Here is a 57,671-nt window from a genome sequence, read left to right as displayed (position 1 = left end):
TGAGAATATATCCCAACGTTTGGCCGTCGGTTTAAAAAAACGTGTTCCGGATCACCCAGCATCAATTGCTGTTTTTCGTTTCACAATCGCTGTTTTGATAAATACAGTTGCTATTATTCTTCTAACGATTTCAATTGGTCTATGGACGGGTCGCTTCAAAGAAGTATGCGTTATTATTGTTTCGTTTGCCTTGCTGCGCGTTGTATCAGGAGGTATTCATTTAAAGTCAGGCGATAAATGTGTTGTTGTAACAACGGCATTGTTCACTGCAATTTCGTTTATCGACATATCGGACTGGGCTGTTTTCTCACTTAACTCCCTGAGCATATTGCTTGCATACTTATTTGCACCTTCCAGGATAGAAAAACAATCTAAGATAGACCAGAAACACTATCCAAAATTAAAATTCCTGTCGATAATATTAATAGCAACAAACTTTTTGTTCATGTCGTCTATATTAGCAGTAACATTTTTCGTACAGTGTATAACACTTATTAATTTGAAGGAGGTGAAAAGATGAAAAAAGGGTACCTATACGGACTTGCTACTGGACTAGCTTCACTCGCTGCGCTTATCGTTACACCTGCGAGCGTGCTTTTTATATATCAAGGCGACACACCTAAAGAATTGTTGGAAAAATAGTGGATGTTATGAGGTGATTTTGTGTATGAGTTAGTTTCTTTATCGGTTTCTAAAGATCGAAACGGTAAGACTGGCGGAACTAATGTGCCAATCAGAGAGATCACTCATTTGGAGAATGACGACTACAGAGTTGTTGTCCATACAGAAAAGAATATTTACTTTTATGTGGCTACATTAACGTTTTTGGAAGACTTCTTGAATTCAAGTGGCTACAGATTCCGTATGGCGGATAGAGGTTGTTTAATAAATGTAGATAGTATCGCGTGTGTGGACATGGACCTGATGTTGGCTTATTTTGAAGATGAACCAACCAAGAAATCGAAGAAGTGTACTCTGGGGAAAGATAAGTTCGCGCGAATTCTAAAGGAGTTTACACAGCTTGAAAATAGATGTAGTTCTCGGATTACTAGTAAAAAGAGACTCTTTGGATTTGGGAGATAGTCGCCACGGCGGCTATTTTTTTTACGATTATAATATAAGCATAAAACGATGCTTATGTCTGTCGAAATTTGTTGTCGAAACGCCAAAATTCGCCCGGGGAAAAACCTTTTACAACTTATGGAATATGTTATTTAATTAAACTAGGAGGAGTTAGATAAGGAAAGAAAGGAAGGTGAGAGGACTTGATGTAAGGTTAGGTACTATTATAGTACTCAAATACCCCGGGGGAGCGCGGCAAAACCGCGACTTACTTCTTAATTTCCCACTCGTACAGTTGTTCCATTCGTATATCCAAGATCAAAGAAGCCACATACATCGCTTCTGCATTCATCGGACTCCGGCCCGTTGCGATAAACGAGACCATCCTTTTGGACCAACCTGTTCGGCGTGCGAATTCGGCTTGAGTCATTTTGCGGTGGTCAAGCCAATATTGAAGTAAGCATCTCCCACGGATTGCTTCCATGATAGAGAGCTCCTTCTTAAGCAAGAGAAAAATAAGATTCGGCACATTATATCATGCCGGAAAATTTAGGTAAACACCTGACCAATCAGCGAGGAGATGCAAGGCATGGATAAAACATCGGAAGATCACACAGCCATCGTAGATATATTGAAGGCTTCACTGCCTCGAAAAGAAGCAGATAAAATGTATAGAGAGATCACGTACTTAAGTGATAAGAAATTGACTGTAAAAATCAAAAAATAGACTCATTTCGTGAGTCCGTCAACAATCCGTCAACAACTAAGCGGAATTAAGGTTTTATATAATTTAATACAAAGGGAAAACCCTTGGTACATAAGGGATTATGAAAACAAATTCGGGGCCCTCTTTCGAGAGCCCCTTTCATGGGAGAGGAGAAACCGGACGAAGAGCTTATGGGGAAACGTAAGTCTTCTCCGCGGTTGTCTACGACACTTGTGATGTCGATAATTACAGGATGGCCGGAAAGTTTCCTTTTTATACATGTTGCATCGTTAAATTATTATTTTTTTGAACTGAGGTATTGGGTTAATTCTGGTGATGGTACAGCACGAATATGCCAGTAATCCTCTGTACGTTTATCATCAGGCCCGTAAGATATTTTAATATACATGTCTTCAAGATATGAAGGGTTGTTGACGGACCAATCATTTGCGGGTTTTAGAACATAAGCCCGGCTTAGACTCAATCCCACTGGATACTCATTGGGTTTCAGGTCGGTCACTATTTCATTATGAGCATTAGTATTTATTAAATCTGGAGTATCAACATAGTTCACCATACTGGGGCTTAACGTAAAAGATTGAATAACGTTCTTGAATTCGGATTGTACGTCATCCATTAATATTTCATATTTAATCCGAAAAGCATCCTTTTCCTTAGATAAGGTAACAGTAGCGCTGAGGGAATACAATTTTTCTTTGAATTCAAGAAAAGATTTTTGATCATTTTCTAATCTTTGATCTAAATCTTCTTTCTCAGTCTGGAGTGTAGCTGAGTCGGTTCTTTTTTGTAATTGATTCGTTGACTCTGATTGAGTACAAGCAGAGGCGGTAAAAAGTAGAACAACAAATAATATGCAGACTAAAACACGATGAGTCATTCAAGTTGTCCTCCAAAGTTTATTATAATTTGCTAAAAATCAATTCCACTCCTCAGATGTATATTTCTTACCTTGCAAATAGTTAGTATTAGCTTTATTTAGTATATACTGATTATTATCGTAATTTGTAGATTTTTGAATGCGTTCTGGGCTAAAACCCTTATCTGGAGTAAAGTCTTTTGTGTCTTGTCTTTGAACGTGATTTGTATTCCAGAATAAAGCATAGTAATATTTATACGTATTTCTATTTGTTGTTTCGAACAAAGTATTCCAAGTATTGTTATACCAGACTTGTCCTTGTTTGGTTGGATACGAATAACCCACTAATGTTTTAGCGGTAGCATACTGCTTAACATCAATATTATCTATCAATAAATCTACAACATTGTAAACAACAGTCCCTACAGTTGTTTTTACAAAGTTTCCAATGATCCACATTGCATTATTTTTAATAGTTTCGAATATGCCAGATTGTTTATCCTGTTCTTCAAGAACCGCGTATGATCCGTAAGTGACCAAGTTAACTCTTGTGGCACCTACCCCAGGGTTTTCAGCGTATGGAGAGACGACTGTACTATCTTTAATAATTCTTGATTTAGCTACATCTTGGGGATCATTTTTTATAATGTAGTTATTATCTTTGGAACGTTGCAAATCTTCATAAGAATTGCTGGGAGAAGTATTTGATAAATCACTTTGACTTGCAGACACAGTAGTCGATGAAATTGACATAATTAATACTAAAGAAATAAGGGCTTTTTTCAAATTAACTCTTCCTTCCATATTTGTTTTTCAGATTGCTGGGACCTAAGCTAAAGTATTTAATGATAGATCATAAATTTACTATGTATTTGATAAAGACAAGTACATTACAATTGTAAATTCTTCACTAATTTTTAGCCTATCTAAGAATCTGTTAAATTGATTATATTTCGTATATATTTTTTTGTAAATAAATTCCTTGGATTATTTTGGTGTTTTTATACTTTTTTTATTCTATTCTTACAAAAATCACTTAAAATTTAAATACTATATGCTGTATTATACTGAGTAGTTTTTTCAAACTGAACCCGATTGTGGTACGATAGCTTTATCAATAAACTTACATAGAGAGAAAAGGTGACTCATCAGTGAGAGTGGTATCTGGGAGTGCGAAAGGCAGACCGCTGAAGGCTGTTCCTGGCACAGGGACGCGGCCGACCACCGACAAGGTGAAGGAAGCGTTGTTTAGTATGATTGGCCCGTATTTTGAGGGCGGTACAGCATTGGATCTGTTTGCAGGCAGTGGTGGTCTCGGTATTGAGGCACTGAGCCGCGGCATGGACAAGGCTGTTTTTGTTGACTTGGAATCGAAAAGTATTGAAGTGATCCGTGCAAATCTGAAAGCAACCAAGCTGGAAGATCAGGCGGCTATATATCGGAATGATGCCAGTCGTGCATTGAAGGCGCTCGCCAAGCGAAGCACAAAATTTGATCTCGTATTTCTTGATCCGCCCTACCGTATGAAAAATGGGGACGAGTTAATGCTTACAATGCATGAACTGGATCTGCTTGAACCGGAAGCGACCATCGTGCTTGAATATGAATCCAAATATAGTTACCCTGAGCAATTCGGCCCGTTTGAACAAACGCGCAAGGCATTGTATGGGGAGACAGCTGTATCCATCTATTATTATGCACCTGCTGCAACAACAGAAGATGGAGAACCTAGCACAGCGGAAGAGGAGGCTCCTCATGAGTGAAATGATACATCGTCAGGAACGAATTGCCGTATATCCAGGCAGTTTTGATCCCGTAACTATGGGCCATTTGGACATTATTGCCCGGGCGTCGAAGCAGTTCGATCGCGTCATCGTGGCTGTATTGAATAATATGAGCAAAAATCCATTATTTACGGTGGAAGAACGCAAGAGTCTTATTACGGAAGTCACGAGTCATCTGTCTAATGTGGAGGTGGACAGCTTCCGTGATCTGACGGCAAATTATGTACGGCAAAAAGATGCTCAGGTCATTGTCCGTGGTATCCGCTCGGTGACAGATTTTGAATATGAGCTTCAGCTGGCCTCGACGAACAGCAAGTTAAATCCGGATGCGGAAACCATTTTTATGATGACCAATCCGAAATATTCTTATCTGAGCTCCAGCATCGTCAAGGAAATTGCCCACTACCATGGAGATGTCACCGATCTGGTCTCACCTGAAGTGGAAGCTGCGTTGCGTCAGAAAATTAGCGAGAAAACCGGCGGTTAAACCAAAAGGTCAGCCCGGATAGGCAGATCATGACGGTGAGCAGCAATGCCAGACCCATACAGGCAGCAGGGAAACCAATCCAGACGGCATCGATGATGTCGGAGGTATTCATGCCAACCAGGGACTGCTTGGTTAGGAAAGGTGTCAAACCATTGCCCGGATTGTTCTGAAACGTGGCCCAGACTTCTGAGTTGTAACGGCTGAAAGGCAGCCACAGCAGCAAGCTGATGAAAAATGCAACCAATGCTTGAAGCAGGCGGATTCCGGCAAAATACAACATGGATGTTGCGGCAAGACCAGCAGCTTTCAGCACGGCGGAGACTTGCAGATGAGAGCATAGACCTCCCCAGCCGAGAACAGCTGCAAGCAAAGACATTAGCAGAACGGGTGTCAGTGGGCTCTGACTCAGATGATAAGTTCCGAGATGCAGTTCCAGAAGTGAGGGCCAAAAAGCAACTGAAGTACCGGGGGTGATATAGAGGGTGAGCAGCCGAACAAACACGGCAAACACAATCATATATCCTCCGGTCATCATTAAGGTTTGCACAGCTTGGGAGACCGTGTCACCAAGCAATTTGCCGAACCCGCGTCCGTCACGTTCCTGGGCTTCACGCGCTGCAAGCATCATTTGTGACCATAGGCTCCGTCGTTTATACGAAGAAGGGGTTGCAGTTGAGGATTTTTTTCCTTTTAATTCCTTGGGTAGGAGTCGTACTCCGATCATGCTGGCAATCCAGCCACTAACCCAGTGAACAATCAGAAGGAAATATCCGGCAGCAGGCTGATGAAGAAAAGCTGCACCGATGACAAGTATAATCATCAATGGATTGGCGAAATGAGATGCTGCTGCGACAATACCCGCCTGTTTGGCGGTAATTTGTTGATCCTGCACTAAGCGGGAGGCGGAATCTGCTCCTGCCGGAAAGCCGCCACACATGCCGACAACAATGGCCAGTCCGGCTTTGCCTGGTAGACGGAACCAGCGCTGCATTAATGGCCCTAATAAGACGCCAAGTGCGTGGGTAAAGCCGAATGCAGTCAGCATTTGGGATAACATCAGGAATGGAAGCATGGCTGGAAAGATGATTTTCCACCAGATATCCAAACCTTGAATAGAGGCATCGAATGCATCTTTCGGAGATACAACTACTGCAATTACCAGCAATAAAGCGCCTGTACTCATAAGTACCGTTCGTAACGGTCCAGAGCCCGTAACTTCGCTCTGCATTGTCATTGTTTCACCTCATATGGATCGTGCCGCATACACTCGGCCAGGATTAGTTGTGGACGGCCGAATGACGTCCGTGGACGCTTCGGCCTTGACCGGATAAGCGACTGTAAACAGCGGCCTATCCGGCCTGTACCATTGTATGCAAAAGCATGAGAGTGTTAGACTTATAATTATTGAAAGATACGCAAAGAACGGGGGCTCATGCAATGAATCAGATTCGGAAATCTGGCGGATTCAGAGCTTCGATCTTTGTGATCGTGGTGGCTCTGGTCGTCTATGTTGCGGTGTATATGCCAACGCCATATATCATTTATATGCCTGGTAGTGCCGACGAAGTAAAACCCATGGTTACCGTGAAAGAGGGGGATAAGGAAGAACGCGGAGTTTTTATGATGACGACAGTGTCGGCAACATACGCCAATGTGTTTTTGCTAGGAACCTCCTTGTTTAATCGAAATGCTCAAGTGGATAAAAAAGAAGATCGGCTGCGCGGCAAAAGTGAAGCGGAATATTCTGCCGAACAGGTCTGGTTCATGAGTGATTCACAATCCTCGGCCATGGAGGCAGCTTATGAGCAGGCGGGAGTGAAATACTCCATTGTTCCTGAGCATATTTTTGTATTTGGGTTGTCTGAGGATCCCAAGCCTAAGGGAGATATTGAGCCCGGTGATATTATTTTGGGTGTAAACGGAACGGCAACTCCGGACAATACGGTGCTGTCTGAGCAGTTAAAGAACAAAAAGGTCGGAGATACGGTTGAGATGCAATTGGAGCGAGGCGGAGAAACGATCAGCCGCGACGTTCAACTTATTGAAGTGAAAGATAGCAAAACGGGTGAAGTTCGCCCGGCACTGGGTGTCATGATCGGAGCGGTTCAGAAAGTGAAAGCAGAAGATCCGGATAAACAGATATCCTTTACGGATACTCAGGTAGGTGGTCCATCTGCCGGACTGATGTTCACCCTGGAAATTTACAATCAGTTGACCCCAGGAGATTTGACGAAAGGTCACCGGATTGCTGGCACAGGCACCATTAACAAAGAAGGTGTGGTTGGCGCTATTGGTGGCGTTGTGCACAAAATTGTTGCGGCAGATCGGAAAGAAGCAGAGTTTTTCTTTGTGCCGAAGGACAATTATAAAGAAGCTGAAGCCAAGGCTGAACAGATTGGTACCAAAATGAAACTTATTCCTGTCAGCACGGTGGATGATGCGCTGGCTTATCTGAAAACCTTGTCTGTCAAATCCTAAAACGATCCTTATTTGTGATTAGCATGACTAAAAGAATACCAGGATGATGTAAAATCCCCCTATTGCAACGATGCCGAATCGGTGTGCAATAGGGGGATTTTGTGTGAGTGATCGATATAAAATAACGCATGATCAACGAGAGTCCGATCGATTTTATAATAATAGATCAGGATTGCATCAATCGATGGTTAAGCGTTGGCTCCAGCAAAAGCTTGTGAGTCGATATATTGAACTTGTGTTTCGAAATCGTTTATGTTGAACCAGCTTTGGATAGGACTGAACGTAGAGTTAGAGCCTCACAGGCGGGTCATAGTAGTCGCTGTACATCATACGTGTATCGGTGTGTTCGCAGGCGAGTGTATATGCTGCCTGAGCCTGTACATCCAGCTCCAACTGATTATGGACAAAGGTTGATGGTTTCAGCAGAACGGGCAAAGAAGCCGTCTTTTTCATCTGTTTCAACAGGCCCTGTCCTTGTGCATTAAACCCAAGCACTCGAAGATATGCGGGCCCTTCAGCCAGCTTCTCGGACGAACATTCGGCCTTGGTATGATTCAGCAGGATATGGGTCAGCATGCGCTGTAGTTTTGTGCGTGTGTACCGTTTCGTTTTGAGTGCGTTCAGCAACGCATCGACTGAAGGCTCCGGGAGTTGAGCAAGTGTACGGCTCAGCCTGTGTTCGAGTCCTTCCGTGACCTCGGCGATCTGCTCCAGTTCGGAGGCACGGCGTGTGGCCGCGATGTGCAGCAGCGGCTGTGCAAAGCGCTCCCAGTGCACGGGAGCGCGCCCTTCCTGCCATTCGTGCTGCAGAATGGCAAGGGTTGCCGCCGGCACGTATGGCGCGGCGGCTTCGGGCCCGTCCGTCATCAGCAGGCGGCGGACGGCAGTTGCACTGGCGATCGCCCCCGGTCCGGGCGTCGCATCATGATACGCGGCACCGGTACGCGCCGCCGTAAAGGGCCTGATCGCGCTGCCCAGCCGCTGCAGCGCGATCAGGTAATGCAGCCCAAGCGAATTGTTGGGCTGCCCCAGCAGTGCAGCGGCGTCGTTCGCATCGACGCCGCCAGGCGCCAGCGCTGCCGCCGCACCTGCGTATGCGGCGGGGTAGCTGGCGCCTTCCCGCAGGCGGCGCGCGATATCTTCGCGCAGCCCTGCGGGCTCCACAGCCAGCACGCGCGCAATGCGCTGCAGGCTGTCCAGGTCGCCGGACTCGCTGCCAAAGCATAGCGAGTCCACAACGCCTGTGCGGTGCAGCAGAGACACCGCACCATAGGCGAACCACTCGGCCGGTTGTACAGCATAGGCAACCGGCAGTTCAATTACAAGATCGGCGCCAGCATGCAGCGCCATCTCAGTCCGTGCCCTTTTGCCCACGATGGCGGGTTCGCCGCGCTGGAGGAAAGGGCCGCTCATCACAGCTACAACAACGTCTGCTCCACTGAGCCGTCTGGCTTCGCTTAGATGATAGACATGTCCGTTATGTAAAGGGTTATATTCAACAATGACGCCAACGGCTTTCATATGAGAACGCGCTCCTTTCGTTAAATATTCAATTGCGGTTCAATCCTTTACTCCTAGCCCGATTATATCCGAGCTCATCTTGTTCCATAATAGGACATGGGTATACCTTTGTTCAAATCACATCGCAGTGTACACCCGAAAAAGAAAAGAATCCTTTTCGTCGATATAGCCCGAACCTACCTTCAAAATGCATGACTTGTAGTTTAACTTTTAGTAAGCCTATAATGTATCAGAGATCGAAAGCGGATTAGGATCGTCATTTTTAAAAAAGGGTGTAAAGTTAAAAGTGTTGACAAACGTCTTGAAAAATCGGTATAATGATTTTTGTTTGTTAAGTCAATTTCATAATACTTTTAACGAGGAATCGTCAGAATACATACAGTCAGGAATATGATGTGTTGCAAGAGTCAGGCTTGACCTGTATAACTGTCGTAAGGCGTTTAACTTTAATTATGAGATTGGTTTCGTTTGGAGTGATGGGAAATGTTAATGCCATTTCGCAAAGTGGCTACCAGTGACCGACCCCTGCAGTTTAATGAACAGTGGGATATCAAGGAACTGGTTTCTAACCGACAGGATATCACAGCCGTTACCCCGCTGACTGCGGATTTATCTGCAGAATACAGAGAGGGCGACGTTGTGGATGTTCATGGCAAACTGACAGTAGGAGTGGACATGTTATGCTCCCGATGTCTTAAGCCGATTAATGAACATTTTCATATTGATTTTCATGAGCAATTCAAGCAGGGGAAACAGCCAGAGGAATTGCCTGAAGACGACGATACTTTCTACGTGGATGGAGAGAGCGTTGATCTGAAAGGTTATGCCGAGGAAGCTTTTCTGCTGGATCTTCCGTTTATACCGCTATGCAGCGATACATGCAAAGGGTTATGCCCCAAGTGTGGCCATGAGCTGAACGAAGGTGACTGCGGTTGTGATAACCAAGTTATCGATCCGCGGCTTGCAGGGCTCAAGGATTTTTTTAAATGAGCATGAGTGAAAATCGAACATTGTAACAACTACCTGCAAAGGTTGATTTTGATAAGGAGGTGGGAATAATGGCAGTACCTCAACGGAGAACGTCCAAGACGCGTCGCGACAAACGTCGCACTCACTTTAAATTGGCTGTACCGGGCATGGTGAAATGTGAACAATGTGGCGAACTTAAACTTAGTCACCACGTGTGCAAAGTGTGCGGAACGTACAAAGCAAGAGAGATCATCTCTCAATAATAGCTAGACATCAAGTAGCACTTCATTTCGATGAGGTGCTACTTTTTTTAGACTATAGCATCGCAAAAAAGACCCTTTCTACCTGTACTCTATCTTCTTGAATAAAGTTCAATATACGTATTTGATATTTTAGTAAGGCTCATTAGGGTTGTATTCAGGACTGTGAAGCCAGGCTCCGCAAGGCAGGATTGTTTTTGTTCAGCCAGCCTTTCTTTTTGACACGGGATGAGATATACTATAGTTTAGTACCAGGTTCTAAGATTTGACGTTACATAAACATGAACCATAATATGTGTGAGAACGACCCTGCTGAACAGGGATGCAACTATAGAAGCAACGTGAAAGAATATATTGAACTGACCGGATTAGGCGGTTCCTTAAACGATACAGCGGGGGGTGTCAGGCATCGAACGTGTACCGAAGAGACAGAGGCAGCAGCAGTTAACCAAAATGATCGAAGACAACCCGTTTGTGACGGATCAGGAACTTACACGCCAATTGAAGGTGAGTATTCAGACGATTCGTCTCGACAGACTGGAGCTTGGGATTCCCGAGCTTCGGGAGCGGATGAAACTGATGGCGGAGCGTTCCTATGATCAGGTGCGCTCCTTGCCCCTGCATGAGATTATCGGTGATATTGTGGACTTGCAGCTGGACAAGAGTGGGATCTCCTTGTTTGAGATTAAGGAAGAACACGTATTTTCGAGAACGGGCATTGCTCGGGGACACTATGTTTTTGCACAGGCCAACTCATTGGCTGTAGCCGTTATTAATGACGAGATTGCACTGACGGCTTCCGCAGACATTCGTTTTGTCCGTTCGGTCCATTTGTCTGAGAAATGTATTGCGAAGGCTTATGTGAGATCGATCTCGGGTCAAAAGGGCAAAGCCAAAGTGGAAGTATTCACATATGTGGGTGAAGAAATGGTGTTTCAAGGCAACTTTGTAATCTACCGTTCAGGTGGAGAAGACAGCGTAGAAGGAGGTCATTTGGGATGAAAATCGTCATTGATGCCATGGGAGGCGATAACGCACCTGCGGCAACAGTAGAAGGTGCGATCGCCGCGGCAACGGAATGGGCGGATACACAGATCGTCCTGGTCGGCGATGAAGCCAAGCTGGAACCTCTTCTGAGTCAGTCAGGTGCCAAACCTGCTAATCTGACTATTCGGCATGCTTCCGAAGTGATCGGTTCGGATGACGAACCGGTGAAGGCAGTCCGTCGCAAGAAGGATGCCTCCATGGTGGTTGCAGGTCGTATGCTTAAGGAAGGCGAAGCAGACGCCATGATCTCAGCGGGCAATACCGGAGCGCTGATGACAGCCGGCTTGCTGGTGGTAGGCCGTATGGAAGGTATTGAGCGCCCGGCGCTTGCGCCCATGATTCCAACGATCGATGATGTGGGTGTACTTGCACTTGATCTCGGCGCGAATATGGATGCCAAACCGGAGCACCTCGCACAATATGGTCTGATGGGAAGCTTGTATCGGCAAAAAGTGCAGGGAATCGCGTCACCAAGAGTGGGTCTGCTCAATGTGGGAACGGAGCCTGGTAAGGGGAATGAGTTAACCAAACATGCTTATCCATTGCTCGAGCAACTTCCAATTCGTTTTGTTGGTAACGTAGAGGCCCGTGACGTGCTTACAGGCGCATGTGATGTACTTGTATGTGATGGATTTGCCGGGAATATATTGCTCAAATCCCTCGAAGGCACAGCGGGTGCCATTTTCGCTCTGCTTAAGGAACAATTCTCATCGTCGCTCAAAAGCAAACTGGCTGCTGCTGTGCTCATGCCTGAGCTGCGCGGTTTGAAGCGGAAACTGGATTATACCGAGCATGGTGGTGCACCACTCCTCGGTTTGAGCAGACTTGTGGTGAAAAGTCATGGATCGGCTGATGGCAATGCCATCAAAAATGCTGTGCGTCAAGCACGGATTGCAGTACAGAACCAGCTGGTGGAGAGCATATCTAAGGAAATTAGCGGGAAGTGAGTGACGACATGAATAATTTGCGCCCGGTAGGGGTTATCGGTACAGGTAAATATGTACCTGAGAAAATTTTGACAAACAGCGATTTGGAGAAAATGGTCGATACGAATGATGAGTGGATTGTCAGTCGTACAGGAATCAAGGAACGTCACATCGCTGCACCGGATCAGGCGACTTCGGACCTGGCATACGAGGCAGCTATTAAAGCACTTGAATCTGCTGGCATGACTGGCAGTGATCTTGATCTGATTATTGTGGCAACTATTACACCGGATTCTTCATTCCCTTCTACTGCTTGTATTTTGCAAGATAAACTTGGTGCCAAGGGCGCTGCGGCATTTGACTTGTCTGCTGCCTGCTCCGGATTTGTATACGGTCTGGCAACAGCAACGAGCTTTATCCAAAGCGGCATGTACAACAATGCACTTGTTATTGGTGCAGATTGTTTGTCTCGTATTACTGACTATACCGACCGTAATACCTGTGTGCTGTTTGGCGACGGAGCGGGCGCGGTTATCGTTGGTGAAGTGCCGGAAGGCCGTGGATTTAAATCATTCGATCTCGGAGCTGAAGGTGCGGGTGGAAGCCTGCTTCAAATGGAGGGCGGCGGTTCCCGTCTGCCTGCATCCGTAGAAACAGTTGAGAACAAAAAACATTACATTTACATGAATGGCCGTGAAGTGTTTAAATTTGCAGTACGGGTGATGGGTACAGCGACAATCGAAGTACTGCGCAAGGCTGGCCTGGAGCGTACGGACGTGGATCTGTTTGTTCCTCACCAAGCCAATATTCGGATTATCCAATCTGCAATGCAGCGACTTGAGCTTCCAGAAGAGAAAGTTGTAGTCAATGTGGATAAATACGCCAACACATCTGCAGCCTCCATTCCGCTTGCTTTGGTAGAAGCTGCTGAAGAAGGCCGCATGAAAGCCGGAGATACCGTGCTTATGGTTGGTTTTGGTGGCGGTTTGACGTGGGGCGCATCGGTACTCGTTTGGTAAATTAGACAGCTGGGAGAGATGAAATGGATGGGTAAAATAGCATTTGTATTTCCCGGACAGGGATCGCAGACTGTGGGCATGGCCAAGGACGCATATGAGTCTGTGCCTGCGGCAACAGAAATTTTCCGTATAGCCGATGAGACGCTGGGTTTCTCGCTGAGCAATCTTGTTTTTGAGGGACCAGAGACCGAGTTGAAACAGACATCAAATACGCAACCGGCTCTGCTGACAGCAAGTATTGCATTGTTTGAGGCTTTTAAAGAAAAAGGAATTCAGCCTGATTATATGGCTGGACACAGTTTGGGTGAATACAGTGCACTGGTCGCGGCGGGCGTTCTTTCGTTCGCGGACGCGGTAAGCATTGTGCGGGCACGCGGTCAATATATGGAACAGGCTGTTCCTGGTGGACAGGGTGCGATGGCTGCGGTATTGGGTGCGGATCGGGAAGCGCTGGGGGTGCTTTGCCGGGACGTATCCGAAAGTGGTCATGCAGTTGAACTTGCTAATATCAACTGTCCGGGACAAATTGTGATTTCCGGTGTGAAGGAAGGGGTAGCTGCTGTCGCTGAACGGGTTAAGGAAGCAGGCGGCAAACGTGCCATCACACTTGAAGTAAGTGGTCCGTTCCATTCTTCCTTAATGAGGGGTGCAGCAGAGAAGCTAGCTGAGAAACTGAAAACTGTTTCGTTCTCACCCGGAGCGGTCCCTGTAGTCGCGAATGTGACTGCAAGACCTGTGGAGGACGGTAAGGTTCAGGATTTATTGACAGCTCAGGTCTATTCTCCGGTTTTATGGGAAGACAGTGTGACATGGCTTATTGAGCAAGGTGTAGATACTTTTATCGAGATTGGCTCTGGCAGTGTGTTAACAGGTTTGATTAAAAAAACAGATAAAACCGTTAAACTGTACAATGTAAACAGTCTTGAGACGCTCGAAGCAACGGCAGCTGCACTAATTTGATTAACAATGATTAGATTTGGGGAAAGGAGGAATGATTATGTCTAAACCATTACAAGGCAAAAATGCGCTCGTTACTGGTGCGTCCCGTGGTATCGGGCGTAGTATTGCACTCGCTTTGGCCGAGGCAGGTGCCAACGTGGCCGTGAATTATGCGGGCAGTCAAGCGGCAGCTGAGGAAGTAGCGGAAGCGATTCGCGCCAAAGGTGTCCAGGCAATTACGATTCAAGCGAATGTGGGCCAGATGGATGAAGCCGAACAAATGGTTAAAGCAACGATTGAAGCGTGGGGCAATGTTGATATTCTTGTCAACAATGCTGGAATTACCCGTGATAATCTGATCATGCGTATGAAAGAAGAGGAATTTGATCAGGTAATCGAAACCAATCTCAAAGGGGTGTTTAACTGTCTTAAGGCGGTTACGCGTCCAATGATGAAGCAACGGTCTGGTAGAATTATCAATATCTCCTCTGTTGTGGGTGTGCTCGGAAATGCTGGACAAGCAAACTATGTTGCTGCCAAGGCAGGGGTCATCGGTTTGACGAAGGCATCCGCACGTGAGCTTGCCTCCCGCGGCATCACAGTTAACTGCGTTGCACCAGGATTTATTGAGACCGATATGACGAAGGAATTGTCCCAGGAGATCGTGGACAACATGTTGAACGGTATTCCGTTGTCCCGTCTGGGCCAGCCAGATGAAATCGCCGGTGTTGTTACGTTCCTGGCTTCAGAAGCTTCATCCTATATGACAGGGCAGACACTGCATGTTGATGGTGGCATGTACATGTAATTCTTCCCGGACTTGAACAATAGTCGGGGAACAGGCGCTGGACGATCCGAAATGCCGGAAAAAGGCCGGGTTCCCCGGCCGGGAGCCGCATATGTCTTCTATGGCATTTTGCCTGCGATTCTCGTATAATACCAAGGAGGAGGTGAACCGGATGTCCGATGTATTGGAGCGTGTAAAACGCATCGTCGTCGACCGCTTGGGCGCAGACGAAGCTGAAGTTACACTTGAAGCATCTTTCAAAGAAGATTTGGGTGCTGATTCTTTGGATGTAGTGGAATTGGTCATGGAATTGGAAGATGAATTCGATTTGGAAATCTCTGATGAAGATGCAGAAAAAATCACGACCGTAGGTGAAGTTGTAAACTACATACAATCTCATACCTAAAGTCAATTCAGTCCCGCACCTGTTTTCGAACAGGCGGGACTTCTCATCATTCATTGGTTTTTCTCATTCCGCAAGCGGCGCAGGTCAAACGGATCTTCGGGTCCTGCTTGGCTAGACGTCTGCTTGCGGATATTCCCACAAAATACTTGCGTAATGCAGTCGATATAGAGGTGAGTCGGTTTGAAACAAAGAGTTGTAATTACCGGAATGGGCGTAATGACATCGCTCGGAAAAGATTTAGAAACGTTCTGGGGCAGTTTAATGGCAGGCAAGTCCGGAATCTCTCAGATTGAGGCGTTTGATGTAAGTGAATACACCACTCAAATCGCAGCCGAGATCAAGGATTTCAACCCGGAAGAGTACATGGATCGCAAAGATGCACGTAAAATGGACCGTTTTGTTCAGTTCGCTGTAGCAGCTGGTTTCAAGGCCGTTGAAGACAGTGGTCTGAAAATTGACGAGAACATTGATGCAGAGCGTTTCGGTGTGTCGATCGGATCGGGTATCGGTGGATTGGGTACTTGGGAGGACCAACATAATGCATTGCTGCAAAAAGGTCCTAAACGCGTAAGCCCATTTTTCATTCCGATGATGATATCCAACATGGCTTCTGGCCAGATGTCGATTTCTCTCGGGGCGAAAGGTCCTAACATCAACGTGGTAACGGCATGTGCTACAGGAACACACTCCATTGGAGATTCCTTCAAGCTGATTGCAAACGGTGATGCGGATGCGATGATTTGTGGCGGTGCGGAAGCTACCATTAGACCAACTGGTCTGGCTGGGTTCTGCGCAATGCGTGCCATGTCTACACGTAACGATGATCCGGCGAAGTCGAGCCGTCCTTTTGATACAGAACGTGACGGGTTTGTTATGGGCGAGGGCGCAGGTGTTCTGATTCTTGAATCCCTAGAACATGCTCAAAAACGTGGTGCTCGTATTTATGGCGAAGTGATTGGTTACGGTCTCACTGGCGATGCACATCACATGACGGAGCCTGATCCGGATGGAGCAGCTCGTTGCATGAAGATGGCTCTTCGTAATGCGGGTATCGAACCAGAAGAAGTGGACTATATCAATGCACATGGTACATCAACACCTGTAGGTGACAGATCCGAAACGCTTGCGATCAAAAAAGCGTTTGGTGATCATGCGTACAAGCTTGCGGTGAGTTCAACCAAATCGATGACAGGTCATATGCTTGGTGCTGCTGGTGGCGTGGAAGCCGTAATCTGCGGATTGTCGCTGACACATCAGACACTTGCTCCAACGATCAACCTGGAAAATCAGGACCCGGAATGTGATTTGGATTATGTTCCAAACGTTCCACGTCAAACTAAAGTCAATATTGCCATGTCCAATTCATTTGGGTTCGGCGGTCACAATGCCACCATTATTCTCAAAAAATTTGAAGCATAAGGGGCTAGTTCGTTTGAGTGAAGATCTGAAGCAGTTACAACACAAACTTCAAATCAAATTTGACAACAGGCAGCTTTTAAAACAAGCGTTTACCCATGCTTCTTATGTAAACGAACACCGGTTCAGTCAGCATCAGGATAACGAGCGTCTGGAGTTTCTGGGCGATGCCGTACTGGAACTGACTGTGTCGGAATACTTGTATCATTTGTTTCCTAACCGGCCGGAAGGTGAATTAACTAAGCTGCGGGCATCCATTGTCTGTGAGCCTTCCCTCGTCAAATTTGCTGAAGCGTTGGGTTTTGGGCAGTATGTACTTCTTGGTAAAGGTGAGGAACTGACGGGAGGACGAACTAGACCGGCTTTGCTAGCGGATGTGTTTGAATCTTTCATCGGTGCATTATATCTGGATCAGGGATTGGCGCCTGTCCGGACATTTCTGGATCAGCATGTATTTCCGTTGATCGTTCTGGGCAGCAAGTTGCAGATGAGCGATTACAAAACGGAATTGCAGGAACTCACTCAGCATCACAATATGGGAGCTCTGGAATACCGTATTGTTGAGGAACGGGGCCCTGCCCATGAACGGGAGTTTGTCTCCGAGGTCCATATGGGTCAAGAACGGCTTGGCAGAGGTACAGGACGTTCCAAAAAGGAAGCCGAACAACAGGCTGCATCTGCAGCGCTGGATCGACTGAAGCTTCCGGAAGCCTGAGCTTTACCGTAAGCGCATAGACAAACGAAGAGCAAAGAGCAGCCCGCGGGTCCGCCTGGCGGAATTTATCGGCCGGACTGCTTTTTGCTCTTTTTTTTGTAAGGAGGATCAGGATTTTCTTTTCCTGTTCGATAACTAGGCGCTGAATGCAACATTTGAAATTTGCAAGAGGAGGTGACGGGAAACCCTATGTTTTTGAAACGGATTGAACTGGGTGGATTCAAGTCATTCGCCGACAAAACGGAAATGGAGTTCGTTCGTGGCATAACCGCGGTTGTGGGCCCGAACGGAAGTGGCAAAAGTAACATTTCAGACGGCATACGCTGGGTTCTTGGGGAACAAAGTGCCAAATCACTGCGTGGTGGCAAGATGGAAGATATCATTTTTGCCGGCAGTGATGCACGGAAGGCTGTTAATTATGGTGAAGTTTCGTTGACGCTGGATAACGAAGATCATGCGCTTGCTTTGGATTTTGGCGAAGTAACGGTAACGCGTCGTGTACATCGCAGCGGAGACAGTGAATATTTTATCAACAAGCAGTCGTGTCGGTTGAAGGATATTACGGAATTGTTTATGGATACCGGAATCGGCAAGGAAGCTTACTCGATTATTGGACAGGGACGAATCGAAGAGATTCTGAGTACCCGTTCAGAGGATCGCAGGGGGATCTTTGAAGAGGCATCAGGTATTGTTAAATATAAATCTCGCAAACGGGATGCTACTCGCAAACTGGATGAGACGGAACAGAATTTATTGCGTATTCATGACCTGGTCACCGAATTGGAAGACCAGATTGGTCCGTTAAAGGAACAATCGGAGAAAGCAATCCACTACAAGGAATTGCGTGGACAGCTGAAGTCACAGGAAATCTCCATGTATGTGTATCAGATTGAACAAATTCATGCTTCCTGGAGCAAGGCGAACCAACGACTTGAATCATTGAAAGAGGAAGAAGTCGGATTGGCGGCAATCGTCTCCACTCATGATGCCAAGCTGGAAAGTGACCGCAATGCACTACGTACGCTGGAAACGGAGACGGAACAGCTGCAATCGGCCTTATTGCAATTCAGTGAAGCAACAGAGAAAAGCGAAGGACTTGGGGAACTGCTCAAGGAGCGTTCGCGTCATCTGCAGACAAATCAGGAACAGCTCAAAGTGACCCTTGCAGCGAGTGAAGAGAGACATCGGGAGCGTGAAGCCGAGTTACTTGCATTACGCGAAAAGTTTGCCAAGCTTGAACTGGAATTGAGTGACGTAAGAAATCGTCTGTCCGAAGAAGAAGCCAAACTTATCGGTGTCACTGGTGGTATTAGCCAACAGCAGGAGGAAAGCCTTAAGGGCAACTTGCTGGAACTGATGAATCAGATGGCTCAGACACGAAATGAAATTCGTTACGCGGACCAACAGAAAGAAACGCTGGAACGGCGAATGAACCGAGCGACTGAGGAATCCGGCAAGTGGGAAGGCCAGAAGGAAACGCTGGAAGCCCGCAAAACGGAGATTGAGAAAAAAGTTGTTCGTTTAGGCAAGGAAATCAGTGATCTGCGCGGTGGTTATATTACGGAAAGTGAACGTCTCCAATCGCTGCAGAAGCTGCTCGAAGAAAGCCGGGGCACTGTCCGTAAATGGGAACAGAAGCGTGAAGCCCAGGTCTCCCGTCGCGATACAATGAAAGAAATGCAGGATGATTTTGACGGTTTCATGTTGGGTGTCAAAGAAGTTCTTAAGGCATCACGCAAAGGTACACTGAACGGGGTTCATGGAGCTGTTGCAGAGCTCGTTAAAGTGCCTGAGAAGATTGAACTTGCGGTAGAGACGGCGATGGGCGCTTCCCTGCAGCATGTCGTCATGGAGAATGAATCGGTTTCCAGACAGGCGATCGCTTTTCTGAAACAACGTCAATTGGGTAGAGCTACGTTCCTCCCGCTGGATGTTATTCGTGCACGTACCATTGGTGCAGGGGAACGTTCGATGATCGAAGGCATGGATGGTTTTGTGGGAATTGGTGCGGATCTTGTACAATACGAATCCCGTTATGCTGCGATCATTGGAAGTCTGCTCGGAAATGTCATTATTGCAGAAAAGCTGGAGGATGCCAATAAGATCGCAGCTCGCTGCCAATATCGTTTCAGGGTCGTAACCCTGGAAGGCGATGTGGTTAATGCGGGTGGTTCGATGACCGGTGGTAGCCAGCATAAGAAAAATGGTAGTCTGCTCAGCCGCAAACGGCAGCTGGATCAGCTGGATCAAGATATTTTGGATACCGAAAATCAGATCGTAAAACTGCATCGCAGTGTGGAGGATGTAAAGACTCAGCTGGAGCAGTGCCAAGATAAGCTGGACGAGCTGCGTCAGTCTGGAGACGACACCCGGAATGCAGAACAGCAGGCTTCAATGGAAATGAAGCAGGTTGAGCATGAACTGCGTCACGTACTGGAACAGGTTGCCGTAGCCGGGCAGGAAAAGAGCGGCTTTACTGAAGAAATCAAAGAAATGGATACAGCCCGCGATGTTGCTGTGAAGAAGCTGGAGCAACTTGAGGAAGAAGAGAAGGCGACTCATCGTGCCATTCATGCCGCAGAATTTGCGCGTAAAGCGAATGAATCCGCGAAGGAGGAATTGCAGACCCAACTCACCGATCTGAAAGTCCGAGAGGGGAAACTGGATCAGGAGCGATTCTCCAACGAGGAGCAGTTACGGCGTCTGGAGCGCGAAGTGGATTCACTGGTGAAGGATCTTCGTCAAAATCGCACGTTGCTGGCCTCCATGGAAGCAGATCTGAAGAAAACAGAGACTGAGAGTGTTAAACAGATTGAAGATCTTAACCAGTACAAGCTGAAAAAAGCGGAATCTGCACAGGAGCTGGACTTCAAACGTGCTGCCCGAAGCGAGCTGTCGAAGAAGCTTGAGCTTGCCGAGAGTGAAACGAAGGAACAGCGCACACAGCTGAAAGCTGTGGAGGAACAGATGCGACAAACGGAAATTTCCGTGAACAGACTTGATGTTGAGTTGGAAAACATTCTGCGCAAACTGATGGATGAGTATGAGCTCGGCTATGAACTTGCCAAGGAGCGTTATCCAGTACCGGAAGATGTGGAGAGCACACAAGCTGAGGTTCAGAAACTGAAGCGCAGCATTGCGGCTCTCGGTGACGTCAATCTGGGAGCCATCGAGGAATTCCAGCGGGTTAACGAGCGGTATGAGTTCCTCAGCACGCAGAAGAATGACCTGGTCGAAGCCAAAACAACGTTGTATCAGGTTATTCGAGAAATGGAAGATGAGATGGCCAAACGATTCAAGGCAACATTTGATGCGATTCGCCGGGAGTTCGGCACGGTCTTCACCAAGCTGTTTGGCGGAGGGCGCGCGGATCTTGTATTGATGGACCCTGAGCGTTTGCTCGATACGGGCATAGATATCGTCGCCCAGCCACCAGGCAAAAAGCTGCAAAACCTGCAGCTATTATCCGGCGGGGAACGAGCGTTGACCGCAATGGCCCTTTTATTCGCTATACTGCATGTTAAGCCTGTACCGTTCTGCGTACTGGATGAAGTGGAAGCGGCACTGGATGAAGCCAACGTGGTGCGTTTTGCCCAGTATTTACGTGAGTTCTCGGAACAAACACAATTCATCGTTGTTACACATCGCAAAGGCACAATGGAAGAAGCGGATGTGCTGTATGGCGTCACGATGGAAGAGGGCGGAGTATCCAAGCTCGTTTCGGTTAAACTGGAAGATGAGGAAGCTGTCATTGCCTAATCTTTGAGTTGGTTGTCACACATGAACTCATCTAATATCATTTAAACTAAGAAATGTACACGATGGAGGGGCTTTATGAGTTTTTTTAAAAAGCTGAGAGACAGCATTGCAAGCAAAACGGAGTCGGTTACCAAACAGTTCAAGGACGGGTTGGAAAAGACACGTAAAGGCCTCGTAGAGAAAGTGTCGGATCTCGTTATCCGCCGCAAAAAAATCGACGAGGAATTCTATGAAGAATTGGAAGAGATTCTGATTGGAGCCGACGTAGGTGTCAATACGGTCATGAAACTGATTGAAGATCTGCGTGAAGAAGTCAAAAAACGCAAAATTGAGGATGCGGCTGAACTTCAGCCTGTATTGTCCGAAAAACTGACGGATTTGCTTCGTGGCGAGCAGAATAATGAACTGAAAATGAATCCGGATGGCATCACGGTCATTTTGTTTGTTGGTGTTAATGGTGTTGGTAAAACAACAACGATTGGCAAGCTGGCCCATCGCTTCAAACAGCAGGGTAAAAAGGTCATCATGGCAGCAGGAGATACGTTCCGTGCCGGAGCAATTGAACAACTTGAAGTATGGGGACAACGTGCCGGTGTGGAAGTGATCAAGCAACAATCAGGTTCTGACCCTGCCGCTGTAATGTATGATGCTGTACAGGCTGCGAAGCAACGGGGTGCTGATGTATTGCTCTGTGATACTGCGGGCCGTCTGCAAAATAAATCCAATCTGATGGACGAACTCAACAAAATCTATCGTGTCATTCAACGCGAAATTCCGGAAGCACCTCATGAAGTATTAATGGTGCTGGATGCAACTACAGGTCAGAATGCACTGAATCAGGCCAAACTCTTCGGAGAGAAGAGCGGGGTAACTGGACTTGTACTGACGAAACTGGATGGTACCGCCAAAGGTGGTATTGTTGTTGCGATTCGTCAGGAGTTGGATCTGCCTGTGAAGCTGGTCGGACTTGGTGAGAAAATTGATGATCTGCAGCCATTCGACTCGGAGCAATTCGTGCATGCGTTGTTTGCGGGACTGATTCAGGAACAGCCAGCTGAAAGTGCTGAAGAAGAGGAAGCTAATTCCTAGAACCATTAATAAATAGCATGAATGAATAGCGTTAACCGTATTGCCAGTGATATACGTGATAAGTGTCACGTGTAATGTCACTGGCAATACGTGTATAATGGGAATAAAGAAGGCAAGGCTAAAGGGCTAGAAAGGACGGTTGATATGGCCAATACCTATACCTATTCCCGTCGTGAGGAAGTCGCCAATGCGGTAACTCATGGAATCGGCGCTGCACTCAGTGTAGCTGCACTGGTGCTATTGATTGTATTTTCGAGTATGAAAGGCACGGCTTGGCATGTGGTCAGTTTCACGATCTACGGGATCACCATGCTGCTGCTCTATACGAGCTCCACACTCGTGCATGCATGGAAAGATGGGAAAGTGAAAGATTTATTTGAGATTTTTGACCATTCATCCATTTATTTGTTTATTGCCGGATCGTACACTCCGCTTTTGTTTATTGCTGTTCGTGGCACACTTGGTTGGACCCTGTTCGGTGTGATCTGGGGAATCGCATTATTCGGCGTGATCTTTAAGGCATTTTTCACGAAAAAGTTTCTATTCATGTCCACGATTTTCTATATTGCAATGGGCTGGCTCATCGTTATTGCTTGGCAACCGCTTATGGCTGCCATTCCTACAGGCGGAATCGTGTTGCTGGTTGCTGGAGGTCTGATGTATACACTGGGGACGCTTTTTTATGTGTGGCGTGGATTTCCATACCACCATGCGATTTGGCATCTCTTTGTGCTAGCAGGCAGTATTCTTCATTTCTTCATGGTACTGTTGTACCTGACACCACTTCGCTAGAACGGTAGATAGCGTTAAACGAATCGGCTCCATCTGTGGAGACCCATTCGTTTTTTTGTTTTATATAATGGTTGCAGCAGGTCGTATTCAGCTGTAGAGGAACGGCTAAGAGTAACCATGTAGGCAGGAAAAATGAGTGTAAAATGAACGTTTTTATTGTGACAAGTATTTTTGCTTGACAACCTGATTTGTTTTAGGTATTATTAGGAACGTTGCAAGAGTGTAAAGTGTTTTTCCTTGACGAAGGGAGTGCCCCGTTATGAGTCAAGAAAACCGGCTTGAGAAGACAAACCGGATTAACTTGCTGTTTGCTTTCTATGAACGGTTGCTTACCGAGAAACAGCAGACGTTTCTAAAGTATTACTTTCATGATGATTTCTCGCTGGGCGAGATTGCAGCCGAGTTCGAGATCAGCCGCCAGGCGGTATACGAGCATATCAAACGTGCCGAACAAGTGTTGGAAAATTACGAAAGCAAGCTAGGCTTGCTGGAGAAGCACGAACGGCGCAACCGTAATCTTGAAGATTTGCAAAATGCATTGGAGCGCGCAGGCGTTTCCATTGATAACAACCAACAAATAAACGATATTATTCAACAGCTCAGAGAGTAGTTTGTAAGAGTTGAACGAAACGTATCGGTCCTGAAAACAGTATTACAGCTTAAGGAGGTGGGATCATGGCATTTGAAGGATTAACGACCCGATTGCAGAATGTGTTCAGCAAGCTGCGCGGCAAAGGCAAGGTGTCTGATGAAGATGTTGCTGAAGCTATGCGCGAGGTACGTCTGGCATTGCTCGAAGCGGATGTAAACTTCAAAGTGGTCAAGGAATTCATCGCCAAGGTGAAAGAGAAGGCTGTCGGCAAAGAAGTGATGGAGAGCTTCACGCCCGGAATGGTCATTATCGACATCGTAAACAAGGAACTGACGGATTTAATGGGTGGAAGCCAGTCGAAACTGGCTAAAGCCAACAAACCGCCTACGGTACTGATGATGGTTGGTTTGCAGGGTGCAGGTAAAACGACTACATCCGGTAAACTGGCTAAGATGCTGCAAAAGCAAAATAGCAGACCGTTACTTGTTGCAGGAGATATTTATCGTCCAGCAGCGATCAAACAGTTGCAAGTTCTCGGCGAGCAGATCAAAGCGCCAGTATTTACACTGGGAGATCAGACAAGCCCTGTAGAGATCGCACGTCAGGGTCTGCAGCACGCCAAGGATAACGGTAATGACTATGTCATTATCGATACAGCTGGACGTCTGCATGTCGATGAAGAACTGATGGAAGAACTTCGTCAGATTCACAGCGTAGTGAACCCGGATGAAGTACTGCTTGTCGTAGATAGCATGACTGGTCAGGATGCAGTTAATGTGGCAGAACACTTTAACCAGCAACTTGATCTGACCGGGGTGGTTCTGACTAAGCTTGATGGAGATACTCGTGGTGGTGCTGCACTGTCTGTTAAAGCAGTCACTGGTTGTCCAATCAAATTTGCTTCCCTTGGAGAGAAACTGGACGCACTTGAGCCTTTCCATCCAGAACGTATGGCTTCACGTATTCTTGGTATGGGTGACATGCTTTCTCTGATTGAGAAGGCGCAGTCCAACATTGATACCGAAAAAGCTAAGGAAATGGAACGGAAGATGCGTAATGCAGAATTCACGTTCGAAGATTTCCTTGAGCAAATGGATCAAGTGAAAAAGCTGGGGCCAATCGATCAGATCATGGACATGATTCCTGGTATGGGCAAGATGAAACAAGCCAAGGACCTGAAGGTTGATGATAAACAGATGGGCCGGATCGAAGCGATTGTGTACTCCATGACGACCGAAGAGAAACGCAACCCGGATATGATCAACCATAGCCGCCGGAAGCGGATTGCTACAGGTAGTGGAACATCCTTGGCCGAAGTAAACCGTCTGATCAAGCAGTTTGATGAGATGCGTCGCATGATGAAACAGTTCTCAGATATGATGGGACCTAAAGGCGGCAAAAATAAAGCGATGAAGCAGCTTAAGGGTCTGGGTAAAGGAATGAAGTTTCCTTTCCGTTGATTCCAATGGCAGCTGAACGATATACAGATTTCATTGAAGGAGGTGAATTTTCAAATGGCAGTTCGTATTCGTCTGAAACGTATGGGTGCTCACAAAGCTCCTTTCTACCGCGTAGTGGTATCGGATTCCCGTTCCCCACGTGACGGTCGTTTTATCGAGGAGATCGGTTACTACAACCCGGTTGAACAACCGGCTGTTGTTAAGATCGATGAAGATAAAGCATTGCAATGGCTTCAAAACGGTGCACAAGCATCCGACACTGTCCGCAACTTGCTGAGCAAAGCGGGCGTGATGAAGAAGTTCCACGAGTCTAAATTGACTAAATAAGGTGCTGATTCGGAGGGTCATCTATGGAAGAATTAGTAAGCATAATTGCTAAGGCTTTGGTCGATCATCCGGAAGATGTGGCGGTTCGGACGGTTGAGAAAGACCGGCTTGTCGTTTATGAGTTAACCGTTCATCCTGACGATGTTGGGAAAGTGATTGGTAAACAGGGACGAATCGCAAAGTCTCTTCGTACGGTCGTCACATCAGCAGCAGTTAAGATGGATAAACGGGTAACCGTTGATATCATATCTTAAAGATATACGAAAGGGGGTTAGGATGCATGTCCTAGCCCCTTTTCGTGCATGCTGAAACTTAAATCATAGGATTGAAATAGCTCGTCAAGTATGATGTTCTGCGGAAGAAGTGAAGAGTACGGAATCGATTCTGAAGGAGCGTTAAGATAACAGCGATCCGAAGAACGATCCGTAACCGGAGGGGCGCAGGAAGATCATCACACATGAGTACCAATATGAATGGAGTGTAGGAGGAAAGTATGGCAGAGTTTATGAATGTAGGTAAAATTGTCAATACGCATGGAATTCGCGGCGAGGTGAGAATCATGCCTCTAACTGATTTCCCGGAAGTGCGTTTTGCGAAAAATGCAGAGTTGTTTTTCTTTACACCAGATAATCATCCAGTCATGGTTAACGTGGAATCTGCACGTTTGCATAAAAATATGTATATTCTTCGTCTGAAAGAGTATGGCAACATTAATGAAGTAGAGAAGTTTAAGGGCGGCATGGCCAAAGTGTTAAAAGAGAATCTGGCAGAGCTGGAGGAAGGTGAGTACTACTTCCATCAAATCGTTGGGTGTTCTGTCATCACCGAAGAGGGTGATACACTTGGAACCATCTCTGAGATTTTGACTCCTGGAGCGAATGATGTATGGGTTGTCAAAACGCCTGCAGGCAAAGAAATTCTGCTTCCGGTTATTGATGATGTTGTTCTTGACGTGGACGTTGCAGAGAAGCAAGTCAAGGTTCACCTGATGGAAGGGCTGCTGTAACATGAAAGTGGATGTATTAACCCTATTCCCGGAAATGTTTGACGGTGTGTTCGGAACCAGCATTCTGGGCAAAGCCCAAACCAAAGGACTTGTATCTTTGGGAGCAACAAACTTTCGAAATTTTGCGACCAACAAACATAATACAGTTGACGATGCACCTTACGGCGGAGGTGGGGGTATGGTATTGAAGCCAGATCCCATCTTTGCTGCTGTCGAGGATGTATTAGAACAACGGGGCGAAGCTGCGGCAACGATGAAACCCCCACGTATCATTCTAATGTGCCCGCAAGGTGAGACGTTCACACAGAAAAAAGCAGAGGAACTTGTACAAGAAGATCATCTGATTTTTATTTGCGGACATTATGAAGGCTACGATGAGCGTATCCGAGAGTTTCTCGTAACGGACGAATTGTCAATTGGTGATTACGTGCTGACGGGTGGCGAACTGCCTGCGATGGTGGCGATTGACAGTATTGTACGCCTTATTCCGGGTGTACTGGGTAATGAGACAAGTGCTGTAACGGATTCATTCAGTACCGGATTGCTTGAATACCCGCACTACACACGTCCTCCGGAATTCAGAGGTATGAAGGTTCCAGATATGCTGTTATCCGGACATCATCTGAATATTGAGGCATGGCGCAGGGAGCAATCCTTGCTTCGTACGCTGGAACGCAGACCGGATATGTTGGAGACGGCGGACTTGACGGACAAAGAACGGATTTGGCTAAATAAACTTCGTTCCGAACGTGAAAAGAATGTAGAGTAATTTGATGATATCTGCGTTTGAGCACGTAAATAATCTCTTTCGAAAGCCTGAAAGACCAGCCTTGTGTTATATAGGTTGGTCTTTTTCTATATTGAACATTTTTGGCCGCTTTGAACATTTTTGCATGTTCCGAAATAGGGTTGTATAAACTGAAAAATTTCTTTATGGTGATCTCAGCTAGAAGCGTATAAAGACGAAATGCTGAGGAGGAAGAATATGAATCATCAGCCGTATGAAGTTGGAAGAGTGAATATTAGCGAAGCTGGAGAGCGCTGCAAGATGCTTCTGGGAGATCTGAATGGAGATGGCAGGCTTGAGATGCTGTTGGTGCAGGCAGATGGTGGCATAGATGACCGTTACGTCCCGCATCAGGTATGCTGCTTGTCGGCATATGATCTGGATGGAGCTTTAATATGGCAGGTCGGGACACCGGACCCGAATGCTGGCGGTCCAGGATCAGACTATCCCGCTCAGATTGCAGATTGGGATGGGGACGGAAATAATGAAGTGCTGTGTGTAATGAACAAACAATTGCTTATCCTGGACGGAAGAACCGGAGAGATAAAGAAGCGTCATGAGTTGCCTGGAGAGCAAGCGCATGACTGTATTATTCTTGCAAATCTGACTGGTGACCAACACACAATGGATATCCTGCTGAAGGATCGGTATAAGACATTATGGGCATTAGATCATGATTTTAATTTGCTGTGGAAGCATGAAGGCAATATAGGTCATTTTCCGTGGGTCTACGATATCGATGGGGATGGTAAAGATGAAGTGATGGCCGGGTATGACATGCTGGATCATGATGGAGCATTATTATGGTCCTGTCAGAATCTTGATGATCACGCAGACTGTATATGGTTTGGCGATGTGGACGAGGACGGGGAGGTTGAAATTGTTATCGGTGGCAGTGTCACGGTGATGATGGATCGGCACGGTAATGAAAAATGGCGTTATGAGGATACGATTGAATCACAGCATATTGCATTGGGGAAATTTTATGGAGAAAGACAAGGATTACAGATTGCTGGCCTGGATCGGATTATTCGTGGAGATGAGAATGGTAAGGATGGAATGTTTATGCTGGATAGCGACGGAAAGGAACTTTGGAAAGAAGATCGTAAAACTCGTGGGTGGTTAACCATTATTGAGCCTGTACGCAACTGGGATGACAGCGGGCTTGACTATATCCTGGCTTATCGTCGAGGTGGAGGTGTCCTACCATCTTTGATTAATGGTAATATGCAAACGGTTGCAGCGTTTGGAGAAGAGGGCTACGCCGTACATGCAGACTTGTGTCAGAGCGGAAGGGAACAGGTCATCATCTATGATGCACATGAGGCGGTGATCTATTCCAACTCAGTGATGGAGGTAACCACTCCAACCTCTTTGGGCATAAAAAGAGCCCAGCTTCAGCCAAAAAGGCTGTATAGCTCGACTCTTTATCCAGGCGGGGAAGTTTCAATCTAGCTTAATGACTGATCTCTACGACAGGAAGGATTTCCTGTTGTTGGTCTGATTCAGGATGGAGCAATGCAGCCAAATCGGTTCCTGTCGTAACCGTTAATCGAGGGAGCTTCATAGGATTATCCCCAGGTCGAACAAATCCTGAACGTACGGAAAAGGCCATGCGATACCCATTTTGCTGCAGCTGATAGATCATCTGCGTGCTGGTATAACCGAAAGGGTAGGCAAGATACGGCGTATCAATACCAGTTTCTTTCATCAGCTTGACGTCATCATTGAGCAAGCTTGTATCGAGTCCGACGGGCACGTTGTCGCCGCAACGCATATATCCCTTGTGATGCAGATTATAGGTATGGCTGTTAAACTCAAAGACGTCTTTAGCGGCCTGCATCTCCTGTTTGGAGATAAACGTATTTTTGGCAGGATCAAAAGGTGAAGGCTGATCCTGAATTTTGCTGCCGATTACAAACAGGGAAGCATGGAAATTATATTTTTTGAGCACAGGGTAGGCTAAAGTATAATTGTTCTGATACCCATCATCAAAGGTGATGACAATCGATTTTTTTGGTAGAGAGATCTGTCCATTCACATATTGTTCAAGTTGCTCCAGTGTAATTGTGTTGTAGCCTTCTTCATGCAAATATTTCATATTTTCTTCGAAGTCTTCCAGATTAATGATCGATTTGTTGTTTGTTTCATGATTATTAATTTTGGGCTGTATGTAATGATACATCAGTACAGGTACTTCAGTAGCCGAATCTTGTGCGATGTGAAAGGTAGCCAGATCAAGTACAGGTTTGCTGGAATAATCGGAGTGAGACATTAGAAATGCCTTACGTTTGACCATATCCCAGGACGTGCATGCTTTGTGAGACATTGCATTGGTAGGATGAGTTACCGCATACGCATACATTGTAATGGTACAAGTGAGTAATGCGAGTGCAGCAAGAGCAATTTTTTTGAAGTATTTCATAATTCGTTTGGTTCTCCTTTTGCCATTTCATTTCTTCGTGGAATTACATTTTTAGATGCATCACCAAGTAATCCAACAAGCTATATCATAGACGATCTTTCTTGACAGAAAGTTACAGTATTTTTTCCGTCTAATACTTGACTTATTCAAGAATACTAATTATGACAATCCATAGGGCGAAGCTTTGATGTCCATAAAGGAATTGTGTAGAAAAGCGCATGGACAGGTGTGTTTTAATGGAATTGTAATGTGACTATAATAAAATTCAGGACGTATTTAAAATGAACGTTATAGCGGATAACGCCTATATTGGAGTAAAGGAAATTAATGAGAATTAAAGGGCATTGAAGAACCGAAGAGTTCTGTCAGCAATTTGTTTATTTTTCCTTGTGTTTTGTTATGGTGCGTGATACAATAAGTCTGTTATGTGGAATACGGCGGTCCTCTATGGATAATGAAGGAGACAAGGTGTTCTCTGGAAGAAGTATGAACGCCTGTACGGAAGGAGGGAGTCATAGATGAATATCGTTCAAGCGATTACACAAGAACAACTTCGTAAAGATATTCCGAGTTTTCGTCCTGGTGACACTTTGAAAGTGCACGTTAAGGTAATCGAGGGAACTCGTGAGCGTATCCAATTGTTCGAAGGTGTTGTGATTAAACGCCGTGGTGGTGGAATCAGTGAGACTTTTACAGTTCGTAAAATTTCTTACGGTGTAGGTGTGGAAAGAGCTTTCCCGCTTCATTCCCCTAAAATCGATAGAATCGAAGTGGCTCGCCGTGGTAAAGTGCGTCGTGCGAAGCTTTATTATCTTCGTGAACTACGCGGTAAAGCAGCGAGAATTAAAGAAATTCGTTAATATAACGGATACCGGGGAGGGCTTGGAGACAAGCCCTTTTCGTTTTTGTCCGGGAAAAGTTGAACCGGAGGTGCACTTCCGAGTAAAATGGTATGGCGGCACACGCGCGAATAGTCCGGGAGGCTTGTGAAATCAGTTATTGAAGGACATTTGAATTGTGGATTAAATGTACTGGTAATGCTTGCGTGTAAGATTACATAACTGATGATGTGTAAAAACTGCTATAACATGTACTGTGAAGAGAGGAAGATCATTAATGGAACAGGAAGTTCAACAGGACCAGGGCAATACTGCCGAAGAGAAAGGCAGTCGATCCAAAAAAGCCAAAAATGAAATTTTCGAATGGCTTAAAGCCATCGTGATCGCACTAGTACTTGTCATTTTAATTCGGTGGTTACTGTTCAAACCGTTTGTTGTGGACGGGCCTTCCATGCAGCCGAATTTTCATACAGGTGAACGTGTAATCGTCAATGAAATTTTATATGATATTAGGGAACCACAGCGCGGAGAAGTAATTGTATTCCACGTTCCTACCGAAGGCCGTGATTTCATTAAACGTGTCATTGCTGTCGCTGGTGATACCGTTGAGGTTCAGGACGATACAGTTCTCGTCAATGGTAAAAAAGTCGATGAGACTTACATTCAGGGAGCCATCGATGCTGCAGAAGCGAACGGTGGAACCTATAACGTGAAGGACTTCCCTAATGAACAATTCCCGGATGGGAAAGTACCTGAAGGTCATGTTTTTGTAATGGGGGATAACCGTCCGAACAGTACGGATAGCCGAATGATCGGTTATGTATCACTGAAGGATATTGTAGGTCGTGCAGATGTGATTTTCTGGCCGATCGGCGATATCAAATGGATTAACCATTAATATGAATGCAGGATATATAAGCAAAATATAAAATGTACACCAAAACGTAGAGGGTTGAACTAATCTGGGGATAATAGAGATCTAAGATGGTTTTACCAGCGAAGTGATGCGGTGTGCATGTTATAGAAAAAGTTTATATATCAACAAATAATGAGGTGAAGACAAGGTGACGATTCAATGGTTTCCAGGTCATATGACCCGAGCCAGACGCCAGATTCAGGATAAGTTAAAGCTGATTGACGTGGTCATCGAACTGCTGGATGCCCGTCTGCCTGTCTCCAGCCGCAACCCGATGATTGACGAGATTTTACAGGGCAAACCCCGGATGATTTTGTTGAATAAGTCCGACTTGGCGGATGCGAAAGTAACGCAAGAATGGATTGAATATTTCAAAAAAGAGGGAATCACTGCTTTCCCTGTAGATGCTTCAACAGGTACCAACGTGAAAGACATTCCAACACAAGCAAAGCTTCTCCTAAAAGAAAAAATTGACCGTCAAATAGCTAAAGGGATTAACCCTAGAGCGGTTCGTGGACTGATTGTTGGTATTCCAAACGTGGGTAAATCCACGCTGATTAACCGACTGGCTGGACGGAACATTGCGGCAACGGGAGATCGTCCTGGTGTGACAAAGGGACAACAGTGGATCAAAGTTGGTAAAGAGATGGAACTGTTGGATACCCCCGGTATTCTGTGGCCGAAATTTGAAGATCAAAACGTGGGTTATCGTCTTGCGGTAACAGGTGCAATTAAGGAAGAGATTCTGAATGCAGAAGACATCGCCTTTTTTGGCATCAGTTATCTAATGCGTTATTACTGGGAATCTCTTGAAGAACGATACGGACTTCAGGAGTTCTCCAAGGATGCGGATGATTCTGACAGCGTTGTTGCGATCATGGAACAGGTTGGTCGTATACGTGGTTGTGTGGTAAGTGGTGGGCGTATCGATTTGGAAAAGGCATCGCGAGCTTTTCTGCGTGAACTGCGTGCGGGCAAAATGGGACGTTTCTCTATGGAAGCTCCTTATTAAATAAGAGACAACTGCCGAAAGAAGCGGCCGTTACCGGATTACCGGGAGCGGTCGCTTTTTGTCGTACTGGAATTAAAGCAGAGGAACCTTGATTGATCTGGAAGGTGATTCTAGAAAATTGCACTTAATGGGATTGTATTGTACGTATATCTGGGTCTCTTAAATCATGCTATGATGAATGATGAAGATTTAGCCTGCTCAGTGCTGAATATCTTCAATTTAAGCCAACAGATACCGATAAAATAATAACTCATCATCGTATTATCATATATGCTTTACAGAAGTTTATTTCTTATTTAATAGGATCTGATAGAACAAAAATCGGGAATCTACGTCTATATAATAAAATGATATAAAGTGATGCGTTAAGCAAGAGTGGGCAGAGGAGATGACACCGTAATGAATGAAATGAATGAGTTAACTGAATTGACGCAACTGGATGCCCTGGTTGAACCGAAAAAGAAGAAAAAAGAATTGGTGGAGCCCAAAGATCTGCTGATCTATGAGCGTGAATATTGGGAAAGCGGATTTGAACATATTGCCGGAATTGATGAAGTGGGACGTGGTTGTTTATTTGGAGATGTAGTAGCGGCAGCCGTTATTTTACCTCGTGAGCTGATTCTGGAAGGCGTTAATGATTCCAAGAAATTAACGGAGAAAAAGCGCGACGCATTATATGACATCATAATGGAAAAGGCGTTGGCAGTGGGAATTGGTTATGCGGATGCGGAAACGATTGATCAACTGAATATTAAACAGGCTGCAAGGCTTGCCATGAAACGTGCGGTAGAGGCCCTTGAGGACGTGCCGGACTACCTGTTGGTGGATGCCGAAAAGGTAGATGTGAATATACCACAGTTATCCATTATTAAAGGTGATGCAAATAGTCAATCCATTGCGGCAGCATCCATTATTGCGAAGGTTACCCGGGATAGGCTTTGCAAGGAGGATTGGGATACGTTATATCCGGAATATGGTTTATCGATACATAAGGGATATGCAACGAAATTTCATCGTGAACAAATTATGGCTCTTGGTGCTACACCCATGCATCGTCGCAGTTTTCTCGGCAATCTGCTCGGAGAACAGCACACTTTATTTTAATTAGACCATACGCGGAGGGAGGGGAAGGTTATGAATATAAGTTCCGTGATTCGTGGGTTACTGGGGGATAGTAAACCGGGAAATGCCAAGCCATTGGAGTTAAAGGAAGGCCAGGTTGTACGTGGTTCTGTGGTTAGTGTATCCGATGATGGAGCAGATGCGGTTCTTCAGATTCAGGGTGTGCAGGTGCGTGCAAAACTAGAAACCCCGCTTCGCCCAGGTGAAACAACTCTGCTTCAGGTTCAGCCTCCAGGTGAAAATGGCGTAACGGTAATGAAACCACTGACGGGTACATTAGCAGAGCTGCCACAGGCATCTCTGAACAATTTGCTTCAGGAGGTAGGCTTGCCGGATACCAAGGGGAATCGGGAACTGTTGTTAGCTATGCAGCGAAGTGGATTACCTTTAACCAAGGATAATGTAGCCATGGTTCAAAATATGATAACAGCAAAACCTGCACAAGTGCCTGTCGAAGAATGGGTTCAGGCGACAGGTATTGCTTTTCAGCGTGGTCTTCCGGTTACAGCGGAAACGGTAAAGGGCTTGCATCAAGCTGTATTTGGCCCGCCACTACATCAGTTGTTGAAGGGTTTGGCTGAACAGCTGGAGTCCATGCTGACCCAAACCGCAGGTAAACCGCTGCCGACTGCTGAACAGGCAGCTACAGTTGCTACAGTGAAGAATAACATTACGGCTGGAGTGCCTATACCTTCAAACGGAGAGCAGACGGGAGGAAACTTAGCTGCGTCAGGCGGTAACCGTCAGGTAGGAGGAACAACCGGATTGTCCGGGCAACCCGTGCCTGGTGCGACTGCTGGTGGTACTCCAATGGCTGATGGATCTGTGGAAACAGCTGGTGGTGCGGTTAAAGGCAATGGGCAGACTGGAGCAGGGACTGCCGAGAGTGCTGGGATAAAAGCAGGGACTAGCCATGTTGAAACTGCTGGCAAGGTGGGTACAGGTATTCCGGCAGGAACCGGAATACCTGGTGAGAGCCCGCGTGCAGTTGACGCGGGTGTTGCTGGGAGCCGCCCAGGTACGCCGGGTGCTGCTGTGGATGTTACGGCTGGCCGAGTGATAGCGGGCCAGCCTGAGGGGGGCGCGGCCGGGCGAACTGACGGCCACGTTGAAACGCCTGCTGCTGCGGGGTCTACCGCTTCCGCAGCAGGGCAGGCGGCGCCAGCAGCTCCATCGGCAGCGCAGCTGGCGCCCAAGCTGCTGGCGCTTCTGGACGCGCTGCGCAGCGCGTCCACAGCCGCACCGGCACAGCCAGGTGCGGCGACACAGGCCGCCCCTGCATCGCAGGGCGGCTCGGTGGCTGCGGCTGCCGGAGGCGTGCCGCAGCCTTTACCAGCCGGCGCAGACGCGCTGCCGGCTGGCGGTAGTGCCGCAGCGCCTGCGGGAGCTGCGGCTGCGCCCGTCACCCACGAGGGGGACCCGTGGGTGGGGCGTGTGTTGAAGCTGCTCGGTGCGGAGCACGAGCAGCAGGCAGTTCACGGCGCGGCTGCGCAGGCGCGCGTGGGGGATGTGGCGAGTCCGGGAACCGCGGATTCGCTCAAGGGCTTGCTGCTGCAGCTTGCCAGCAGCGATGGTGCACCGGCGGCACTCAAGGATGTCGCCGGACAGGCTGTGCAATTTCTGACAGGTCAGCAGTTATTGCTAACAACAGATCGCAGTGCTACCTTTGCCCAGATGCACTGGTTTATCCCCATTACCGGACCTGACGGAGAAGAGACGGCTTCCGTTCAGATTCAATCACGCCGTGGGCAACGCGGTGAATTGGATGCATCCAACTGCCGCCTTTGGTTTGATCTGGACATGAAAAGTCTTGGTCCGACATTGGTGGATGTGCATGTTGTTAATAATATCGTCAGTCTGCGTGTACTAAATGACGGCGAAGGAATGGGAACGCTCCTAGAAAGTGGGCGCGAAGAGATCCATAAGGCGCTGGACAAGCTGGGTTATCAGTTGCTGACTTTCAAGGCGGAACCCTGGCCTGTGGGCCAGGAACCGGGTGCCGAACGGAAAATGACTGCCTCGGACTACAGTCCTGAACGATACAAAGGGGTGGACATGCGGGTATGAAAGAGGATTCGCAACCGGACCTGATGTCCAAAAAGGCCGTTGCTTTAAAATATGTACCTGGTGAGAGTGAAGCACCAGTGGTCGTAGCCAAAGGCCGTGGCAAAGTGGCAGAAGCCATTCTGGATAAAGCCAAGGAAAATGGTGTGCCTGTTCAGGAGGATGCCGCACTTGTGGAAGTGCTTTCTAAACTGGATTTGGACGAACAAATCCCGGCGGAACTGTATCAGCTGGTGGCGGAAGTGTTGACCTACATTTATCGTGCTGACCGTCTAGCTTCTGGACGAGAGGAAGAGGAATCATGGTAGAGCACGGATCAGAACAGGGTCCAGCTTCAAAACTGACACGTCAGCAAAAAGGACGATTGGGTGAAGAAGCTGCTTGCGACTGGCTTCGGGAGCATGATTATCGCATTTTGAAGCGCAATTGGCGCTGCCGACGCGGAGAGATTGATATCGTTGCTTCTCGTGAAGACATGATCATTTTTATTGAAGTCCGCAGCAGAAGCGGAACTGCACAGTATGGTACACCCCAGGAGTCGGTAGATATTCGTAAAATGCAGCAGGTACGTGCAACGGCATCTGTATATTTGCAAATGACGGGAGAGACAAATCATCAAATCCGTTTTGATGTGTTCGCAGTCATGCTGGATAAAGCAGGCGAAATTGTTTCAATTGATCATATTATGAATGCATTCTGAGTTTCTGCTACATAAACGATTCTTCTAAATGTGTTAACCCACAAGAAAGACACTTTAAATAGTGACTCTCTTGTGGGTTATTTTTTTGGACAAGTTATTGGTAAGAAAGAAATTAAGAAAACATAACTAATATACATGCGACAAACAACAATACATATTGTATCGTATTATGGATTATTAAAATTATCCTCGTTGTGATTATTTACTTTCTCGATTGTTAATGGACTACATTCTAATTATTAATTCTCTAATAGAAGCTCAAACGATGTGTGTAAACCCAGTCTAAATTATAGAGTTACCTGTGATAAAATGCCCTTTTTCTCCTTATCATGCATATGTCCTTACTTAAATTCGTTGTAATTCCATAAACAATGAAGCCTCGCTGTATCTTCTAACTTGTTGCTAGACGGCGAAAGAGAATGGAGCGCTTAAAATAAATAGATACAAATTGTATCATTTATAATAAAATGAGAAAAGCAAATATGAAAAAGAGGTGTGAACTATGAAAGAAATTCAATCTATTGCGGCAAACAAAATCAAACAGGAGTGGGTGACACCACAATTGGAAGTGTTGGATATTAGCAAAACCATGAACGGTGGTGATGGGATTTGGCAATATGTTTGGGGCGGGGAATTTTGGAGGCTCGAAATGTTGGTTAGTTAGATAGATAAAACGAGTTCATATGGTCACCGGACTTACTACTATATTTGGATGAGGTGAACGATTGTCATGAGTATTCAATGGAAATGGATGATTCGTTTAAGTGTGTTTTTATTATTTTTTGGGGTGTGTGGTCTGCTGCATTCTGGAACGACATATGCTGCATCCAAAAATGCTTCTGCGGAGGGGCAAGTTAATCAACTTGCTCAAATTTCAAGAGTTTTTGGGAAAATTACTGATATGGATGGTTTTCCTGTGAAAGATGCAAATGTAAATATCAAGATGTACACCTTCGAAAACAGCGAAATAGCAACCAAAACAATTAAAACCAATTCCAAGGGAGAGTACAATTTTGAAACAACGTTAAGTGAAGGCATACGCATCAATATTAGTACGGTTGCCAAGGGGTACTTGGATACCAACAAGAATTATATTAGCTATTATTTGATTCCGGGAGAAACAAGGGAATTTAATTTTTCCCTCTATGAACCAGCAACAGTTGTAGGCAAAGTTACTGATCAATCAGGAAAACCAGTTGTGGGTGCTGTAATTAAAGTAACAACTGTCAGCCAATCTGTAAAGACGGACAAGGATGGCAATTACGCAATTACAGGTATTAATCCTTATTCCGCCCCTGATATTGTGGTTTCGGTTGATGCAGATGGATATGTTCCTTACACAAAATATCTTTTTCTATACACCGGTGTTACAGAGAAGTTGAACATAACACTTCAAGAGGCCGCCAAGGTGAGTGGCTTGGTGCAAGATGAACAGGGGAGGCCATTGGCTGGGGCCACGGTATCTATTAATAATCTTAAGATGATAACAGATAAACAAGGCAAGTATTCCATGGATCGACTGTCTCCGGGAATAAGCATAATCTCTGTCGAAGCGGATGGTTATATCAACCAAACGATTAGGGTAACTTTGGTCAAAGGACCTAACAATACTTTTGATTTTATTCTCAAGAGTAATGCAGACAAAACCCCGCCTGTAACCAAATATGCTTTAGTTCCATTGACAGAAATATCCAACGGCAAACAATATATTAATGGATTTAATTTTAAGTTAAAGGCAACGGACGAAGTTAAGGGATCAGGTTTGAAAATGACCCAGTACAGAATCAATGGGGGGGAATGGATCACGTTTACCGGACCAATAAAAATCTATGCTCCTGATGTCAAAACAGTGGAGTATTTCAGCACGGATATCGCCGGCAACCAAGAAAAAATAAACAAAATGGATTTTGTGAATGGGAAATATGAAGGAGCAGGATCATACCCTTATTGATTAAATAGCTATTTATAATGAAGAAAGGCGACGTTGACTCTAAGAATCCCTCCGCGGGGGAAGAGTCGAAGTCGCCTTTTTGCATCCGAAATAATCAGAACGAAATAATGTTAATCGCATTCCTTTGAATCCAATGAACAGATCAGTGTATAATCAAGAGGGTAATCCAGTTTTGCTGCACCGTTTGATTTTTCATAAATGAGTCGATTCACATCGCAGGCTCGAACTGCGGTCACGGATAATTTTTTATAATCTGGGAGGCATGGTCATGAGTAAATCTACCCAAACGGGTAACGCCGTAAGAGAAGCCATTCAAAATCGTCGTACAGTCAAAAAGTTTAAAAAAGAAGCTGTTCCCACACAGCAGATTATTGATTTGTTGGACACAGCCGTATGGGCACCCAATCATAAATTGCGTGAGCCGTGGCGGTTTTTATTGTTTAGCGGAAATGGACTGAACAAGCTGGCAGACGCTATTGATGCAGAGATGGGAGAGGATAACAAGTTCTCTGCCAATATCAAGCAGATCCCTGCCGTCATGCTTGTCGTTATGGAAGAAGATCCACGCCAGAATATCTGGGATGAAGATTTTGCAGCAGTAAGTGCATTGGTGCAAAACTTCCTACTCGCGGCATGGAGTGAAGACGTTGGAACGTTCTGGGTAACCAAGCCTTTCCTCTATGGACCCAAATTCCGTAAGACACTTGGGATTCAGGCTGGGGAAAAAATTATAGGCATGGTTTACATGGGGTATCCAGAGGTTATTCCTTCTGCCAAAGAACGTACACCAGCCAAAGACAAGCTGACTATATTTGAATAATTGATATCTTGTTCGCTATTCATTCGAACGTAATGCTCTATGCAAAGCCCCTGCACGTATGTCTCTTCTCTTATAAAGAGGATATATATGCAGGGGTGTTTGATTTGTAAAACTATTTAGCCATAAATTTGAAATCTATAAATATCTCGATTGAACCTTTCATGAAGGTAAATGGCGAAGGCACGTATTTCACCTTATAGCCCTTATAGCCTTATTTCCTTGATGACCCTCGCTCAAAATAAATTCAAATCCAACTGCCGATACTGTATCGCTTCAGCCACATGAGCTGTCAAAATGACGCCTTCATGATCCAAGTCTGCGATCGTCTGGGCCATCTTAATAATTCGATCATGTGCACGCATGCTCAGGTTCAGTACTTGCAGTGTCTGCTGGAGCAGTTGGTCTGCTTCTTCAGGCAGGCGGATTGTTCGACGCAGAAGGGTTCCTGAGAGCTGGCTATTCCAGCGAACTGAACTATTAGCATATCGTGCGGCCTGAATATGATGAGCATGAATGACTTTGGCCTGCATTTCCACAGATGAAGGAGAAGCGCCAGCCTTGCGCCACTCGCTAGGGGGAGGAACTTCGACCTGAAGGTCGATGCGATCTAGCAGCGGACCCGAGATTTTGGCACGGTAGGCGGCAACACGGGCAGGACTGCATATACAGCGTTGATCCTCCGATTGAGCAGAGAGATATCCGCAAGGACAGGGATTCATAGAACAGGCGAGCATAAATTGTGCTGGAAATGTGAACGCGGCTCTCGCACGGCTAATGGTGACTTTGCGATCCTCCAATGGTTGTCTCAACACTTCTAGGACTTGCCGCTGAAACTCTGGTAGCTCATCCAGAAACAATATCCCACGGTGAGCAAGACTTACTTCGCCAGGTTTGGGGATGCCGCCGCCTCCAATGAGACCTGATGTGGAGATTGTATGGTGTGGAGAGCGAAAGGGTCTGTCTGCGATGAGACCATTTGAAGTATCTTTAAGCTTGCCTGCGGCACTTAGCACTTTGGTTACTTCCAGCGCTTCGTCTTCGGACAATGGTGGGAGAATCGTAGGTAGCCGTTTAATTAACATGGTTTTCCCTGTGCCCGGAGGTCCGACCAGCAAAATATTGTGCATACCAGCTGCGGCAATCATGAGTGCACGCTTTACGTGATGCTGTCCCAGAACATCACTATAATCATCGTCCAACGAAGGAGATCGCATTGGGCCCTCATGGCGCTCCATATCACCGACATTGGAATTCAGAGCAGAGAGATGGGCGTAATTTTTTAAAACAACAGGCCCCGTATTCTGCATCATTCCTTCCCTGAGCTTTGAATTCGTTTCCTGTTCAGGAACGATATCTTGCAAATGACGAATACCATATACCTGAATACCCCGAATCAACGAAGCCTCTTCCAGATTGTCGGCGGGCAGAAGAATGGAGGTAAAGCCTTGCCGCTTTGCCAAATCTACCATAGACAAGATACCAGGCACAGATCTCACTGAACCGTCCAATGCCAGCTCACCTACCACCAATGTCCGTTCATCTACTGGAAGAATCAGCTGACCACTTGTTGTAAGTAAACCAATAGCGATGGCGAGATCGAAAGAAGATCCTTCCTTGCGCAGATCAGCAGGGGCCAGATTTATCGTAATCCGTTGCAACGGATACTGATAGCCACAGTTTTTTATAGCGGCACGGACGCGTTCAACCGCTTCACGAATAGCTGAATCCGGTAATCCAATAATTGAAGTCTGGGGTAAACCATTCGATAGATCTGTTTCCACTTCAATTAAAACGCCGTCAATTCCATATAAACAAGCACTATGCAGTTTTCCGTACATAATAAAAGAAACACCTCACTTCGTCCTTGGCGCGCATAATACAGGCCAGTCTACGAATTAAGGTGCTTCCTCAGCTTCTAACAAGCATTTTATATAAAAGAAATCAGGGCGTCAACCCGTCATCGTCATAGCTGCTGTATATGTATCCCTGACTCCTGAATTGTTTACAGTTTCCTCATGTAGTTTCTCGCAGAAGTATAGAATGTTCAGTTCTGAATCAATGTCGCGCTGTTGTGAAAAAGGATGTAGATGCTGGTTGCTGTTTTAACATATAAAGAGTTCTTTTTATTACGTTGTCATATGATTTCGATCGTATATGCTCCAAATTATATTTTATACAATTAAATTTATCACTATTAAATAGAAAAGTAAAATCATTTGTGCTCAATTATTCTGTTTTTTTTATAATTTATGATAAGATAGATGAGGGGCTCCTAATAATTCGCAAATTCTAGCGATTATAACAGTTGTAAGCCTCTATTATTAAGGAATATAGAATGCACAATAGGTAGGTGGGACAGATCTATGCAGAATGAAAGTTTGAAGCTGGATAACCAATTATGCTTTGCCATATACGCTTGTTCACGTGAAATTACGAAGATGTACCAACCCTATCTTGAGGTGCTTGGGGTAACCTACTCTCAATATCTGGTCTTGATGGTATTGTGGGAACGTGAAGAATGTACGGTTAAGGAAATCGGAGAGGCACTTTACCTCGATTCAGGCACTTTGACGCCTCTTCTGAAACGTTTGCAGTCAGCAGGACTTATTCATCGCGAACGTTCAGCTCAGGACGAACGGAAAGTATTGATTACACTTACAGACGCTGGGCGGGAACTTCGCCATAAAGCCTTGTCTATACCTGAAGCGATCCAGGAAGATGCATGTCTGAACAGTACTGAGTTCGAATCTTTACTGGGACAGTTCAAGGGACTGCTGGAGAAAGTACATCAAACCAACACCAAAGAAGCCAAAAAATAAAATGTAACATCGTATTACTATTAAGAAACCTTGGCTTATTAGCTGAGGTTTTTTCCATTAATATCCAAGCATTCACAATATGGGATCATACCCATATCAAAATACTGTCTATTAACCATTACTTTTTTAAGGAAAGCGTTTTAAAAACATGTTACAATGAATTGGGTTTAAGTGAAAATAGTCAACATTTGTCTTTTGTTAGTCTACCAACCCGCCTTGTTGCAGTCATGTTGATAGGAGGATTCGAGAATGAATATCCATGAATATCAAGGAAAAGAAGTACTGAAACAGTATGGAGTCACCGTTCCAAACGGAAAGGTTGCTTATACAGTCGATGAAGCGGTTGCGGCCGCAGAGGCACTGGGCAGTCCGGTGACTGTAGTCAAAGCGCAAATTCATGCAGGTGGCCGGGGGAAAGCCGGCGGCGTGAAAGTAGCGAAAAGTATCGACGAAGTTCGTGCTTACGCATCCGAAATTTTGGGAAAAGTATTGGTAACACACCAGACTGGACCTGAAGGTAAAGAAGTGAAGCGTCTTCTGATTGAAGAGGGATGCGATATCCGCAAAGAGTATTATGTGGGTGTTGTTGTGGACCGTGCCACTGGCCGCGTCGTAATGATGGCTTCCGAAGAAGGCGGTACAGAGATCGAAGAAGTAGCTGAAGCTACACCTGAGAAAATTTTCAAAGAAATTATTGACCCTGCAATTGGATTGCAAGTGTTCCAGGCGCGTAAACTGGCGTACAGCATTCGTATTCCGAATGAGTTGGTGAACAAAGCGGTTAAGTTTATGCTTGCGTTGTACAAAGCATTTGTCGAAAAAGATTGCTCCATTGCTGAGATCAATCCACTCGTTGTTACCGGAGATGGAAACGTTATCGCGCTGGATGCAAAATTGAATTTTGATTCCAACGCCTTGTTCCGTCACAAAGACATTTTGGAACTTCGTGATCTGGATGAAGAAGACGAAAAAGAAATCGAAGCTTCCAAATACGACCTGAGCTACATAGCACTTGATGGCAACATCGGCTGTATGGTCAATGGCGCGGGACTTGCGATGGCGACGATGGATATCATCAAATACTATGGCGGCGACCCGGCCAACTTCCTCGATGTTGGGGGCGGTGCGACAACAGAGAAAGTGACCGAAGCTTTCAAAATCATTTTGTCTGACGCCAAAGTGGCGGGTATCTTCGTTAACATTTTTGGCGGCATTATGCGTTGTGATGTCATTGCCAATGGTGTTGTTGAAGCCGCGAAGCAGCTTGGCCTGACTAAACCGCTGGTTGTTCGTCTTGAAGGAACTAACGTGGAGCTTGGTAAACGTATTTTGGGTGAATCCGGCCTGAATATCGTTCCTGCTGATTCCATGGCCGATGGTGCACAGAAAATTGTTGCCCTCGTAAAATAAGTTCATTCCTGGGCAAATTGCTGCCTTAGTTCCGGAGCTGTCCGGCACTTGAAAAATAACCGTAAGGATGTGAAGCAACGTGAGTATTTTGATTGATAAAAATACAAAAGTCATTACGCAAGGCATTACGGGTTCAACGGGAATGTTCCACACGAAGGGCGCATTGGACTACGGAACCCAGATGGTAGGCGGCGTTACACCGGGTAAAGGCGGAACCAATGTTGATATTACGCTGGAAGATGGCAAAGTAGTTAGTCTGCCGGTGTTTAATACAGTACAGGAAGCGAAGGAAGCTACTGGCGCAACAGCGAGCGTCATCTACGTTCCTCCGGCATTTGCAGCGGATTCCATCATGGAAGCCGTTGACGCAGAGCTGGATCTCGTGATCTGTATTACAGAAGGTATCCCGGTACTTGATATGGTCAAGGTTGACCGTTTCATGGAAGGCAAAGATACCGTTCTGATCGGACCAAACTGTCCGGGCGTTATTACACCAGGGGAATGCAAAATTGGCATCATGCCGGGTTATATTCATATGCCTGGCCACGTTGGCGTGGTCTCCCGTAGTGGAACACTCACGTATGAAGCAGTTCATCAATTGTCTGCGCGTGGAATTGGACAATCTTCTGCTGTGGGAATCGGGGGAGACCCGGTTAAAGGTTCTGAGTTCATTGATATCCTGAAACGGTTCAATGAAGACCCACAGACACATGCTGTAATCATGATTGGTGAAATCGGTGGTACGGCTGAAGAAGATGCTGCAGAGTGGGTACGCGAAAACATGACCAAACCGGTGGTTGGATTTATCGGTGGTGTTACGGCGCCTCCAGGCAAACGCATGGGTCATGCCGGTGCTATTATCTCTGGTGGTAAAGGTACAGCCAAAGAAAAAATTGCGAAACTGGAATCTTGCGGAATCAAAGTTGCTCCGACGCCAGCTGAAATGGGCTCGACTCTTGTGAGCGTACTTGAAGAACGTGGAATTCTGAATTTGTGCACGACACATTAATTCTTTTCCGTTATAATAGAAGAAACGGTGCAGCAGGAAATTTATTTTTCTGGTGAGCCGACTATTGAAATGCGGAAAAGGTAAGCAACCTTTTGTCCTGAACAGGGCGAAGGGTTGCTTTTTTGCGTTTTTTTACAGGATGTAAAAGGGAGCTGTTGTCTGCCTGTATTGGTAAACGCTTGCGATCCGTTGCCACTTATCACACAATATGAGGGAAGATTTTCTTCCCGTTATGGGAGGTTTCTAATTATGGAAGAAAGATGGATTTTGATTGGACTGCATGAAACGGATGGTATTGGTAAGAAAACTATCTCCAAACTGCTATCAGGACAACATCAACTGACGGATTTTCTGGATTATAAAGAAGGGGATTGGATTGCCGCGGGTTTACGCAAGGATCAGGCTGTGCGTCTAACCAAGCAATTCAATATCGACTGGATTGAGCAGAGACAAGAGAGTGTTTATAAACAGGGCATTGAAGTCGTTACCTATTTGGATCATAATTACCCTATATTAATGAAGGAAACCGTTCAGCCACCCTGGGTGATGTATGGTCGCGGAGATCTGAATCTGTTGCACGCTCAATCCATTGCGATGGTAGGAACACGTATGCCTACGGTATATGGACGTAAAATTGGTGAGAAGCTGGCAGAGCAACTATGCCAGGCAGGGCTGACTATTGTAAGCGGGCTTGCCAGAGGAATAGATAGTGTGTGCCACGATGCGACTCTTCGTGCAAACGGCAAAACTATTGCGGTATTTGGGACAGGAATTGATAACATCTATCCACCGGAAAATACAAGTCTTGCCGAACGAATTGCCGAAACAGGGCTGCTTTTGTCAGAATATCCTCCGGGTACACGTGCACGTCAGGGATTATTCCCGGAACGTAATCGGATCATTGCAGGGTTAACCCTCGGTACGCTAGTTGTAGAGGCTGATATCCGAAGCGGATCACTCATTACAGCTGATGCTGCGCTCGAAGCGGGAAGAGACGTGTTTGCAGTCCCAGGTCCCATTACTTCTCCCAAAAGCCGAGGCTCGCACAATCTGATTCGTCAGGGGGCAAAATTGGTGACCTGCGCCACAGATTTATTGGAAGAGTTTCGATTGGACTTGCCAAATGCCGAACAACTTCCTTACAATAGAGGACGTTCGGCTGAAAGCAGTGAAACTTCTAATGAAGGAATTTTCCCAGGCGTGAAACTATCTTCAGATGAACAACGTGTTATTTATCTGCTAGAGCAGGAAGAGCAATCACTGGATCAACTTGTGGAACAGCTCAACTGGGATTTTGGACATTTGCATTCAGTTCTGTTATCTTTAATCATAAAAAAGCAGATTAGCCAATTACCTGGAACCAAATACGCAAGGGTATGACGATGCTGCGATCAAGGCAGCATGTGAAAATAGATTATTAGCGGAAGTTAGTCCTGCTGCTAATGAAGTATGAATTATAAAAACAAGCAGCAGTTTCATGACTGAGAGGAGGATGAACCTATGGCGGATGCACTCGTAATCGTGGAGTCGCCCTCAAAGGCGAAGACGATCGGCAAATATTTAGGCAGCAAGTTCATCGTAAAAGCTTCGATGGGACATGTACGCGATTTGCCAAAGAGTCAGATCGGCGTTGAGGTGGAGAATGATTTTAATCCGAAATATATTACGATCCGCGGCAAAGGTTCAATTTTGAAAGAACTGAAGGATGCACGAAAGAAAGTGAAAAAAGTGTATCTCGCAGCTGACCCGGATCGCGAAGGTGAGGCTATTGCTTGGCATTTGGCCCATGCACTTGAACTGGATGAAACTGCGGATTGCCGAGTGGTATTTAATGAAATTACGAAACAGGCTGTCAAAGATGCGTTCAAAACGCCGCGTAAGATCAATATGGATCTGGTTAACGCGCAGCAGGCCAGACGTATTCTGGATAGGCTTGTAGGATATAAAATTAGTCCGTTATTATGGAAGAAAGTCAAAAAAGGATTGTCCGCTGGCCGCGTTCAGTCCGTGGCCGTCAAAATCATTTTGGATCGTGAAAATGAAATTAATGATTTTGAACCGGAAGAGTACTGGAGCATTACTGCCAAACTGACAGCGGACGGAAATCCGTTTGAAGCCAAGTTCCATCAGTTGAACGGTACCAAAACCGAACTTGGCAGTGAGGCAGAAGTACAGGCCATTTTAAAACAGATCGAAGGCGCTTCTTTTACAGTCAAAGAAGTTAAAGAGAAGGAACGTAGCCGTAACCCTTCTGCTCCTTTTACAACAAGTTCCTTGCAGCAGGAAGCCGCTCGTAAATTGAATTTCAGAGCTTCCAAGACGATGTCTGTCGCACAACAGCTGTATGAAGGTGTAGACCTCGGAAAAGAAGGCACAGTCGGTCTCATTACGTATATGCGTACAGACTCTACTCGAATTGCAGCATCGGCTCAGGAAGAAGCCAAGGAATATATTATTGGCAAGTACGGTGAGCCATTTGCACCGGAGACGCCTAGAAACTATTCCAAAAAAGCAGCCAATGCTCAAGACGCGCATGAAGCGATCCGTCCAACGTCGATTTTGCGTGATCCGGATTCCATTAAATCGTTTATGAGTCGTGATCAATTCCGGTTGTACAAACTGGTTTGGGAACGTTTTATAGCGAGCCAGATGTCATCTGCCGTTCTGGATACACTCTCCGTTGACATTGCTGCAGGAGATACAATTTTCCGTGCAGCGGGTTCAAAGGTTCGTTTCCAGGGATTCATGAAGGTATATGTAGAAGGTAATGATGACGGTACAACGGAAGAAGATCGTCTTCTGCCTCCGCTGAAAAATGGAGATGTGCTGGAGAATCGGGAGATTGAGCCGAAACAGCACTTTACACAGCCGCCACCACGTTATACGGAAGCAAGGTTAGTTAAAACGCTTGAGGAACTGGGTATAGGGCGTCCGAGTACATATGCGCCAACGCTGGAGACCATTCAGAAGCGCGGATATGTTGCCATTGAAGAGAAGAAATTCATGCCAACGGAACTGGGCGAACTGGTCATCGAACAGATGGAGGAGTTTTTCCCGGAGATCCTGAATGTGGAGTTCACCGCAAACATGGAAGGTGATCTTGACCATGTGGAGGAAGGGTCGGAGGATTGGGTCAAAGTACTCGCAGAATTCTACGAATCTTTTGAGAAGCGGCTTGAGTTTGCAGAAGAAGAAATGAAAGAAATCGAGATTGAAGATGAAGTATCGGATGAAATATGTGAGAAGTGCGGCAAACCGCTCGTTTATAAGCTAGGTCGTTTCGGCAAGTTTCTCGCATGTTCCGGGTTTCCGGATTGCCGGAATACCAAACCGATCATCAAGGATATAGGTGTGACTTGTCCGAAATGTAAAGAAGGGCATGTTGTTGAGCGCCGCAGTAAAAAGGGACGTATTTTCTATGGTTGCGACAAGTATCCTGAATGTGATTTTGTATCATGGGATAGACCGTCAGCGAAACCATGTCCAAGTTGCGGATCACTAATGATTGAGAAACGGAACAAACAGGGAACACGATTACAGTGTACTTCGTGTGATCATCAAGAACCGGTAGAGGAACCGGAAGAAGAATGAGCGGATTAGCTTAATGGGGGTAAATGATTTTGACGAATGAACAACAAGTAACCGTTATTGGCGCCGGGCTCGCAGGAACAGAAGCAGCTTGGCAGATCGCAAGTCGCGGTGTGCGCGTAAAACTATACGAGATGAGACCGGTTGTGAAAACGCCGGCTCACCATACAGATAAATTTGCAGAACTGGTGTGCAGCAACTCGCTTCGTGCCAATGGGTTGACTAACGCAGTTGGTGTTTTGAAGGAAGAAATGAGAATGCTTAATTCTCTGGTCTTGGGTGCAGCGGACCGTCATGCCGTTCCAGCGGGTGGAGCACTTGCAGTAGACCGGGACGGATTCTCAGGCGAGATCACATCTACGCTTCATCAGCATCCACTCATTGAAGTTGTTAACGAAGAGCTGACTTCTTTGCCGGAAGATGGAATCGTTGTAGTTGCAACGGGACCTTTGACTTCACCAGCATTGTCCGAGCAAATCAAAGCCCTTATGGGTGAAGAATACTTCTACTTCTATGATGCGGCTGCGCCAATTATCGAAAAAGATTCTATTGATATGAATAAAGTATATCTGGCTTCACGTTATGATAAAGGCGAAGCGGCGTACTTGAACTGTCCTATGACAGAAGAGGAATTCGATGTGTTCTATGAAGCGTTGATCACAGCGGAAGTTGCTCAACTGAAAGAGTTTGAGAAAGAAATTTACTTCGAAGGCTGTATGCCGATTGAAGTCATGATGAAACGTGGCAAACAAACGGCTTTGTTTGGTCCGATGAAACCTGTAGGACTCGTCAATCCGCATACTGGAGAACTGCCGCATGCTGTTGTTCAGCTTAGACAGGACAATGCAGCAGGAACGCTGTACAATCTGGTCGGATTCCAGACGCATCTGAAATGGGGAGAACAAAAGCGGGTCTTTTCTTTGATCCCAGGACTTGAAAATGCGGAATTCGTTCGTTATGGCGTAATGCACCGTAACACATTTATCAATTCTCCCAAACTGCTTCGTCCAACGTATCAGTTCAAAGACCGTCCAAACCTGTTCTTTGCAGGTCAAATGACGGGAGTAGAAGGTTATGTGGAATCTGCGGCATCCGGTTTAATCGCGGGAATGAATGCGGCCAAAGCAGCGCTTGGACAGGAACTGGTGGTATTGCCGGTTGAGACCACGCTGGGCAGTATGGCACAGTATATTACAACAGCTGATTTCAAACATTTCCAGCCAATGAATGCAAATTTTGGGTTGCTGCCGAAGCTGGAAACTAAAATACGCAACAAAAAGGAAAAGAATGAAGCACTTGCGCAACGTGCACTGGATGGCATTGCCCGTTTTGCAGCAACTGAAGGTCTAACCGTTCCAGAACGCGTGTAAATTAATCGTGGGAGGAGGCTGATATCATGGATATGTCATTTCATGCTACAACGATCTGTGCAGTTCGTCATAATGGCAAAGCAGCCATTGCCGGTGATGGTCAGGTGACCATGGGGCAAAGTGTTGTGATGAAAAATACAGCAAAAAAGGTAAGACGTTTATATCGAGGACAGGTAGTGGCCGGTTTTGCCGGTTCCGTTGCGGATGCCATTACCTTATTTGAGAAATTCGAAGGCAAGCTGGAGGAACATCATGGTAATCTGCAGCGCGCAGCGGTAGAACTTGCCAAGGATTGGCGCCAGGATCGGATTTTGCGCAAACTGGAGGCGCTCCTTATTGTTATGGATAAAACGGGTATGCTGCTGATTTCTGGTGGGGGAGAAATTATCGAGCCGGATGATGATGTTATCGCTATTGGCTCGGGAGGAAACTTCGCGTTGTCTGCTGCACGCGCGTTAAAACGTCATGCGGTGGATCTGGAAGCAAAAGACATTGCTCGTGAATCACTCCAGATTGCATCAGAGTTATGTGTATATACCAACAATAATATTATTGTTGAAGAGTTGTAAGGAAAACAATCTCCCGTGATGGGGCATGATGATTAAATCGGCTCCAGTTACTTCGTGGAGATTCTTTGTCCTTGTAGCTAATCTATAATGTTCTATCTCATAAACAAGGTTTGCATACTGTTAGGAGGGAAGCTATATGGATACTCAAGCGTTAACGCCAAGACAAATCGTTGCAGAGCTTGATAAGTACATTGTAGGTCAAAAACAGGCTAAAAAATCGGTAGCGGTCGCCCTTCGTAATCGTTATCGCCGTAGCCTTTTGCCCGAACATACCCAAGATGATATTGTACCAAAAAATATTCTGATGATTGGACCTACTGGTGTTGGTAAAACCGAGATTGCACGCCGACTGGCTAAGTTGGTAGGAGCCCCATTCGTAAAGGTGGAGGCTACGAAGTTCACGGAAGTGGGTTATGTTGGCCGTGACGTGGAATCTATGATTCGTGATTTGATTGAAACATCACTGCGGATGGTCAAGTTGGAACGTACAGAAAAGGTCAAAGACAAAGCGGAAGAGGCTGCCAATGAGCGGATCGTACATATTTTGGCCCCTTCACAATCCAAATCCAAAAATCAGCGGAATCCTTTCGAAATGATTTTTGGTAATAATGGCAACAACACGCCAGAAACCGATGAGCAAGAACCGGATACCGGAGTAGCCGAGCGGCGACGTAAAATCAAATTTGATTTGTTATCTGGAAAGCTGGAAGATGACGTTATCGAAATTGATGTGGAAGATACCACGCCTAACATGATGGACATGTTCGCTGGTCAAGGAAATGATCAGATGGGGATGAACATGCAGGAGATGTTTGGCAGTTTATTACCTCGTCGTACCAAAAAACGTAAACTGGCGATTAAGGAAGCTCGCAAAGTATTAATTCAGGAAGAAGCGGGCAAGTTGATCGATATGGATGATGTTACTCAGGAGTCCATTCGCCGGGCGGAACAAACAGGTATCATATTCATTGACGAAATTGATAAAGTGGCCAGTCAAGGACGCGGTAGCGGCCCAGACGTATCCCGTGAAGGGGTACAGCGTGATATTCTGCCAATCGTGGAAGGATCTACGGTAATGACCAAGTATGGCCCTGTCAAAACGGATTACATCCTGTTTATGGCAGCTGGCGCATTTCACGTAGCAAAGCCCTCAGATCTCATTCCAGAGCTCCAGGGGCGTTTCCCAATCCGTGTAGAACTGAACAGCCTGACGCTTGATGAATTTGTGTCGATTCTCACTGAACCTAAAAATGCGTTAACCAAGCAGTATGTGGATTTGCTGCGTACGGAGAATATTGAGATTGAGTTCTCGGATGATGCCATTCGTGAGATTGCCAAGCTGGCTGAGTCCGTGAATCAGAATACTGAAAATATCGGTGCACGGCGCCTGCATACTATTCTGGAGAAACTTCTTGAGGATTTGTCTTTTGAAGCGCCAGAGCTTACGCTGGAGCGTATGGTAATCACTCCGGAATATGTACGTGAGAAATTGAATGACATTGCACTTGATCGTGATTTAAGTCAATATATCCTGTAACATAGGTGTAATGCGCTGTTAGAGCGATTGAAGTATAAATGACGGTATACAATGGATGAATAAAGATCAGACGACTACACGGAAATGGGATATTCGATCCTGGTTCGGACTGTAGTAGACTTTATTCAATCCATCTGTATGCCGTTTATTTTTTGTTTTAGTCTAATATAATGCTGTTTTGTAACCGATAAAAGAGATGGAGTTGTATAAGACGAAAGTTAATCTAGGACTTGTGCCGCAGGAATAATGTATTTAAGCCCTAAAGTTATGTTTACAACTCATATTTGATACTTCTATAAATTCCAGTAATAGGATTTTATTTTTCCAAGTCTGGTTATCGGTTTAATCAAAAGCTTGAGAATGATTTGCATAAATGCGCAAAAAGCGAATGAGATGGTATTGCGGAAGTGACAAAATATTCTTGTGGAATATAACTGAGCTTGCTCTGTTTAAATGTTAAAAAAGTATTTTAAATATCAAGCTGAAACAAGTAATCCGTAATGGATATTTTGTCAATTAACAATTTCATGGAATAGAGAAGATTTTATAATAAATTATAAGAAAGCTTATTATATCGGTAAATATTTCTAACAGGGAATCGTTTGAAGCTTTTCGATGGGATCCTTGTTTGTATTATTATGATGTACTGAAACGTATAGAAGCATAGTATAAATTTTAAGAATGTTTAAGAGCTCAATTCGAGCACTTAAGCTTATTTTTGTTTTGGGCCCCAACATTTACGAAAAAATTCATAATTTGCAGAAAATACACAAAAAGCTCTGTCTTTCAGAAAAGATAGGGCTTTTTTCTTATTGTAATATATCCCAATCTCGAAGAAACTTATGTTATACGACAACATCAGAGTTAATTCTACTTAAGTCCTAGAAAACCGTGTAAAAGTGAATGTTTTTTGTCGAAAAAACATAAGCATCCTGACGGAAAAAGATTGAATCAATTTCCATAATTTCTAAAGAGAGGAGGGCGATTATGAATCTTTTGAATGATATTAGTTTTCAAAGGTTACAAGGTGCACTCGATGCCTCCAACATTAGACAACGAACAATCGCTGACAACATTGCGAATGCGGACACCCCGTATTTCAAGCGTTCGGACGTTGCTTTTGAAGAAATGCTGCAGGAACAAATGAATGGAGATATGCCTGTTCTTAAAGGGAAAGTAACGGATTCAAGGCATTTTGTCATAGGTCCTTCCTCTTCCATACCTACACCAGTAGTTAATATGGACCAGTCAACTTCCATGAATAACAACCAGAACAACGTCGATGTAGACAAAGAAATGAGTCTTCTGGCGGAGAACCAGCTACGTTACAACGCTTATATTCAGCAAGTGAATGAACAAATCAAAATGATGCGTGTTGGAGTCGAAGGGAGATAACTTAGGTGAACATTAGTAACAGTTTCAGTATCAGTGCATCGGCTCTAACAGCTCAGCGTTTGCGGATGGACGTTATATCTTCCAACATTGCAAACGCGGAGACGACGCGCGCGAGTGTGACCAACGGCGAGGCGGTTCCTTACAAGCGCAAGATGGTTGTACTTGAACCCAACAAAACTTCATTTAATAGCTTGCTTCAAAATCAGATGAAAAGCAGTGGGTCTGGAGAGGGAGTTAGAGTATCGGAGATTCGTGAAGATCAGTCCCCTCTGAAGCCAGTCTACGACCCTACACATCCGGATGCCAACGCTGAGGGGTATGTGTATATGCCTAATGTGGATATCGCGAAAGAAATGGTGGACATGATTTCGGCTTCACGCTCATATGAAGCAAACGTCACAGCTTTGAACTCAACCAAAGCAATGATATCCAAGGCATTGGAGATTGGAAGAGCCTAATTAACGGCTTAAAGGTGGAAATATCCATAAAACCAAAGAACAGAAATGAAAGGGAGGGACATTAATGATTCAGAACAACATGTTTAGCACACAGGGGATTCAACCGCTTCAGATGCAAAGTACGGCACAAAGTAAACCATCTACACCAGCCGAAACCATCCAGAGCTTCGGTACATACCTACAGGATGCGCTAGGGTCTGTAGCTGCACAGGAGACCCAGGCACATGAAATGTCAAACCAATTCCTGGTTGGAAAAGTGAACGTTGATCAGGTGATGATCGCTTCTGAACAGGCCCTGTTGAGTCTGCAACTTACGACTCAAGTCCGAAACAAAGTAGTCGAAGCATATCAGGAGATTATGCGTACGCAATTATAAAATGTCTTAAATGCGCTTCGACAACAGCGCTGATTATTACAACAAGCAGCTGCGATGCTGCTCCTGACCGTTAAACTTTAGAACCTATAAAGATTGCGGAAGGACAGACCAAGCAAAGTTTCGGATGGGGTGACAGAGTGAATGAGAGAATTGCCCAATACAGGGATAAGGCATCCCAGTATTGGAATAGTTTTAGCAAAAAGCAAAAAGTATTATTTATTTCCACCTTCCTGTTTTTAATTTTGGCTGCAGTTGTACTAACCATGCAATTGTCAAAGACGGAATATGAAGTTGCTTTCACGGATTTGAATGCAAGTGACTCTGCAGGCGTCATTAATTATCTGGATTCATCAAGTATTCCATACAAATTAAGTGCAGACGGTAAGACCATATCTGTACCGAGCACGGATGTAGCTATTGCAAAAGTAAATATCGGATCACAAGGAATTATTCAAAATGGTTCATTAGGGTATAAGTCATTTGAGGAGTCATCATCTCCGATCGGGATGACGGATAAAGAGTTCGATGTGAAGTATAACAACGCATTGAACGGAGAAGTGGAGCAGTTGCTTCAACGAATGCAAGGCATACAGGATGCTAAAGTGTTGGTCAATATGCCAAAAGATAATATCTTTGCTGGCCTAGAAGAGCAGGATAAAGCATCAGCATCAGTGGCCCTGCAGTTTAAACCGGGTTATCACCCCAATCAGGCTGCGGTAGATGGATATTTTAATTTGGTCAAGACAGCCATTCCCAATCTACCTATTGAAAATATAACGATTACGAACACGGATGAAGCGGAACTGATTCCGACCGCCAGAGGTGGTAGTGGGGGATTATCTTCTGAAGTCCAAGAAAACATGGCGTTACAGAAGAAATTCGAAAATGATGTTCGCAATAATGTGAAGCAATTTCTTTCCCAGATTGTGGGTGACGAGAACGTCAATGTACTGGTTGCTTCCAAGCTTAATTTTGACAAGGAAACTCGGAAAGAAAACCTAGTCACACCGGTCGATGTAGATAATATGAAAGGCATCGAGATCAGTGTGCAAGAGATTCAAAAGAGTTACACTGGGGCAAGCAATCCGACAGGTGGTGTTGCTGGCACAGGTCAAGAGGAAGTTCCCGGTTATCCATCATCGGATGCATCAGGCAACTCAACCTCGGAGGAAACATCCAGCACCAAAAACTACGATGTCAACCGAATTGTTAAAGATATCGTTTCCAGTCCATATACTGTAAAAGATTTAACCATTAACGTTGCGGTTGAACCACCGGCAGGACAAACAGAATTACAAGCACCGGTTCAGGATGCAATTGAAAATATCTTGGTTAACATTGTTCGTGCATCATTGGCGGACTCAGGCACTGTAATAAGTGACGCAGACTTGGCCAAAAAAGTTTCGGTAATGTCTCAAGGTTTCCAGACTGCTGCAGCAGCAAATACAGGCTTCCAGCTTTCTACCGGAATGATGTGGGGCATAGGAGCACTGGTGGCAGCATTAATTGCAACGGTTGTTATTTTGTTAGTGCGCCGTCGTCGCAAACAAAACGAAATAGAAGAAGAGGACATTCCTCTTCCAGTAGCAACAGAGTTTCCGTCCATTACGTTGGACAGTGTAACGAACGAAAGTCAAGTGCGCAAACAATTGGAGAGTTTGGCCAAGAAAAAGCCAGACGAATTCGTCAATCTGCTGCGTACGTGGCTGGCTGACGAATAGAGGTGAACGCATTGGCGAAGGCAAGCAGTCAAGGTCTGACTGGAAGACAAAAAGCAGCAATTTTGTTGATTACATTAGGTCCGGAAGTATCCGCGCAAATCTTCAAACATTTGCGGGACGAGGAGATTGAACAACTAACGTTGGAAATTGCCAATGTTCGTAAAGTGGATGCTTCCGAAAAAGATATGATTATGTCTGAGTTTCACCAGATCTGTTTGGCACAGGAATATATCTCACAGGGCGGTATTACGTATGCGAGAGAAATTCTGGAGAAAGCACTTGGGTCGCAAAAAGCACTTGAAGTTATTAACCGTTTGACGGCTACGCTGCAAGTTAGACCCTTTGACTTTGCGCGTAAGGCGGATCCGAATCAAATATTGAACTTCATTCAGAACGAAAGCCCGCAAACAATTGCTCTGGTATTATCGTATCTGCAATTTGAGCAGGCAGCAGCAATTTTGTCCTCGTTACCACAAGAGAAGCAAGCCGATGTAGCACGCAGAGTTGCTGTTATGGACAGTACGTCTCCAGAAGTCATTTCTCAAGTGGAACGAGTGCTCGAGCAGAAATTATCTTCTACTGTTACGCAGGATTATACAAATGCGGGTGGTATCGAATCCATCGTTCAGATCTTGAACGGCGTCGACCGTGGTACGGAACGTACTATTCTCGACTCGTTGGAAATTCAAGATCCGGAACTTGCAGAAGAAATCAAAAAACGCATGTTTGTATTCGAAGATATCGTCAATGTCGACGATCGTTCGATCCAGCGTATTATCCGGGATATCGACAACGCAGATTTGCAGTTGGCACTTAAAGTGGCAAGCGAAGAAGTACGGGATGCAATATTCCGAAATATGTCGAAACGGATGTCCGAGACATTCAAGGAAGAAATGGAATTCATGGGACCTGTTCGGTTGCGTGATGTTGAGGAAGCTCAGACCCGTATCGTAGGAACGATCCGTAGATTGGAAGAAGCTGGTGAGATCATTATCGCTCGCGGTGGAGGAGATGATATCATTGTCTAATTTGATTAAATCTTTCCAGTATGTACCGGTCGATGACCACAAACGACTCGAAAATCATCATCATTATGGTGGATCGGAGTCTGATGCGGAGTTAGATGGTGAACGTGCTGAAGGTTCTGAAGCTGAGATGCTTCAGGCACGCGTGGACGAAGAAACACAACGTCTTACCGCGGAGATGCTGGAGGATGCCAAGGAGTTTGCAGAAAAGCAGGTACGTGATGCTTCGGAGGAAGCGGAACGATTGCTTCAAGAAGCCCGTGAACAGATAGATAGCTGGTGGCAGGAGCAGCGTCAGCAGGATGAACATCTGACTGAAGCGCTTCGTTCACAAGGTTTCCAGCAGGGTTTTGAAGAAGGCAAAGTACAGGCTGAACTGGATCTCCAGGTGAAGATCGAAGAGATGATGAAGGAAGCACGCGGGGTGCTTGAAGAAGCTTACATTGCCAAAGGTCAGATTATACAGGAAGCGGAGCCTTTCCTTGTGGATCTCGCCTGTGGTATCGCTGAGAAGGTGATTGACAAACAACTCTCGGTTGAACCAGAACACACACTTGAACTGATTCGTCAGAGTTTGTCTCGCAAACGTGAACAGGGGATGATCACCTTATGTGTGGCACCTGATCAATTTGCTTTTGTGCAGGCCGCACGGGAAGAGTTGGCTATGGCAATTGACTCTCAGGCAGAATTGCAGATTTTGCCTGATGCTACGGTAAAAGACAAGGGATGTGTTATACGGTCGTCGTTTGGAAGCGTAGATGCCAGAATTGATACCCAGCTCGCTGAAATTAAAAAAGAACTGATCCGCATAGCACTTGAGGATGAGGGGCGAAAAAATCAACATGAAGATTCTTAGCTCACAGCGATACATGGAACATCTTAAGCAATTTGATCCCGTTCGTATTAACGGTAAGGTCACTCAGGTCATTGGTCTTATGGTTGAGTCGGAAGGTCCGGATGCAAGTATTGGTGATGTATGTTACATCTACCCTGGAAAATCTGCCAAGCCACTCCAGGCAGAGGTTGTTGGGTTCCGGGATAACAAAGTATTGCTCATGCCACTCGGTGAACTTCAATCTATTGGTCCTGGATGTGATGTGGTCGGAACGGGTAAACCACTTGGCGTTCAGGTTGGATCAGAATTGCTTGGTAAGGTGTTAGATGGATTGGGACAACCTTTGGACGGTTCCTTGTTACCCTCCAGAATGCCGATGTACTCCACATCCAATACGCCTGTGAATCCGATGGACCGACCACGTGTACTCGAAACGATGAGCGTAGGTGTGAGAGCCATTGACGGTCTGTTGACGGTAGGCAAAGGACAGAGGGTCGGC

General features: G+C 45.6%; 59 protein-coding genes (2 of these 59 cut by a window edge). 52 read left to right on the top strand and 7 right to left on the bottom strand.

What is annotated here, in order from left to right:
- The 3 genes in view from HP548_RS08350 to HP548_RS34075 are tightly spaced (at most 21 nt apart) and all read left to right on the top strand, a layout consistent with a single transcriptional unit that may run on beyond the window.
- A protein-coding gene (locus HP548_RS08350) for an accessory gene regulator ArgB-like protein (protein ID WP_175381372.1) crosses the window boundary here: on the top strand, positions 1-520 show its 3' portion. 5 nt of this gene lie to the left of the window's left edge; 520 of the gene's 525 nt are visible here — the last part of the coding sequence; its start codon lies off the left edge, out of view; it ends in the stop codon at positions 518-520.
- Positions 517-642, top strand: a complete 126-nt coding sequence (locus HP548_RS08345) for an AgrD family cyclic lactone autoinducer peptide (protein ID WP_079694709.1) — start codon at positions 517-519, stop codon at positions 640-642. Before HP548_RS08350 ends, HP548_RS08345 begins: the two co-directional genes overlap by 4 nt.
- A gap of 21 nt (positions 643-663) precedes the next feature.
- Positions 664-1,083 (top strand): LytTR family transcriptional regulator DNA-binding domain-containing protein, encoded by a 420-nt coding sequence (locus tag HP548_RS34075; RefSeq protein ID WP_175381371.1) that lies wholly within the window; start codon positions 664-666, stop codon positions 1,081-1,083.
- A gap of 247 nt (positions 1,084-1,330) precedes the next feature.
- On the opposite strand, the gene HP548_RS08335 is transcribed toward HP548_RS34075, so the two are convergent.
- Positions 1,331-1,546 (bottom strand): helix-turn-helix domain-containing protein, encoded by a 216-nt coding sequence (locus HP548_RS08335; RefSeq protein WP_217504646.1) that lies wholly within the window; start codon positions 1,544-1,546, stop codon positions 1,331-1,333.
- 105 nt (positions 1,547-1,651) lie between these two features.
- On the opposite strand from HP548_RS08335, the gene HP548_RS08330 reads away from it, so the two are divergent.
- Entirely contained in the window at positions 1,652-1,789 is a 138-nt protein-coding gene (locus HP548_RS08330; protein WP_175381370.1) for a hypothetical protein, read from the top strand.
- 277 nt (positions 1,790-2,066) lie between these two features.
- On the opposite strand, the gene HP548_RS08325 is transcribed toward HP548_RS08330, so the two are convergent.
- Both HP548_RS08325 and HP548_RS08320 read right to left on the bottom strand, forming a co-directional pair.
- Positions 2,067-2,666 carry a hypothetical protein gene (locus tag HP548_RS08325; RefSeq protein ID WP_175381369.1) on the bottom strand — a complete coding sequence of 200 codons (600 nt, stop codon included), beginning with the start codon at positions 2,664-2,666 and terminating at the stop codon, positions 2,067-2,069.
- A gap of 39 nt (positions 2,667-2,705) precedes the next feature.
- On the bottom strand, positions 2,706-3,431 hold the full coding sequence (locus HP548_RS08320; protein WP_175381368.1) for a hypothetical protein: 726 nt from the start codon (positions 3,429-3,431) through the stop codon (positions 2,706-2,708).
- Between the two features lie 365 nt (positions 3,432-3,796).
- Between HP548_RS08320 and rsmD the strand changes: the two genes are divergently transcribed.
- Positions 3,797-4,408, top strand: coding sequence for a 16S rRNA (guanine(966)-N(2))-methyltransferase RsmD (rsmD, locus tag HP548_RS08315; protein WP_175381367.1), 612 nt, complete (start codon positions 3,797-3,799; stop codon positions 4,406-4,408).
- A gap of 1 nt (position 4,409) precedes the next feature.
- Positions 4,410-4,916 (top strand): pantetheine-phosphate adenylyltransferase, encoded by a 507-nt coding sequence (gene coaD, locus HP548_RS08310; protein ID WP_099853707.1) that lies wholly within the window; start codon positions 4,410-4,412, stop codon positions 4,914-4,916.
- Here coaD and HP548_RS08305 read toward each other — a convergent pair.
- Complete coding sequence (locus HP548_RS08305; RefSeq protein ID WP_175381366.1) at positions 4,894-6,150, bottom strand: nucleoside recognition domain-containing protein; 1,257 nt, start codon at positions 6,148-6,150, stop codon at positions 4,894-4,896. The two genes, coaD and HP548_RS08305, sit on opposite strands and share 23 nt — an antisense overlap.
- 203 nt (positions 6,151-6,353) lie before the next feature.
- Here HP548_RS08305 and HP548_RS08300 point away from each other — a divergent pair, with 203 nt between their 5' ends.
- Positions 6,354-7,394, top strand: a complete 1,041-nt coding sequence (locus tag HP548_RS08300) for a SepM family pheromone-processing serine protease (protein WP_076289476.1) — start codon at positions 6,354-6,356, stop codon at positions 7,392-7,394.
- Between the two features lie 288 nt (positions 7,395-7,682).
- Here HP548_RS08300 and HP548_RS08295 read toward each other — a convergent pair whose 3' ends face one another.
- Positions 7,683-8,915, bottom strand: a complete 1,233-nt coding sequence (locus HP548_RS08295; RefSeq protein WP_175381365.1) for a nucleotidyltransferase — start codon at positions 8,913-8,915, stop codon at positions 7,683-7,685.
- 483 nt (positions 8,916-9,398) lie between these two features.
- On the opposite strand from HP548_RS08295, the gene HP548_RS08290 reads away from it, so the two are divergent.
- From HP548_RS08290 to HP548_RS08195, 20 genes are all read left to right on the top strand, one after another.
- Positions 9,399-9,905, top strand: a complete 507-nt coding sequence (locus HP548_RS08290; protein ID WP_076289478.1) for a YceD family protein — start codon at positions 9,399-9,401, stop codon at positions 9,903-9,905.
- A gap of 68 nt (positions 9,906-9,973) precedes the next feature.
- A complete protein-coding gene (gene rpmF / locus HP548_RS08285) occupies positions 9,974-10,147 on the top strand; it encodes a 50S ribosomal protein L32 (RefSeq protein WP_017689233.1) in 174 nt (57 codons plus the stop codon).
- 450 nt (positions 10,148-10,597) lie between these two features.
- Entirely contained in the window at positions 10,598-11,146 is a 549-nt protein-coding gene (gene fapR, locus HP548_RS08280; protein WP_205525006.1) for a transcription factor FapR, read from the top strand.
- Positions 11,143-12,138, top strand: a complete 996-nt coding sequence (gene plsX / locus HP548_RS08275; RefSeq protein ID WP_064639094.1) for a phosphate acyltransferase PlsX — start codon at positions 11,143-11,145, stop codon at positions 12,136-12,138. Before fapR ends, plsX begins: the two co-directional genes overlap by 4 nt.
- An 8-nt stretch (positions 12,139-12,146) precedes the next feature.
- Positions 12,147-13,136 (top strand): beta-ketoacyl-ACP synthase III, encoded by a 990-nt coding sequence (locus HP548_RS08270; RefSeq protein WP_063564927.1) that lies wholly within the window; start codon positions 12,147-12,149, stop codon positions 13,134-13,136.
- 27 nt (positions 13,137-13,163) lie between these two features.
- Positions 13,164-14,096, top strand: coding sequence for an ACP S-malonyltransferase (fabD, locus tag HP548_RS08265; protein ID WP_175381364.1), 933 nt, complete (start codon positions 13,164-13,166; stop codon positions 14,094-14,096).
- A 37-nt stretch (positions 14,097-14,133) separates the two neighbouring features.
- The gene (fabG, locus tag HP548_RS08260; RefSeq protein ID WP_063564667.1) at positions 14,134-14,883 is read left to right on the top strand and encodes a 3-oxoacyl-[acyl-carrier-protein] reductase; all 750 of its coding nucleotides are present in this window, start codon (positions 14,134-14,136) and stop codon (positions 14,881-14,883) included.
- A gap of 151 nt (positions 14,884-15,034) precedes the next feature.
- The gene (gene acpP, locus HP548_RS08255; protein ID WP_024630176.1) at positions 15,035-15,268 is read left to right on the top strand and encodes an acyl carrier protein; all 234 of its coding nucleotides are present in this window, start codon (positions 15,035-15,037) and stop codon (positions 15,266-15,268) included.
- A 180-nt stretch (positions 15,269-15,448) separates the two neighbouring features.
- Positions 15,449-16,687: a beta-ketoacyl-ACP synthase II gene (gene fabF / locus HP548_RS08250; protein WP_024630177.1), complete on the top strand. Its 1,239-nt coding sequence runs from the start codon at positions 15,449-15,451 to the stop codon at positions 16,685-16,687.
- Between the two features lie 13 nt (positions 16,688-16,700).
- Positions 16,701-17,399, top strand: coding sequence for a ribonuclease III (gene rnc, locus HP548_RS08245; RefSeq protein ID WP_024630178.1), 699 nt, complete (start codon positions 16,701-16,703; stop codon positions 17,397-17,399).
- Positions 17,400-17,588: 189 nt separating this feature from the next.
- Positions 17,589-21,158 (top strand): chromosome segregation protein SMC, encoded by a 3,570-nt coding sequence (smc, locus tag HP548_RS08240; protein WP_076289480.1) that lies wholly within the window; start codon positions 17,589-17,591, stop codon positions 21,156-21,158.
- A gap of 75 nt (positions 21,159-21,233) precedes the next feature.
- Positions 21,234-22,247, top strand: coding sequence for a signal recognition particle-docking protein FtsY (gene ftsY / locus HP548_RS08235; protein WP_076289481.1), 1,014 nt, complete (start codon positions 21,234-21,236; stop codon positions 22,245-22,247).
- Between the two features lie 144 nt (positions 22,248-22,391).
- Positions 22,392-23,039: a PAQR family membrane homeostasis protein TrhA gene (trhA, locus tag HP548_RS08230; RefSeq protein WP_076289482.1), complete on the top strand. Its 648-nt coding sequence runs from the start codon at positions 22,392-22,394 to the stop codon at positions 23,037-23,039.
- A 259-nt stretch (positions 23,040-23,298) separates the two neighbouring features.
- A complete protein-coding gene (locus HP548_RS08225; protein ID WP_076289483.1) occupies positions 23,299-23,649 on the top strand; it encodes a putative DNA-binding protein in 351 nt (116 codons plus the stop codon).
- A 65-nt stretch (positions 23,650-23,714) separates the two neighbouring features.
- Positions 23,715-25,091 (top strand): signal recognition particle protein, encoded by a 1,377-nt coding sequence (gene ffh / locus HP548_RS08220; protein ID WP_024630183.1) that lies wholly within the window; start codon positions 23,715-23,717, stop codon positions 25,089-25,091.
- A 54-nt stretch (positions 25,092-25,145) separates the two neighbouring features.
- Complete coding sequence (rpsP, locus tag HP548_RS08215) at positions 25,146-25,418, top strand: 30S ribosomal protein S16 (RefSeq protein ID WP_024630184.1); 273 nt, start codon at positions 25,146-25,148, stop codon at positions 25,416-25,418.
- Between the two features lie 23 nt (positions 25,419-25,441).
- The gene (locus HP548_RS08210; RefSeq protein WP_024630185.1) at positions 25,442-25,672 is read left to right on the top strand and encodes a KH domain-containing protein; all 231 of its coding nucleotides are present in this window, start codon (positions 25,442-25,444) and stop codon (positions 25,670-25,672) included.
- 239 nt (positions 25,673-25,911) lie between these two features.
- Positions 25,912-26,424, top strand: a complete 513-nt coding sequence (rimM, locus tag HP548_RS08205; RefSeq protein WP_076289484.1) for a ribosome maturation factor RimM — start codon at positions 25,912-25,914, stop codon at positions 26,422-26,424.
- Position 26,425: 1 nt separating this feature from the next.
- Positions 26,426-27,193, top strand: a complete 768-nt coding sequence (trmD, locus tag HP548_RS08200) for a tRNA (guanosine(37)-N1)-methyltransferase TrmD (RefSeq protein WP_076289485.1) — start codon at positions 26,426-26,428, stop codon at positions 27,191-27,193.
- 216 nt (positions 27,194-27,409) lie between these two features.
- A complete protein-coding gene (locus HP548_RS08195; protein WP_175381363.1) occupies positions 27,410-28,666 on the top strand; it encodes a hypothetical protein in 1,257 nt (418 codons plus the stop codon).
- 1 nt (position 28,667) lies between these two features.
- Here the strand turns inward: HP548_RS08195 and HP548_RS08190 are convergent, their stop codons facing one another.
- Positions 28,668-29,636 carry a polysaccharide deacetylase family protein gene (locus tag HP548_RS08190; RefSeq protein WP_076289487.1) on the bottom strand — a complete coding sequence of 323 codons (969 nt, stop codon included), beginning with the start codon at positions 29,634-29,636 and terminating at the stop codon, positions 28,668-28,670.
- A gap of 518 nt (positions 29,637-30,154) precedes the next feature.
- On the opposite strand from HP548_RS08190, the gene rplS reads away from it, so the two are divergent.
- The 10 genes from rplS (at position 30,155) to HP548_RS08140 (ending at position 39,060) form a co-directional block, all read left to right on the top strand.
- On the top strand, positions 30,155-30,496 hold the full coding sequence (gene rplS / locus HP548_RS08185; RefSeq protein WP_024630190.1) for a 50S ribosomal protein L19: 342 nt from the start codon (positions 30,155-30,157) through the stop codon (positions 30,494-30,496).
- 256 nt (positions 30,497-30,752) lie between these two features.
- On the top strand, positions 30,753-31,373 hold the full coding sequence (gene lepB, locus HP548_RS08180) for a signal peptidase I (RefSeq protein WP_076289488.1): 621 nt from the start codon (positions 30,753-30,755) through the stop codon (positions 31,371-31,373).
- Between the two features lie 166 nt (positions 31,374-31,539).
- The gene (gene ylqF, locus HP548_RS08175) at positions 31,540-32,403 is read left to right on the top strand and encodes a ribosome biogenesis GTPase YlqF (RefSeq protein WP_076289489.1); all 864 of its coding nucleotides are present in this window, start codon (positions 31,540-31,542) and stop codon (positions 32,401-32,403) included.
- A gap of 399 nt (positions 32,404-32,802) precedes the next feature.
- Positions 32,803-33,507 (top strand): ribonuclease HII, encoded by a 705-nt coding sequence (locus HP548_RS08170; RefSeq protein WP_083678918.1) that lies wholly within the window; start codon positions 32,803-32,805, stop codon positions 33,505-33,507.
- A 30-nt stretch (positions 33,508-33,537) separates the two neighbouring features.
- Positions 33,538-35,592 (top strand): DNA ligase, encoded by a 2,055-nt coding sequence (locus HP548_RS08165; protein WP_175381362.1) that lies wholly within the window; start codon positions 33,538-33,540, stop codon positions 35,590-35,592.
- A complete protein-coding gene (locus HP548_RS08160) occupies positions 35,589-35,897 on the top strand; it encodes an EscU/YscU/HrcU family type III secretion system export apparatus switch protein (protein ID WP_076289491.1) in 309 nt (102 codons plus the stop codon). Before HP548_RS08165 ends, HP548_RS08160 begins: the two co-directional genes overlap by 4 nt.
- Positions 35,891-36,289: a YraN family protein gene (locus tag HP548_RS08155; RefSeq protein WP_175381361.1), complete on the top strand. Its 399-nt coding sequence runs from the start codon at positions 35,891-35,893 to the stop codon at positions 36,287-36,289. Before HP548_RS08160 ends, HP548_RS08155 begins: the two co-directional genes overlap by 7 nt.
- Before the next feature lie 502 nt (positions 36,290-36,791).
- The gene (locus tag HP548_RS08150) at positions 36,792-36,953 is read left to right on the top strand and encodes a paeninodin family lasso peptide (RefSeq protein WP_175381360.1); all 162 of its coding nucleotides are present in this window, start codon (positions 36,792-36,794) and stop codon (positions 36,951-36,953) included.
- A 66-nt stretch (positions 36,954-37,019) separates the two neighbouring features.
- Positions 37,020-38,240: a carboxypeptidase-like regulatory domain-containing protein gene (locus HP548_RS08145; protein ID WP_175381359.1), complete on the top strand. Its 1,221-nt coding sequence runs from the start codon at positions 37,020-37,022 to the stop codon at positions 38,238-38,240.
- 268 nt (positions 38,241-38,508) lie between these two features.
- The gene (locus tag HP548_RS08140; protein ID WP_175381358.1) at positions 38,509-39,060 is read left to right on the top strand and encodes a nitroreductase family protein; all 552 of its coding nucleotides are present in this window, start codon (positions 38,509-38,511) and stop codon (positions 39,058-39,060) included.
- Between the two features lie 233 nt (positions 39,061-39,293).
- On the opposite strand, the gene HP548_RS08135 is transcribed toward HP548_RS08140, so the two are convergent.
- Positions 39,294-40,898, bottom strand: coding sequence for a YifB family Mg chelatase-like AAA ATPase (locus HP548_RS08135; RefSeq protein WP_175381357.1), 1,605 nt, complete (start codon positions 40,896-40,898; stop codon positions 39,294-39,296).
- 525 nt (positions 40,899-41,423) lie between these two features.
- Between HP548_RS08135 and HP548_RS08130 the strand changes: the two genes are divergently transcribed.
- The 15 genes from HP548_RS08130 to fliI all read left to right on the top strand — a co-directional run.
- On the top strand, positions 41,424-41,879 hold the full coding sequence (locus HP548_RS08130; RefSeq protein WP_076289496.1) for a MarR family winged helix-turn-helix transcriptional regulator: 456 nt from the start codon (positions 41,424-41,426) through the stop codon (positions 41,877-41,879).
- Between the two features lie 249 nt (positions 41,880-42,128).
- On the top strand, positions 42,129-43,289 hold the full coding sequence (sucC, locus tag HP548_RS08125; RefSeq protein WP_053783785.1) for an ADP-forming succinate--CoA ligase subunit beta: 1,161 nt from the start codon (positions 42,129-42,131) through the stop codon (positions 43,287-43,289).
- Positions 43,290-43,368: 79 nt separating this feature from the next.
- On the top strand, positions 43,369-44,298 hold the full coding sequence (sucD, locus tag HP548_RS08120) for a succinate--CoA ligase subunit alpha (protein ID WP_076289497.1): 930 nt from the start codon (positions 43,369-43,371) through the stop codon (positions 44,296-44,298).
- Between the two features lie 249 nt (positions 44,299-44,547).
- Entirely contained in the window at positions 44,548-45,678 is a 1,131-nt protein-coding gene (gene dprA, locus HP548_RS08115) for a DNA-processing protein DprA (protein WP_175381356.1), read from the top strand.
- Between the two features lie 120 nt (positions 45,679-45,798).
- Positions 45,799-47,889 carry a type I DNA topoisomerase gene (gene topA, locus HP548_RS08110; protein ID WP_076289499.1) on the top strand — a complete coding sequence of 697 codons (2,091 nt, stop codon included), beginning with the start codon at positions 45,799-45,801 and terminating at the stop codon, positions 47,887-47,889.
- Positions 47,890-47,912: 23 nt separating this feature from the next.
- Positions 47,913-49,256 carry an FADH(2)-oxidizing methylenetetrahydrofolate--tRNA-(uracil(54)-C(5))-methyltransferase TrmFO gene (trmFO, locus tag HP548_RS08105; protein WP_373561667.1) on the top strand — a complete coding sequence of 448 codons (1,344 nt, stop codon included), beginning with the start codon at positions 47,913-47,915 and terminating at the stop codon, positions 49,254-49,256.
- A 26-nt stretch (positions 49,257-49,282) separates the two neighbouring features.
- Positions 49,283-49,825 (top strand): ATP-dependent protease subunit HslV, encoded by a 543-nt coding sequence (gene hslV / locus HP548_RS08100; RefSeq protein WP_024630205.1) that lies wholly within the window; start codon positions 49,283-49,285, stop codon positions 49,823-49,825.
- 136 nt (positions 49,826-49,961) lie between these two features.
- Positions 49,962-51,362: an ATP-dependent protease ATPase subunit HslU gene (hslU, locus tag HP548_RS08095; RefSeq protein ID WP_099853318.1), complete on the top strand. Its 1,401-nt coding sequence runs from the start codon at positions 49,962-49,964 to the stop codon at positions 51,360-51,362.
- Positions 51,363-52,349: 987 nt separating this feature from the next.
- Positions 52,350-52,757 carry a flagellar basal body rod protein FlgB gene (gene flgB / locus HP548_RS08090; RefSeq protein WP_053783790.1) on the top strand — a complete coding sequence of 136 codons (408 nt, stop codon included), beginning with the start codon at positions 52,350-52,352 and terminating at the stop codon, positions 52,755-52,757.
- A gap of 5 nt (positions 52,758-52,762) precedes the next feature.
- Entirely contained in the window at positions 52,763-53,215 is a 453-nt protein-coding gene (flgC, locus tag HP548_RS08085) for a flagellar basal body rod protein FlgC (protein WP_063566414.1), read from the top strand.
- A 64-nt stretch (positions 53,216-53,279) separates the two neighbouring features.
- Positions 53,280-53,591, top strand: a complete 312-nt coding sequence (gene fliE / locus HP548_RS08080) for a flagellar hook-basal body complex protein FliE (RefSeq protein ID WP_024630209.1) — start codon at positions 53,280-53,282, stop codon at positions 53,589-53,591.
- Positions 53,592-53,728: 137 nt separating this feature from the next.
- Positions 53,729-55,312, top strand: coding sequence for a flagellar basal-body MS-ring/collar protein FliF (gene fliF, locus HP548_RS08075; RefSeq protein ID WP_099853315.1), 1,584 nt, complete (start codon positions 53,729-53,731; stop codon positions 55,310-55,312).
- Positions 55,313-55,323: 11 nt separating this feature from the next.
- Positions 55,324-56,340: a flagellar motor switch protein FliG gene (gene fliG, locus HP548_RS08070; protein ID WP_063566412.1), complete on the top strand. Its 1,017-nt coding sequence runs from the start codon at positions 55,324-55,326 to the stop codon at positions 56,338-56,340.
- Positions 56,333-57,193 carry a FliH/SctL family protein gene (locus HP548_RS08065; RefSeq protein ID WP_175381355.1) on the top strand — a complete coding sequence of 287 codons (861 nt, stop codon included), beginning with the start codon at positions 56,333-56,335 and terminating at the stop codon, positions 57,191-57,193. The genes fliG and HP548_RS08065 overlap by 8 nt, the downstream gene beginning before the upstream one ends.
- Positions 57,180-57,671, top strand: partial view of a flagellar protein export ATPase FliI gene (fliI, locus tag HP548_RS08060; RefSeq protein ID WP_076289505.1) — the 5' portion only. It continues 828 nt past the right edge of the window; only the first 492 of its 1,320 coding nucleotides appear in the window; it begins with the start codon at positions 57,180-57,182; its stop codon lies off the right edge, out of view. Before HP548_RS08065 ends, fliI begins: the two co-directional genes overlap by 14 nt.

Source organism: Paenibacillus taichungensis (genome assembly GCF_013359905.1).
Classification (GTDB): domain Bacteria; phylum Bacillota; class Bacilli; order Paenibacillales; family Paenibacillaceae; genus Paenibacillus; species Paenibacillus taichungensis.
The sequence above is the reverse complement of the archived record's forward strand: the minus strand, read 5'-3'. Positions and strand labels throughout refer to the sequence as shown.

Excerpts from the sequence above, each read along its gene's own strand:
- HP548_RS08345 (WP_079694709.1), top strand. The coding sequence starts at position 517 with ATGAAAAAAGGGTACCTATACGGACTTGCTACTGGACTAGCTTCACTC.
- HP548_RS08210 (WP_024630185.1), top strand. The coding sequence starts at position 25,442 with ATGGAAGAATTAGTAAGCATAATTGCTAAGGCTTTGGTCGATCATCCG.
- hslV (WP_024630205.1), top strand. The coding sequence starts at position 49,283 with ATGGATATGTCATTTCATGCTACAACGATCTGTGCAGTTCGTCATAAT.
- trmFO (WP_373561667.1), top strand. The coding sequence starts at position 47,913 with ATGATTTTGACGAATGAACAACAAGTAACCGTTATTGGCGCCGGGCTC.
- fapR (WP_205525006.1), top strand. The coding sequence starts at position 10,598 with ATGATCGAAGACAACCCGTTTGTGACGGATCAGGAACTTACACGCCAA.
- fabG (WP_063564667.1), top strand. The coding sequence starts at position 14,134 with ATGTCTAAACCATTACAAGGCAAAAATGCGCTCGTTACTGGTGCGTCC.
- coaD (WP_099853707.1), top strand. The coding sequence starts at position 4,410 with ATGATACATCGTCAGGAACGAATTGCCGTATATCCAGGCAGTTTTGAT.
- rplS (WP_024630190.1), top strand. The coding sequence starts at position 30,155 with ATGAATATCGTTCAAGCGATTACACAAGAACAACTTCGTAAAGATATT.
- HP548_RS08155 (WP_175381361.1), top strand. The coding sequence starts at position 35,891 with ATGGTAGAGCACGGATCAGAACAGGGTCCAGCTTCAAAACTGACACGT.
- HP548_RS08325 (WP_175381369.1), bottom strand. The coding sequence starts at position 2,666 with ATGACTCATCGTGTTTTAGTCTGCATATTATTTGTTGTTCTACTTTTT.
- flgB (WP_053783790.1), top strand. The coding sequence starts at position 52,350 with ATGAATCTTTTGAATGATATTAGTTTTCAAAGGTTACAAGGTGCACTC.
- HP548_RS08145 (WP_175381359.1), top strand. The coding sequence starts at position 37,020 with ATGAGTATTCAATGGAAATGGATGATTCGTTTAAGTGTGTTTTTATTA.
- fliE (WP_024630209.1), top strand. The coding sequence starts at position 53,280 with ATGATTCAGAACAACATGTTTAGCACACAGGGGATTCAACCGCTTCAG.
- HP548_RS08135 (WP_175381357.1), bottom strand. The coding sequence starts at position 40,898 with ATGTACGGAAAACTGCATAGTGCTTGTTTATATGGAATTGACGGCGTT.
- HP548_RS08290 (WP_076289478.1), top strand. The coding sequence starts at position 9,399 with ATGTTAATGCCATTTCGCAAAGTGGCTACCAGTGACCGACCCCTGCAG.
- sucC (WP_053783785.1), top strand. The coding sequence starts at position 42,129 with ATGAATATCCATGAATATCAAGGAAAAGAAGTACTGAAACAGTATGGA.
- HP548_RS08195 (WP_175381363.1), top strand. The coding sequence starts at position 27,410 with ATGAATCATCAGCCGTATGAAGTTGGAAGAGTGAATATTAGCGAAGCT.
- fabD (WP_175381364.1), top strand. The coding sequence starts at position 13,164 with ATGGGTAAAATAGCATTTGTATTTCCCGGACAGGGATCGCAGACTGTG.
- trhA (WP_076289482.1), top strand. The coding sequence starts at position 22,392 with ATGGCCAATACCTATACCTATTCCCGTCGTGAGGAAGTCGCCAATGCG.
- hslU (WP_099853318.1), top strand. The coding sequence starts at position 49,962 with ATGGATACTCAAGCGTTAACGCCAAGACAAATCGTTGCAGAGCTTGAT.
- HP548_RS08305 (WP_175381366.1), bottom strand. The coding sequence starts at position 6,150 with ATGACAATGCAGAGCGAAGTTACGGGCTCTGGACCGTTACGAACGGTA.
- HP548_RS08130 (WP_076289496.1), top strand. The coding sequence starts at position 41,424 with ATGCAGAATGAAAGTTTGAAGCTGGATAACCAATTATGCTTTGCCATA.
- HP548_RS08165 (WP_175381362.1), top strand. The coding sequence starts at position 33,538 with ATGAATATAAGTTCCGTGATTCGTGGGTTACTGGGGGATAGTAAACCG.
- HP548_RS08160 (WP_076289491.1), top strand. The coding sequence starts at position 35,589 with ATGAAAGAGGATTCGCAACCGGACCTGATGTCCAAAAAGGCCGTTGCT.
- HP548_RS08295 (WP_175381365.1), bottom strand. The coding sequence starts at position 8,915 with ATGAAAGCCGTTGGCGTCATTGTTGAATATAACCCTTTACATAACGGA.
- dprA (WP_175381356.1), top strand. The coding sequence starts at position 44,548 with ATGGAAGAAAGATGGATTTTGATTGGACTGCATGAAACGGATGGTATT.
- smc (WP_076289480.1), top strand. The coding sequence starts at position 17,589 with ATGTTTTTGAAACGGATTGAACTGGGTGGATTCAAGTCATTCGCCGAC.
- ffh (WP_024630183.1), top strand. The coding sequence starts at position 23,715 with ATGGCATTTGAAGGATTAACGACCCGATTGCAGAATGTGTTCAGCAAG.
- plsX (WP_064639094.1), top strand. The coding sequence starts at position 11,143 with ATGAAAATCGTCATTGATGCCATGGGAGGCGATAACGCACCTGCGGCA.
- HP548_RS08140 (WP_175381358.1), top strand. The coding sequence starts at position 38,509 with ATGAGTAAATCTACCCAAACGGGTAACGCCGTAAGAGAAGCCATTCAA.
- rpsP (WP_024630184.1), top strand. The coding sequence starts at position 25,146 with ATGGCAGTTCGTATTCGTCTGAAACGTATGGGTGCTCACAAAGCTCCT.
- topA (WP_076289499.1), top strand. The coding sequence starts at position 45,799 with ATGGCGGATGCACTCGTAATCGTGGAGTCGCCCTCAAAGGCGAAGACG.
- HP548_RS08150 (WP_175381360.1), top strand. The coding sequence starts at position 36,792 with ATGAAAGAAATTCAATCTATTGCGGCAAACAAAATCAAACAGGAGTGG.
- HP548_RS08170 (WP_083678918.1), top strand. The coding sequence starts at position 32,803 with ATGAATGAAATGAATGAGTTAACTGAATTGACGCAACTGGATGCCCTG.
- rimM (WP_076289484.1), top strand. The coding sequence starts at position 25,912 with ATGGCAGAGTTTATGAATGTAGGTAAAATTGTCAATACGCATGGAATT.
- trmD (WP_076289485.1), top strand. The coding sequence starts at position 26,426 with ATGAAAGTGGATGTATTAACCCTATTCCCGGAAATGTTTGACGGTGTG.
- HP548_RS08190 (WP_076289487.1), bottom strand. The coding sequence starts at position 29,636 with ATGAAATACTTCAAAAAAATTGCTCTTGCTGCACTCGCATTACTCACT.
- acpP (WP_024630176.1), top strand. The coding sequence starts at position 15,035 with ATGTCCGATGTATTGGAGCGTGTAAAACGCATCGTCGTCGACCGCTTG.
- HP548_RS08335 (WP_217504646.1), bottom strand. The coding sequence starts at position 1,546 with ATGGAAGCAATCCGTGGGAGATGCTTACTTCAATATTGGCTTGACCAC.
- ftsY (WP_076289481.1), top strand. The coding sequence starts at position 21,234 with ATGAGTTTTTTTAAAAAGCTGAGAGACAGCATTGCAAGCAAAACGGAG.
- HP548_RS08300 (WP_076289476.1), top strand. The coding sequence starts at position 6,354 with ATGAATCAGATTCGGAAATCTGGCGGATTCAGAGCTTCGATCTTTGTG.
- HP548_RS08225 (WP_076289483.1), top strand. The coding sequence starts at position 23,299 with ATGAGTCAAGAAAACCGGCTTGAGAAGACAAACCGGATTAACTTGCTG.
- HP548_RS08270 (WP_063564927.1), top strand. The coding sequence starts at position 12,147 with ATGAATAATTTGCGCCCGGTAGGGGTTATCGGTACAGGTAAATATGTA.
- lepB (WP_076289488.1), top strand. The coding sequence starts at position 30,753 with ATGGAACAGGAAGTTCAACAGGACCAGGGCAATACTGCCGAAGAGAAA.
- HP548_RS08330 (WP_175381370.1), top strand. The coding sequence starts at position 1,652 with ATGGATAAAACATCGGAAGATCACACAGCCATCGTAGATATATTGAAG.
- rpmF (WP_017689233.1), top strand. The coding sequence starts at position 9,974 with ATGGCAGTACCTCAACGGAGAACGTCCAAGACGCGTCGCGACAAACGT.